Source organism: Myroides sp. DF42-4-2, assembly GCF_030326445.1.
Classification (GTDB): Bacteria; Bacteroidota; Bacteroidia; order Flavobacteriales; family Flavobacteriaceae; genus Flavobacterium.
Genome location: NZ_JACAKI010000010.1, coordinates 57672 through 115342 on the forward strand (window position 1 = coordinate 57672; position 57671 = coordinate 115342).

Here is a 57671-nt window from a genome sequence, read left to right on the forward strand (position 1 = left end):
GGTGAGACTGCCCCCTACGGTTGCTGATGTATAGCTCGATTGTTGAAAGCTAGAAGTAAGCTCACCGCCCCAAAAGTTGTTTATTGTCTTTTTTAATACAATGTGAATTAATCCACTGTTCCCCTCGGCATCATAAGTAGCGGGAGGGTTGGTCATCACTTCTATTCTAGCAATGTCCTCCGCACGGATAGAACGCAAATAGGCAGTTAAATCCTCCGCTGTTAAAGGGCATAATCGGTTATTAACCAGAATTTGGACACTATTTTTTCCGAGCATACCGATCTTATCCCTTTCAATTCGCACTCCTGCTGTTTTTTGTAAGACTTCTAATGCATTAGCACCAGCTGAAACAATACTATTCTCGACGTTGAAAATAAGGCGATCTGATTTTCTGGTGAGTAATGGTTGTGCTGCGTGAATCACAACTTCTTGAAGCTCACTACTTTCTTCTTGGAGTAGAAGTAAACCTAAATCTTGTGTAGTTGTTGTGGGGAAATACTGCTCCCGAGAGCGATAACCGATAAGGCTTAGGGTTAAAATAAAGGCATGAGAGGTAGGAATTATCAAGGAGAAATACCCTGTTTCATCCGTCAATACGCCAGCTATTGTTTTGTTGTCTATTACATCTGTGGCAACGACATTGACAAACGGAAGCGGTTCGTTTTGGGCGTTTTTAACCAGTCCGGTATAAGTCTGACAATAGCTGCAGAAAGAATACAAAAAGAGAGAAAAAAAGAGTATTGCGTTTCTCATGGCCTTTAATTAATTTTTATATACTATTCAAAATTATCAATCTAATTTTTTATTTATATTATCCCATTGGGTAGATTTTGTGTGATAAATGTAAAACTACCTCTGAGGGTAGGAGTGTGTTTTATTCCCCAAAAAGATGTTTCTTTATCGCGCATAAACCAAGAGTAAGTACAAGAAAGCAAGTCAAGACTAAACCTCGGCTTTGTTTTCCTAAGTATGCTGCCACAGCTGATAGACAGGGGGATTCTAATGTTGGAATGTTTTGCTTTTCACTTTTTCAAAACCATCGGCAATAAATATCCCGATCTAAAACAAACAAATACTATATTTGCAGCTGTTTTTAATAAAATACAATATGATAACAGTTAATGATGTTGCTGTGCAATTTGGTAGTACAACACTTTTTAGTGGTGTGAGTTTCTCTATTAATGAAAATGACAAGATTGCCTTAATGGGTAAAAACGGTGCAGGTAAATCCACGTTACTTAAAATTGTAGCGGGAGTAAACAAGCCTTCTTCTGGTGTTGTAGCGGCTCCGAAAGAAGCGGTAATTGCCTATTTGCCTCAGCATTTATTAACGGCTGATGATTGTACTGTTTTTGAAGAAACGTCTAAAGCTTTTGCTCAAATTTTTTCTATGAAAAATGAAATTGAGCAAATCAATGAAGAACTGACGGTGCGTACCGATTACGAGAGTGATGCGTATATGAAGTTAATCGAGCGCGTATCGGAACTCAGTGAGAAGTTCTATTCAATTGAAGAAGTCAACTACGAAGCAGAAGTAGAAAAAGTATTGAAGGGATTGGGATTCCTTCGCGAAGATTTTACACGACCAACTTCAGAATTCAGCGGGGGATGGAGAATGCGCATTGAGTTGGCGAAAATTTTATTACAAAAACCCGATTTAATTTTACTTGATGAGCCGACCAACCACATGGATATTGAGAGTATCCAATGGTTAGAAGACTTCCTATTGACACAGGCCAAAGCTGTAATGGTTATTTCCCATGACCGTGCTTTCGTCGATAATATCACCAATCGCACTATTGAAGTGACCATGGGTAAAATCTACGATTACAAGGCGAAGTACTCTGATTATTTAGTATTGCGTCAAGACCGCAGAGCCCATCAGTTAAAAGCCTATGAGGAGCAACAGAAAATGATTGCTGAAACAACCGAATTTATCGAGCGTTTTAAAGGAACTTATTCCAAAACCTTGCAAGTGCAATCGCGCGTGAAGATGTTGGAAAAATTGGAGATTATTGAGGTGGATGAGGTAGATAATTCAGCTCTGCGCTTGAAGTTTCCACCAGCGGCGCGCTCAGGGCAATATCCTGTAACCGTTACTGAAATGGGAAAAACCTATGGGGATCACGTGGTGTTTCAGGATGCAAATATGGTAGTAGAACGCGGGCAGAAAGTAGCTTTTGTAGGAAAAAATGGAGAAGGAAAGTCTACGATGATCAAGGCAATTATGGGAGAAATCGATTATACGGGATCAATTGAATTAGGACATAATATTCAAGTGGGATATTTCGCCCAGAATCAGGCCTCTTTGCTCGATGGGGATTTAACGATTTTCGAAACAGTTGACCGCATTGCAGAAGGAGATATCCGCACGCAAATTAAGAACATCTTGGGGGCTTTTATGTTTTCTGGAGACGATATTCAAAAGAAAGTAAAAGTGCTTTCCGGCGGTGAAAAAACGAGGTTAGCTATGGTTAAGTTATTGCTTGAACCATATAATTTGCTTATCCTGGATGAGCCTACCAACCACTTGGATATGAAAACAAAAGACATTATCAAAGCGGCGTTGAAAGACTTTGAAGGAACCGTGATCCTTGTATCACACGACCGTGATTTCTTAGATGGTTTGGCAGAAAAAGTATTTGAATTTGGCAATAAACGCGTGAAAGAACACTTTGAGGACATTAAAGGATTCTTGGCGCACAAGAAAATGGAAAGCTTACGCGACATCGAAAAATAAAAAAATCAACTATTTTTAGTAATATCCCTTCTTTAAAAAAGCTTCTTGGCATATGTTTTGCGAGCTTTCTTATAGAAGGGTTTTTTTATGCTTTTCCATGAAAAGTTCCTAGTTGAAGTGCCTTTTCACCCTTCCTTATACTTCTGGATTTCAAGGATAGTGTTATATTTGTAAAACGATTAAAAATAGTGCTTTATAAAGTGAAAAAGATTGTATATTTATTGAAGCATTTATGTGTAATTAACAACATTAAGTGAATGAAAAGAATAAACTTGAAACGTTTTTTTCTACTTCTCGGGGGAACTTTATTTTGCTTTTCTATTTCGAATGCGAGTTATGGACAAAGCTTGTCTTTTTCCGAAGCTTTGCGTGTGATGAATGAAGAGAATAGCTTGATTAAGGCGATGGAAAAACAAGAAGAAGTACACCAATATGAATGGAAAGCTATGAAAGGTTTGCGTTCGCCAACGGTAAAAGCGTTTGGAATGGGACTCTATATGGACCGCTCCTTGGGCTTGGACTTCAATGGTCTTCGAAATCAAGTCGGGGATTTTGTTCATTTACCCAACGCAGAGGTATTGGGAAATTGGTCGGTTGACTTCAATAAAAGAGATATGGCTTTTGGAGGGTTCATGGCGACATGGCCTATTTTTACAGGAGGTAAGATTAATGCCGCCGTACAAGCGGGAAAGCTAAAAAGCGAAATTGGCGAGAAAGAACTGGAACAAACCAAAGACAAGTTATTGTCAGAACTCGTGGTTCGCTATTATACGGTTAAACTTGCAGAACGTGCACTCATAGTACGTCAGGATGTTTTAGCAGGTATGAAAAAGCACCAGGATGATGCGTTGAAGTTGGAAGAACAAGGGATGATTGCGCCTGTACAACGCATGGCCGCTGATGTTGCAGTATCGGATGCGAGTCGAGAGTTAGACGCCGCAAAAAAAGATGCAACCTTGGCGCGTTTAGCTTTGGCTAATACCATGGAAGTGGAGGAGGTTACTTCCGATTTGAGCAGTGATTTCTTTGTGCTTCCTCAGATGGAAGCCTTGGACTACTACCAACATGCTGCCGCAGAAAACTATCCCGCACTACAAAAGTTGAGCTTGCAAAAAGAATTAGCTACACAAGGAGTCAAGGCCAAACAAGCTGCAAATTATCCAACGGTAGTGGCTTTTGGTCAAACGGTACTTGCACACAATAATCCCATCAGTGGATTGGATGTACTCTATGACAATAATAAACCGTGGACGGTAGGTATAGGTGTAACCTACACCTTGTTTGAAGGACTTCGAAATAGAAATGAAATCAAAGCTGCTAAAGCAACACGTGAAAGTGTAGCCTTATTTGAAGAAAAGGCAAAATCCGATATTAAAATGTTAGTTGCGAAATTGTATCAAGATATTCAAAAGCAACAAGAACAACTCGATAATCTCACTACACAAGAAGCAATGGCAACAGAATACCTACGCGTGCGCAACAAAGCGTTTATCGAAGGATTTGCCACTTCAACAGAAGTTGTGGATGCAGAGTTGAATTTATCCGCTGTAAAACTAAAAAAGCTTCAAGCGCATTTTTACTATGTGTCGAATGTGGCGTCCCTGTTTGAATACACGGGCTTAAGTAATGAATTTGTCCAATTTGCAAAATAATTTGAAGGTAAGATGAAAAATAAAGTAATAAGTGCAATCGTTGGAATTGTAGTAGTCGTTGTGGTGTTTGCCCTATCGATTTGGTATATAAGTGCTCCACAAGAAAGCTATATTCAAGGACAAGTAGATGCTACGCAAATCAATGTGTCATCAAAAATTCCTGGTAGAATTGATGCGATACTGGTAAAAGAAGGAGAGCAAGTACAAGCAGGACAAGTGTTGGTACAGATCAGCACACCTGAGATTGATGCTAAATTACAGCAAGTAGAGGCGTTGCGCGCAGCGGCACTTGCTCAAGATGCAAAAGCTAATACAGGAGCTCGAAAAGAAGAAGTTCAAGCGGCATACAACTTATGGCAACAAGCAAAAGCTGGGGCTGACTTTGCACAAAAAACGTATACGAGAGTTGAAAATTTATACCGAGAAAAAGTAATTCCTGCTCAACAAAAGGATGAGGCATATGCCAAATACATTGCAGCTCAAGAAGTTGAAAAAGCAGCAAGTGCAACGTATCAAATGGCTAAAAGCGGAGCGAGAACTGAAGATAAAGCCGCAGCCTTAGCCGTTGTAAATCAAGCGAAAGGTGCCGTTGAAGAAGTCCTAATCTACAAAGGAGAAGGAGAAGTAAAATCCCCACAAGCAGGAGAGGTATATACTATTATGCCCAACAAAGGTGAAATTGTAAATTCAGGTTATCCTATTGTCAATTTAGTGGATTTATCGGATGTCTGGGTAAACTTTAATATTCGCGAGGATTTAATGCCTAAATTCAAAATGAATGCGAAATTTCATGCCATTGTTCCCGCTTTAGGGAATCAAGAAATTGAATTAGAAGTACACTATATCGCGGTACAAGGAGATTATGCCACTTGGAGCGCAACCAAATCAAAAGGAGATTTTGATATGAAAACATTCTTAATCAAAGCCTATCCTACTCAAAAAGTAGAGGGATTACGACCAGGAATGAGTGCATTAGTGGTAGAGAGTAGTTTGAAATAAAAAAAATAAAACGTGAGTAAAGGTTTTCTATCCCTAGTCAAAGAAGAGTTTAAGCGAATGCTGACAACACCTCGAATTTTGGTGTTGATCTTGGGCATTCCTTTATTGCTGTTTTTTTACTACGGGGCTTTGTTGCAAGAAGGAGTCTCTCGAGACCTACCAGTAACAATACTCGATTTAGATAAAAGTAGTACTTCACGTAAGCTAGCTAGTTTTATTGATGCTAGTGCCGCTATGCAAATTGTATATGATGTAAGCGATGAATTGGAAGGACAAAAAACGGTGCGTAGAGGGGATTCTTTTGCGTTGATTATCATCCCAAAAGATTTTCAAAAAAACGTGCAAAAAGGCGTAAAAACCAATGTTACTTGTTACTACAATGGGCAGTATTTACTACCTGCGGGTTTAATTCAACGCGATTTTCAAACGGCAGCCGGATATTTAGCAGTGGGAGTTCGCACCATCTCATTGCAACAAGGCGGACTGACTCCTAATCAGGCATTGGCTTCGGTTGCTCCAATTAATGTAGAAGAGCACGTGTTGTTTAATCCATACACCAGTTATGAATACTACTTGGGGTTAGCTTTTATGCCCATGGCCCTACAAATCATTATGCTCGTCGTATCCATTTACGTGTTTGGTGTAGATTTAAAATACAGAAAAGGACACGAATTATTAGAACGTGCAAATAACAAAGTATGGATAGTAGCTTTGTCCAAAATTCTACCCTATTCCTTCGTTTTTATGGTTTTGGGGTTCTACATGAATTCCTATGTGTTTTACAAGTTGAGCATGCCTATGAAAGGTAATTTTTGGATGCTCAATCTATTTTTCTTCTTGTTTGTGATTGTTTGTCAAAGCATGGGGTTTTTTCTCGCTTCGGTGATGAACAGTTTGAGAATTGCCTTAACCATTGGAGGGGCTTATGCCGCAGTTGCTTTTTCATTTGCTGGTTATACCTTTCCGCCAGAGGGAATGAGTGGCTTTGTACGCGGAGTAAATTACGTATTTCCCTTCCATTCGTATATGCGATTTGTTGTGAACTACGCCATCCGAGGTATTTCATTTAATGCGGAACAAGCGGGGTATCTAATCGCTTTTGCCGTATTTATTTGTATGGGGTGGATTGGACTGCCTTTTTACTACAAAAAGTTACAGAAAGGAGGTTATGATGCTTAAAGGATTGATCGAAAATTTCGCCTTGATACTGGAGTCGTGTAAACGAGAAATAAAAATGATCTTAAAAGATTCAGCTATTGTAATCACTTATTTGGTCTGTGTATTACTGGTGGCTTTTGTGTATTCTTATGTGTATTCCAAAGAAGTTATTACGGAGTTACCCGTGGCGATTGTCAACCAAGATCAATCGAAGATGAGTCATCAGATTGATCGAATGTTGGATGCAACGCCTCAATTGCACGTGGCTATGCGAACAGCGAGTATGGATTTGGCACAAGAGGCATTTTATCAAGAAAAAATAAAAGGTATTATTGTGATTCCCGAGCATTTTGCCCGGGATTTGCAAAAGGGTATTGTGCCAACTATTGGGGCATATTGTGATGCTTCTTATATGTTGTATTACAAACAAACACTAGGTGCAGTGATGGTAACAGCAGGAACTTTAGGTGGACAGGTAGAGGTGAATAAAATGATGGCGAGCGGCATGCCAATGAAACAAGCAAGCGCGAGTAGACGTCCTTTTGATGTAACGGCTAAACCGCTGTTTAACATCAATGGAGGATATGCCACCTTCTTAATGCCAGCTGTGTTTTTGATAGCCATTCAAACACTGCAATTAAATGGAATGGGAATATTAGCAGGAACACTGCGCGAGCGCAAGCGATTTTCAGCCACATTTGCGTATGCAACCGGTCGCTTTTCCAATTTCTTTTTGACCATTGGAAGGAGTTTAGCTTATTTAATGCTATCTATGCTGATGATGTTGATTGTGCTAGGTTTTGTTATGCATGTATTTACATTTCCTCAACGCGGTCATATTGGAGAGGTTGTGTTGTTTTTAATTCCTTTTCTGTTATCTGTTACTTTCTTAGGGATGACTTTAGCAAATGTTTTTAAACACAGAGAAGATTCGATTATGACCATCACACTGTTTTCTATTCCAACCTTGTTGATGACGGGATTGTCATGGCCTACAACGGCATTTCCAACGGCAATTAAAGTAGTTTCCTTTTTCGTTCCTTCCACCATTGGAACTAAAGGATTTGTTGCTTTAACTCAGTTTGGTGCGTCTTTACATGATATTAGCGATCTGTTTAGTCAAATGTGGTTGCTGTGTTTGTTCTATTTTATGTTGGCCGTTTGGACCAATTGGCGCTTGAGAAATATGGAGCGTATTCCACAAGAATAATACAAAAATAGGATTGCATAGCAATCCTATTTTTGTATGGTTAATTGATAGATTGACGTAGGTAATTCGGGATTGTCTGGGTCTGTACACAAAAAGAAAGAAACCGCTTTCGGATTGTTTCTATAGGTGGTAATTCCTTCAAATTTTTGATGTGTACTGATTACTTTGGTCTTTTCAACCTTCATCTTCTTCGTGTTAATTTTACCAATAATAGATCCCTTAATCTCACCGTCGGCGTAGGTAGAGCCTGTATCTTCCGCAGTAGCGATAAAATAAAGGTCTTGATCCACTAAAACTGCATCAGTAAACCCTGTCTGTACTTGCTCTAATTTAGGTAATTTCATGGGGGTATAGGTAATTCTAAAGTTGTCCAAAATGCTTTCTCCTGTTACTTTGAATACGCCGTTCTCTTGTTTGGGCCCGTTGCCGCGATTGAAAAAGTACCAGGTTTCATTGTCGTATACAACGCCTTCAATATTGAAATCTGCATCGTCTAAATGAGCAAACGCCTTCATGGATTCATACAGTAAATCCAACGATTGTTTACTCACGGGTTCATTGGTCATTTGGTGAACTTCATAAAGGGTTGTTCGGTTTGGTTTGGAACCCGAACCAAATAAATAGTAGTTAATTCCGTCAAAAGCCATCGACTCTAAATCGGGTTTATCGGCTTTGGCAATATTCTCCTGCCCAATATAATCTTCGCTAATCGCTGTTTTGTGGAGCTGTTTGCTAGGAATATCATAGTGATACAAGTAGGTACTGTCATCGGCAATGAGATGTAATTTGTTTTCTGCATAGTACAAACCAGAGGCAGCACTTATCCCCATAATGTGATAAAGGAATGTTATTGTTAATTTTTTCATGGTCACCTAAATTGAATTTTATAAATTTAATACATACGATTTACTTAACGAATAAATAATGACATGAGTTTTGAACAGCAATACAAAGTTATAGGAAAGACCAAACTAAAGAAATTGAGTACAGTACCCGATTTTGAGATGAATCCCAAAAAGGCAATTCGAAAATTAGAAGAATTGAGTCGGCATTTAAGCAAATTTCAAGAGTTGATGTATGCGCATAATCGCTATAGTTTTCTGATTTGCATTCAGGGGATGGATGCAGCAGGTAAAGACAGTTTGATTCGCGAGGTTTTCAAATCCTTTAATGCTAGGGGGGTGGTCGTACAAAGTTTTAAAAAGCCTACGTCTACAGAGCTAGAGCATGATTATTTGTGGCGTCATTATGTGGCTTTACCAGAAAAGGGAAAGTTTACCGTCTTTAATCGTACGCATTACGAAAATGTATTGGTATCTCGCGTACATCCTGAGATTGTTTTAACTGAGCGTTTACCACAGATCAAAACAACAAAGGAGCTAACAGCAGGTTTTTGGGAAAAGCGCTACCGCGAAATTGTCAATTTTGAAGAGCATATCAGCAACAATGGCGTTATTGTGTTAAAGTTCTTTTTGCACTTGGGAAAAGAGGAGCAGAAGAGTCGCATTCTTCGCCGATTGAGCAAGGAAAAGCACCATTGGAAATTTTCACCAGAAGATGTACGTGAGCGCGAGTTTTGGGAGGATTATCAATCGTATTACGAAGAAACGATCGAACAAACATCAACAACGACCTGTCCTTGGTATGTAATCCCCGCAGATGATAAGGCCTTGTGTCGCTATATTTTTGCTAGTATTTTGTTGGAAGTTACTGAGCGATTAACTGATGTTAGTTTGCCTGAATTACCCGATGCTATCAAAGACAACTTATCTAAATACCGAGAACGCTTGCTGCAGGAAGACTAAATAAATGCAGGATTTTCTACCTTCATTCTTAGTTGCAGATGAAGGGGAACAGAAGTGGGAAGGCAGGCGCTAGGGACTATATATCCTAGGCGATAGCGTATTCTTTTTAAAGAATTTGTTAACCCAACAGAGTCTTTCGCTTTCAAGTCAGTATATTTGCACAAATTTTTAGCAAATGAATCTTTCCATCTATAGCAAGGAGTTTCGATATAATATTCAATTAGCCTATCCTATTATTTTAGCCATGTTAGGACATACTGTGGTTGGGGTAATAGACAATATCATGGTAGGAAAGATTGGACCTACTGAATTAGCAGCGGCGTCACTAGCCAATAGTTTTGTGTTTATCGCAATTTCGTTAGGGGTTGGATTTTCAACCGCTATTACGCCTTTTGTTGCTAAAAGTGATGCTGCAAATGACTTAGAAGGAGGACGTTCAACTTTTGTTAACGGGTTGTTTTTGTGCACCGTTGTAGGGGTTTTGTTGTTTTCGATTATCTTCTTAGCCAAGCCTTTTTTAATCTATATGGGACAACCGGCAGAAGTGACACAATTAGCCAAACCCTTTTTGGATGTTGTCGCATTGTCAATTATTCCCTTAGTAATGTACCAAGGGTATAAGCAATTTGCTGATGGAAAGTCGCAAACGAAAAATTCAATGTATGCGACGTTGATTTGCAATGGGGTGAATTTGATATTCAATTATTTGTTGATTTACGGAATTTGGATTTTCCCTGAATTAGGAATGTTAGGTGCCGCATATGGAACCTTGATTTCTCGTGTGGTGATGATTATTTATATGCATTTTGCCATGAAGAGACAGGCGATGTTTCAGCCTTTTATGTACCAATTGAAATTCAATGAAATTAAAAAAGACGTGGTCAAACAAATCTCAAAAATTGGAATTCCATCAGGGTTGATGAGTTTCTTTGAGGTTGCTCTATTTGTTGGAGCCGTTTGGCTGTCGGGCATGTTGGGTACGGTTTCTCAAGCGGCCAATCAAATCGCTTTGAGTATGTCGTCCATGACCTTTATGTTTGCTAGCGGATTAGGGGTTGCAGCTACAATTCGCGTTGGAAACCAAATGGGATTAAAGAACTATACCTACATGAGAACGGTAGCTCGTTCTATTATGTTGATGGCTTTGGGCATTTATATTCTTTTTGCCTTGTTGTTTGTGTTGTTTAACAACTATATTCCTCTGTTGTTTTTAGATGCAAATGACGCTACCAATGCTCTGATGAATGAAGAAGTTATTCAAATCGCGGGGCAACTCTTACTTGTAGCGGCTATTTTTCAAATCTCTGATTGTATGCAAGTGGTTACTTTGGGTTCTTTACGCGGTTTACAAGATGTAAATGTTCCGATGATTATTACCTTTGTATCCTATTGGATTGTGGGATTCCCAATGTCCATTTATTTAAGTTTATACACCAACGTTGGAACACCAGGCATTTGGATAGGCTTATTGGCGGGGTTAACCGTCGCCGCCATCTTGCTCTATGCGCGTTTTCACCATATATCGAATCGATTGATTAATACTAATTTAAAATAAAAATCATGCAATTACCTAAATTTGTTCTAGCAGATAATACAGATCACTTAGAAGATATCTTTATTATACACTTGGAGTTTCCTCGTTTTATCATCAACTTAAACACAGACGAAATCGAATTTTTAGAGTCTATTGAAGAGTCAGAAGAGTCAGAAGTAGAAGCGGAAATGGAAACTTTAGTTGTGCAAGCAGGTGAGTTCTACGAGCGAGAAATGGAGCGTTACGTAGCAGGAGAAGAATTAGAAGACTAATTAACATCCTAAAATATACGATAAGAGCAGCAGTTGTAAAAGCGTTTTTTTACAGCTGCTTTTTTATTTTTTGTCTTTTGCATATTAAAAAAATGTCTTTTTGGCACTGGAGCGATTGCAGAACTGTTTTCTTTTTTATGCAACACTTGCAATAAAAGAAAGAATTGATAAATTTCATTCCTTTTTCGGCGTGTTTTCTAGTAAAAAATTACACCCTAGGCGATCGCTGTATTTTGTTGAGGAGAAAAGGAGGGCAGGATAAAAAATACTTACCTTTGCTTACTTCAGATTTAGGTTATGAACAAAATTTTAAGTATTCAACACAAAGTGTTGAACAAAGTCAATAAACAAACGCTCTCTCAACAGACGGTTTACCCAATTTTACTAGCTATTAGTTTTGGACACTTGTGCAACGATTTACTGCAGGCTATTGTGCCAGCCACCTATCCACTATTGAAAGAAAACTATCAGTTGAGTTTTGCACAGATTGGATTGATTACTTTCTTTTACCAAATGTCTTCCTCGCTTTTACAGCCTTTAGTAGGAAATTATACCGATAAAAAACCCCAACCATACTCTCAAATTTACGGCATGTTGTGTACCACAGTAGGCGTAATATTATTGGCATTTGCCCCTAGTTACCTATGGGTGTTGGTCGCGGTTACTTGTATTGGTATTGGGTCTTCTATTTTTCATCCAGAGTCTTCTCGTGTTTCTTACGTTGCCTCAGGTGGAAAGCGAAGTTTAGCACAATCTATTTTTCAGATTGGTGGAAATACAGGTACGGCCTTAGCACCATTATTGGTGGCTTGGGTGGTTTTACCTAAGGGACAACAGCACTTGCTTTGGTTTGTTGCTGTGGCTATCATCGCTCAGTTCGTGTACTATTTTATCGGTACTTGGTATAAAGGTGTTTTAAGCCATGCAGCAACGAAACAGAAAAAGAAAATACGCATCCCTGAGCTATCTGCTTTTAAAGTGAATAGCGCTATTGTGGTCCTCTTACTTTTGATTTTTTCCAAGTATTTCTACGTAGCGAGTATTTCCAGCTATTTCCAGTTTTATACAATGGATAAATTTGGCATAACAGAAGTGCAAGCACAAGTGTATTTGTTTTACTTTTTAATAGCCGTTGCTTTGGGTACTTTGATAGGAGGGTTCTTAGGGGATAAAGTAGGACGCAAATACATCATCTGGTTTTCAGTGTTGGGTGCAGCGCCATTTACCTTGCTATTACCTCACGTGGACTTGACATGGACGGCCGTGCTCATTGTTGTTATTGGTTTTATTATGTCTTCGGCTTTCCCTTCCATTTTGGTTTATGCACAAGAGTTACTACCAAAGAAAATAGGGATGGTTTCGGGATTGTTTTACGGTTTTGCCTTTGGTATGGGTGGATTGGGTTCAGCCTTGTTAGGGTGGTGGGCCGATCAAACGTCAATTGCTTATATTTATAGCGTATGTGCGTATCTGCCGTTATTGGGGGTAATTGCTTGTTTGTTGCCTAATATGAAGAAAGTTAGGTTTAGAGAAGAATAATTTTGTGTCCTAGACTAAAATTAAAGTAGATGAACTATAGTATTCTTTTTTATATTGGAATTTTAGTAGCCCTATTGGCTTTGGTATCGTGTAGCAGTAAACAAGCAACAGTAGCTTATGCCGATGAATATCAAACGAGTGTTACTGTTTTTCAGGATACGGTGAATCCACAGCTATACTACAACATCGATAAAAATTTACACATGATCGATAAAGACACCGAATTACCAACGAGTAGAGGAGCTAATTAAAGTCAGCTACGTCTAGAACAGTTAGACGTGTATGGAAAGATAGAGTATCCAAAAGGAGTTATCCCTTTGGTAATGATATAAAAAAATCCGATAGGTAAGGCCTATCGGATTTTTTTATAGCGTTATATTGATTTACAATAGTTTTCCTGAAAGGAACATCGCAGCGATAGTAAAGTAGATGATTAAACCTGAAACGTCCACCAAAGTGGCTACAAAAGGAGCTGATGCGGTAGCGGGGTCCATGCCAAACTTTTTAAGTACGAAGGGAATAATAGATCCGGAAAGGGTTCCCCATAGTACAATGAGTACAAGCGAAAGAGAAACACTTAATCCTACATACAACCAATACTCCCCATAGTCGTAGATTCCAGCTTCCTGCCAAATGAAGATACGCACAAAACCGATGATTCCCAAGATACCACCTAGCATTAAGCCCGAGGCAATTTCTTTTCGCATTACATACCACCAGTCAGTTAATTTTAGTTCACCTAATGCCATTGCACGAATAATCAAGGAAGCAGCTTGTGAACCAGAGTTACCTCCACTGGAAATAATAAGTGGAACAAAGAGGGCTAAAACCACTGCTTTTTCAATTTCTTGGTCGTAATATCCCATTGCAGAGGCAGTTAACATCTCTCCTAAGAAGAGGATAATCAACCAACCAGCGCGTTTTTTTACGAGTTCAAATAAAGGGGTGTGCGTATAGGATAAATCCAATTCTTCCATCCCCCCGAATTTTTGGATATCTTCGGTGTCCCGTTCTTTAATTTTATCGAGGATATCATCAAAGGTCACAATACCGACTAAGACCCCTTTTTCGGTGATAATAGGCATGGCTGAGCGATCGTATTTCTCAAAAATATCGAAGGCATCTTCCATGGGCATAGTTGTTACTAAGGAAACAAAATTGTGGTCGATGAGGTCTGCAATTAAGGTGTCCTCCTCAGCCATTAACAATTGACCAATTTTTAAGTCGTCAATCAAAACGTTGTTGTCATCTACAACATAAATATAGTTTAAAGTTTCTGCCTTTTTACCGTATTTTTTGATGTGTTGGAAGACTTGTTTTACTGTTTTATTCGCTTTGGTTTGAATGTATAAAGGCGTCATTAAACGCGCAATACTATCTTCTTTATATCCGATTAGATTTAATGCAATTTGCTTTTCAGTATCGTTTAATAAATTGATAGAATATTTGATTAATTCATCAGGGAAATTTTCTAATAATTCCGTTCTGTCATCTGGCTCTAAGTTATTTAGTACTTCAGCGTAATCTTCGCGCGTCATACTGCGTACAATTTCCTCTTGAATATTGATATCTAAAAATGAAAACACTTCGACCTTTAACTCGGGGGAGAGCTTTAGAAAATGGAGATTTCGCTCTCTTCTTCTCATTTCTGAAATAGCTTCAGCGATGTCGGCTGGGTGCATATCTTTAAAAAACATAGGTAGAATTTTATAAAGTGTTTAACAATCATTTTTTCAATTCACGTGCAAAAGTACAGCTTAGATGTAGGAAATTAAAATTTCTAATCATATTCTAATAATAAAAGTAATCAAAATTATGGGAAATGAGCGTATGGTTTGTTGTGCGGTTTGTTTTTTGTTCCTTGTACGCTAGGTTGATCTACAGTATTCGTCCATCCATTTATTTATTCTCCGATTAAGGTAGAATCAATTGATTTTTTAGTTTTTGCACCCATGTCCTTGAGCTTTTGTACGGAGTTGATCAAGTTGCCTTTTCCTGTGCTAAGCTTGTTGAAAGCGCTGTCGTATTCATTTCGCGTTTCCTCTAGTTTCTTACCTATTTTAGTTAAATCGTTGATCAGTCCTACAAATTTATCGTGAAGTAAACCTGCTTGTCGAGCAATTTCATAGGCATTTTCTTGTTGTTTTTGCTGTCTCCAAATGGTTTCTACTGTTCGCAATGTAGCGAGTAGTGTAGATGGGGTGACTATGACAATGTTCTTTTCAAAGGCTTTGCTGTATAGGGTATGATCTGCATTTACAGCAATAGAAAAAGCCGTTTCAATGGGGATGAATAACAAAACGAAATCTGGACTTGTACCTTTGTACAATTCGTAGTAGTTTTTATCAGATAAGTTTTCAATATGTCTTTTGATTGACAGTATATGCTCTTGTAAGAAGCGATGTTGCTCTTGTGTTTCTGTAGTATTGATATATTGCTCATAGGCCACTAGAGAAACTTTAGAATCGACGACTAGATGGCGGTTATCAGGAAGGTAGATCACGACATCGGGTTGCAGGCGATTGCCGTTTTCGCTTGTATAACTTGGTTGTGTTTTGTACTCTCTGTCTTTTTCCAAGCCCGATTTTTCCAATACGCTTTCGAGAATCATTTCCCCCCAATTTCCCTGCATCTTATTATCCCCTTTGAGCGCTTTAGTTAAATTCAAGGTTTCTTCACTCATCTTGGCGTGTACGTGTTGTAAGCCTAAGATTTGCTGACGCAAGGCCGCATGATGATCAATACTCTCTTTGTGTGTTTGTTCTACTTTTCGTTCAAATAACCCTATTTTTTCTTGTAAAGGAGTCAGAATGCTCTCCATTTGGGTTTTGTTGAGTTGTGTAAATTTATCGCTCTTCTCTTCGAGGATTTTATTGGCTAAGTTTTCAAATTGGACAGCAAATTTTTCCTGTAATTCTAAGGTTTGTTTTTGTTGTATCTCCAACTTTTCTTTGATATTAAGCAATTCCGTTTCGCGAATAGAAATGCGTGCAATCAATTCTTGATTGTCTTGACGCAGTATTTCCGTTTGCTCTTCTATTTTGTTTTTATCTTGTTGCAATTGCTGATTTTGTTGGAGTAAAAAATCTTTTTCAGCCATAAGTTGTAGGTGATCTGAAGTCGTAGCCGTTTTAGGCGTTGTTTTTTTTCCTAAGAGAAAAGCAAGTAGTAAGACAGAAAGAAGTAAAAGACCAATGATAATTTCTTGCGACATAGTACAACAGTTAGATTATCTGTCAAAAATAGAAAATATTGTGCGGTTATGCAGTATTTTACTTGTGCTGAATTTTAGCAAAAACAATTGTTGTTGTGTGTTTATGTAGGCGATCATATTGTTTATATTCTAGCCATTTTAACTTATTTTAATGGAATGTTATTTTTTTGTTGTAAATTAGTATGGATTTAGGATAGGTAGTTCCTATTTTAATTTACCCCATAATTAAAAGTTAATAGATAAAGTAAAAACGTAGTCTGATATGAAAAAAATATTTTATGCATTTTTAGGTATATTCTTATGTGTTTGTGGAATGCAAGCACAAGAAAAAAAAGATGTTGAAGTTGTCACTACAGCCACTATCCAATCAGGAAATGTCACACCTCAAAGTAAAGAATCAACCAATAGTTCACCTAGTAAGGCGGTTAAGAAAATTGTAGATGAAGATGTCATTTGTAATTTTACCTATTTGGATGAAATGAAAGCGAGGAGTAGAGGAGATGTTGCTTTAAGTGAATACAAATTAAAAGAATTGCGAAAAAGCGTTGCGAAAATGACCAATGTAGTAGAAAGTTCAGTATTTATCATCCGAACAAATAAAGGAATTAAAGGAAAGGAATATGAAGTGTGTTCTGGAGGTGTTTACTATAGCTATGTTCCTGGAAAAGGATTTGGCAGAGGAAAATTAAACTAAGTAAAGTAAATAAAGGTATAAAAAAAACTCTTCCTGATTGAGGAAGAGTTTTTTGTTTTTATTTACTTAAGTACATTTTTCTACGAGAATAGATTTCATAAAACTGATCATCTCTTAAGTTGTCGATGAACAAGATACTTTCTCCTGTTGATTTCATCTCAGGGCCCAGCGTTTTATTTACATCTCTAAATTTATTGAAGGAGAATACTGGAGATTTGATAGCATATCCTTTCAATTGTGGATTAAAGGTAAAGTCTGTTACTTTGTTTTGGCCTAACATTACTTTGGTTGCGTAGTTTACATAAGGTTCACCATACGCTTTAGCGATGAAAGGTACTGTTCTTGAAGCTCTTGGGTTGGCTTCGATGATGTACACAATATCGTCTTTAATTGCAAACTGTATGTTGATTAATCCCACTGTTTGTAAAGCAACAGCAATTTTTCTTGTATGGTCTTTGATTTGATTTAAAACAAATTCACCTAAGTTGAAAGGAGGTAACATGGCGTGGCTATCTCCGGAGTGAACTCCACAAGGCTCGATGTGTTCCATGATTCCGATAATATAGACGTTTTCACCATCACAGATAGCATCCGCTTCAGCCTCGATTGCACCATCTAAATAATGGTCAAGTAAAAGCGAGTTACCAGGAATTTGGTTTAATAAATCAATAACGTGTTCTTCTAATTCTTTTTTGTTGATGACAATTTTCATTCCTTGTCCACCCAATACATACGATGGGCGAACTAATAATGGGAAATCTAATTGATCAGCTAACTTCAGCGCTTGATCTGCTGTTTTCGCCACACCAAATTGAGGGAAAGGGATGTTTAACTCTTCTAATAAAGTAGAGAAACGTCCGCGGTCTTCTGCTAAGTCTAAAGCGTCAAAGCTTGTTCCGAAGATTTTGATTCCGTGACGGTGTAATTTCTCCGCTAATTTTAAAGCTGTCTGTCCACCTAATTGTACGATTACCCCTTCAGGTTTTTCATGGCGGATGATATCGTAAATGTGTTCCCAGAATACGGGTTCGAAATACAATTTGTTTGCTGTATCAAAATCAGTCGAAACTGTTTCTGGGTTACAGTTGATCATAATTGTTTCATATCCAGCTTCTTCAGCCGCTAATACTCCGTGTACACAAGAGTAGTCAAATTCAATACCCTGACCAATTCGGTTTGGTCCTGAACCTAATACTACTACTTTTTTCTTGTCTGTAACAACACTCTCATTAGAAACATAGCGCGTTCCATCAGCTTTTTCAATATCTGCCTCGAACGTAGAGTAGTAGTACGGTGTTTTTGCTGGGAATTCAGCAGCACAAGTATCAACTAATTTGAATACGCGTTGGATATCCATATTGTCTCTCAACTCGTGTACTTTACTCTCTAATGTTTTCAACATATGAGCAATTTGTCTATCTGCAAATCCTTTTTGTTTTGCTTCTAGTAACAAATCTTTAGGTAATGTTTCAATTGTATACGTAGAGATTTCTTTTTCCAGTAGGTATAATTCCTCGTATTGTTTCAAGAACCACATGTCAATTTTTGTGATTTCGTGAATTCTACTCAATGGAATTCCGTGTTGAATCGCATCGTAGATAACGAATACGCGGTCCCAACTTGCGTGGGTTAATTTGTCGATGATTTGATCGTAGTTGGTATATCCTTTGCCATCTGCTCCTAAACCATTGCGTTTGATTTCTAATGATTGTGTAGCTTTGTGTAGGGCTTCTTGGAATGAGCGTCCAATTCCCATTACTTCACCTACAGATTTCATTTGTAATCCTAGGGTTCTATCCGCTCCTTCGAATTTGTCAAAGTTCCAACGTGGAATTTTTACGATTACGTAATCTAAGGTCGGCTCAAATAAAGCAGAAGTTGATTTTGTAATTTGGTTTTGCAATTCATCTAAAGTATATCCTAAAGCTAATTTCGTAGCGATTTTAGCAATTGGGTATCCTGTTGCTTTAGAAGCAAGGGCTGATGAACGAGAAACACGAGGGTTGATTTCGATTGCTACGATATCTTCTTTTTCATCTGGAGATACGGCAAACTGTACGTTACACCCTCCTGCGAAGTTTCCGATACTGCGCATCATCTTGATCGATAGATCGCGCATCTTTTGGAAGGTACGATCAGATAGCGTCATCGCAGGTGCTACAGTGATACTATCCCCCGTATGGATTCCCATAGGGTCCATATTCTCGATGGTACAGATAATAACAACGTTGTCATTTTTATCGCGCAATAGTTCTAATTCGTATTCTTTCCAACCCAATAATGCTTTGTCAATTAAAACCTCATGGATAGGAGAAGCTTCAAGTCCTCTAGTTAATAAATCATCAAAATCTTCCGCATGGTGAACAAAAGCAGCTCCTGTTCCTCCTAGGGTAAACGAAGGACGAATAACTAATGGGAATCCAAATTCTTGTGCGATTTCTTTTCCTTGTAAGTAAGAGGTCGCTGTTTTTGCTGGTGCAGCAGGTACATCGATACGCTCTAATAATTGTTTGAACTGTTCGCGGTCTTCTGTGATATTAATCGCGTTAATATCTACACCAATTAAACGAACACCAAAGTCTGCCCAAATTCCCTTTTCATCACATTCCAAACATAAGTTTAATGCTGTTTGTCCTCCCATAGTAGGTAATACAGCATCAATTTCTGGATGAGCAACTAAAATTTCAATAATTGAACGTGCAGTTAATGGCTTTAGATAAATATGATCCGCCATTGAAGGGTCGGTCATAATTGTTGCGGGGTTAGAGTTAACTAAGATAACTTTAATTCCCTCTTCTCTTAATGATCTTGCTGATTGTGAACCTGAATAATCAAATTCGCAAGCTTGTCCGATGATGATTGGTCCTGAACCAATGATTAATACGGTCTTGATAGAAGTGTCTTTAGGCATTTTCTTGTGTTGTTTATTAGTTACTACTTTGCTAAAAAAGTAAGTATAGTGTGTGTGATTTGTATTGTGATGCTTCCAACAAAGTATAAAAAAAGGCGTTACTACCAAATGAGTAACACCTTTATTTATATTTTGATCAAAACATTAATGTTTATGTTTTGTTTCACAAGAAACAGTTAATTTATGTCTTCCTTTAGCTCTTCTAGCAGCTAATACTTTTCTACCGTTAGGAGTAGACATTCTTTCCATGAAACCATGTTTGTTTCTTCTTTTTCTATTTGAAGGTTGAAACGTTCTCTTGCTCATTGCGTTTATCTTTAAATCTTAGTATTTTACTTTTCAAAAAAATCAGCTTTGATATACTTGCGCCAAAACCGAGTGCAAATATATAAAGTCATTTGAATCTTACAAAGTCTTTTTGCAAAATATTTTTATAAACTTGCGAATAGTGCCGAATTCGATTAGATTACTAAGGGAAAAAGGCATGACTTTCGGACAAAGATAGGGAAAATATTTTTTTAGCCTGCGATTTGAACGTAAATGCTTCGCTAGGGCCGTGACTAAGTAGGAGATAGAAATGGGGCATTAGGCTTTCTTAATCAAGCCGTATTCAATAGCTAGGGTAATGACGGAACTCAGATTGGAGGTTTGAAATTTTTCAATCAAATTCTTTCGATGACTGTCCACTGTATGTGTACTAATAAATAGGCGATCTGCGATTTGTTGGGTTGTAAGTCCTTGGGCAGCTTCGACTAATACTTCTTTTTCACGTCGGGTAAGTTTGGGAATGGTGTTCAACCCTGTTTTGTTTTTCTTCTCTAAAACCAGTTGAGTTTGAGAACACAAAAAAGTAGTTTGGTTGTACACCGCATAGATGCCCTGTAGAATTTCATCGACAGATGCATTTTTTTGAATGTAACCCGAGGCTCCTTCCTGTAGGGAACTATTGATCACAGCATACTCATTGTGAACACTCAACATGATGATTTGCATTTCTGGGTGTTTCTTCTTCAGGGGTTTAATCCAATCCAAACTGTTGATGTCCGATAGGTTAATATCCAACAACAAAATGTGAATGGGATTCTTTTTTAAGCCTTTTTGAAGGGTTTCAATAGAAGGATAACATCCTGTGACTTGGATGTTTTCTTGTTTGTTTAATATGTTTTTTAATCCTTCTAATAACAAAGGATGATCGTCCGTTAGCGCTACTTTTATCATGCGTTAATTTTTTGGGAATTGAAAATCAATACTTGTTCCAAGGTTTAGTTCTGAATGGATGTGCAAGTCTCCTTTTAAGAACTGTACTCTCGATTGGATGTTGTGTAATCCCGCTGATTGGGTTTGTTGCACTTGGTCTAGTTCAAAACCGCAGCCGTCGTCTTCGATAGTTACCATATAGGAATATTCATTTTCAACGAGTTGAATAATAATCTGTTGTGGGTTTGCGTGCTTCAATGCATTGTTTACCAATTCTTGAATAATGCGATAGACCAATAATTGTTTATCTTGTTCGAGGGTATGGGTGTAGCCCAAAAACTGTACATCAATATCCAATTGGTCGGAAGACATGCGGTTGGCATATTCTTTTAAAGCTTCTTCCAAGCCGTATTTAATCAATAGATCTGGCATTAGGTTATGGGCTACTCTTCTGAGTTCATCCACGGCATTGTCTAAATGTTCCATGGATTTATCCATCTCCGCTTTGTTGTCCGCTGCTAGCTTATTGTTGAGCGTACTCAGTTGAATTTTTGTACCAGAGAGCAATCCACCTAATCCATCGTGTAAATCCCGTGCTAAACGCGATCGCTCTTGCTCTTGCCCATCTAAAAGCGCAGTAAGTGTAGCAATTTTGGCGTGTTGTTTTTCCTTCTCTAAAGCCAAATTATAAAGCTCCTTCTGTTGCTTCATGCTCTTTGTACGTTGTTTATAGACGTATAGTAAGACAAAAACCAGTATGGCAAATGCTAAAGAAATAGCTAAGAAATATGTTTTTAGTTTCTCTTGATAGGAAAGTGTTTTCTTAAAATGCTGGATATCCAATAATTTGTTGTCATTTTCTAGCTGAGATAACTTAAGCGCTTGTGCGTGAGTTTCTGTTTCTAACTGGCTAATTTCTAATTTTTTGCGTTGGTTTTCTTCTAGTAATTTCAGATTTTCTAATTCCTGAAGTTGCTGTAACCCCAGCGTTTTCATCAATTGAATTTGCTGCTCCTTTTTTTCAGCAGCCAATTGTAGCGTCAGTAATTGTTGTTTTTGTTGTTCTTTTTCGTATTGCGCTTCTAAGCGCTTACTCACTTCCAACTTATCTTGATCGTATATGGATTGATAAGTGTGCAAGTAGAGCTTATTGAAGTATAGTGCTGCTTCGTTATTCCCCTCTGTTTCGTGTAAATATGCCAAACTCTCATAGATGGATAGCAGGGTGTTTTTATCAGGTAAATTGGTGCTATTAATGGACGATAAAGCAGATAATAGATGAGCAGTAGCGGTTTTGGTTTCGTTTTGTTGCAAGGCAATTTCAGCTAAGATTCCATAAGATGATGCTTGGAAATTAGCTTGATTACTTTCTTTTGCTTGTTCGAGTGCTAGGGTAGCGTAGTAGGTCGCCTGCTCCTTGTACTGTTTGGGAAATGCACGTAAGTATAAACTCGCTAAATTATTCGCTACAAAAGCCAAATCCGAGCGAAAGGGAATTAATTCCTGATTCTTTTTGTAGGTTTTGATCGCCTTTTTATAGTAGTTTTCTGCTAAATCTCGGGCGTAAATATTGTTGTTATTCTGAGAAAATTCACTTTCATATAAATAGCCCATCATCATATAAGCATCAAAAAGCGAATTGGGATTGTTTTGTTGAATGGCTACATCAAGAGTGAGTTTGCTGTATTTTTCTTGCAATTCGTAGTCATCCCAACTGGCGTAAATGCTAGTTAACTCTTTGTATGTTGCAGATAAACGGCTTAATTTAGTTGGCGATTGAGGGGCTTTTTCAAACCAGGTAATAGCGGTTAAAAACGATTGAACGGCTTTGGCTTCCTGATCGTCTCTGACATAAATCCACCCTTGGCAATAATTGACATAGGCTTTAATTTCAATGTGATCTATTTCTTTGGCATAGGTTAAGGCTTTACCAATGGCTTTATTCGCCTCTTTTGTCTGCTCATTGAGCTTGGCATTCATCGCCAAGATAGCGTAGAGATAGGCAGCATGGGCCTTGTCTGATTGCTGTTCCGCCAGTTGGATATTCTCTTTTAATAGCAGTTGGGCTTGTTCTTGTCTTTCGTGAAAGTAGAGCGCTTGTGCATATTTTCCAACCAAATCAAAACGCGCATCGCTGCCTGGAACTGTCTTGTCGTATTGTTCCTTATATAAAGTCAATATTTCCTGTCCATACACAGGTGTGGAAACACCATTGAGCATACACCACAAAAAAAATAGAAGAAACGGAAATGAAAACTTAGGAAAATACGACATAGACAATTACTTGGTACTCATTGGGTCAGCAATGTTATTTTTTAAAGGTAATGCGAATTAAATGATGTTCATCGGGATCAATGATGTTATTTAAGTTTTGGTCAACCACAAAGTAAAGATACAATTCTCCAATGCGATAATCTTCCCACTTAATTTCATTGCCATCGATAGTAACACCATCGAGGTTCCATTGGTAAATATCCCATTCTTTTTGTTTGCCTATTTTATTGATTCGGTGATCGCTGTTGGACGCATAATACAAATATTGATGTCCCTCTTCACTCAAAAAGGGAAAGAATTGATTTTTATCAAAGGGAGCAGCAAATCCAGTACCTGGACTGAAAAACGAAATGTCATCAAAAGACATGGATTCGTATTCATTGACAAATTGACTGTTGTCTGTCAACATAGCTTTAGCTGCATAGAATAGTTTCTTTTTATCCTGATAGGGTTTATTTAGAAATTCAATGCTGAAGCGTTCGGGTTTTAAGGTGATGTTTTGTGTTTTTTGATCGATAACCAAGGTTTTTTCGCCTTGTTTAACTACGATGGTTTTTGGTGTAACTTCTTGAGCAAGTGTAATACCCCAAGTACATAGGCTAAGACATAGAGCTAGAAAAAAATTGTTCATAAATAGAAAGCTTGTTAGTTCATACAAAAGTAACAATTAAGCTGTTTTGTTGTACTCCCTAAAAATGATGAATTTGAACGTCAATCAATCAAGCACACCACCTGACTTGTAACACTACCGCATCAATATGGCTTAAACGCGTCTTGTTTATCTCTTTTATTTACTCGTAGCGCAGCGCTTCCACTGGATCTAATTTAGAAGCTTTAATTGCGGGATATAATCCCGATAAAACGGCGACAACTAAGGTGGTGATAAAAGCGGCTGAAATGGCAGACCACGGAATAGCAAAGGAAAAGTGCAACAAGGAAGTCATCAAATAGGCTGTTCCAACGCCGAGTAGCGTGCCTATGAGTCCACCTAGTTGCCCAATAATAAGGGTTTCCGTAAAAAATTGTTGCGCAATCGTCTTTCGCTTGGCTCCAAGTGATTTGCGAATGCCTATTTCTTTGGTTCGCTCTGTAACAGAAACTAACATAATATTCATCAAAGCAATAGACGATCCCAAGATCGTGATCATCCCAATTAACCAAGCCGCTATATTTAGCATGCTTACCTGACTTTCTAAGGAGCGAATCATATCATCACTGCGTTCAATGCCAAAATTAGATTCCTGAGAAACCGCGAGATTTCTACTGCTTCTAAAATCAAGTGTCGCTTGGTCGATGGCTTCATCTAACAAACCTTCTTGTAGAATACCCACTTTGATGGTGTAATTGATGTTGGCTGTATTAAAGATATTTCGGGCAATCTGTATGGGAATAAAGATGCGTTGATCTTCATTCTGTCCAAAAGTACTGCCTTGTTCTTTGAGGATGCCTACGACTTTAAATTTATATCCGCGAATGGAAATCACCTGATCAATAGGCGATTGTCCTTTAAACATATTCTTGGAGAAATCAGAACCTACTACACAGACAAAGTGATTGTTCTTGCAATCGGTATAGCTCAAGGAACGTCCTCTTTCAATTTGTAGCCCACTGTTGGCTAGGTAATTCTCATCTGCCCCTACAATGCTAACCTCCGGATCTGTTTTGACGTAATCGTTTTTTACCTCAATATTCGTTGCCGCATTAAAAGATAGGGAAACGGCAGAAAAAGGATAGCGATAACGCTCTTTGAAGTCAAGCGCTTGGACGTATGTAATTATGGGGTTTTCTAATTGATTATTTTTATTTTTTGCTATTCTACCCGCAGTGTCGTACTGACTGATCGTAAAAGTATTAGCTCCCATGGAGGAAAAATCTTCTACAATGGTGTTCTTTAACGCACTTACTACCGATAGAATACCCACTAAAGCCCATATTCCAATTGCGATAATAAACACCGTAATACAGGTGCGAAGCAGTTGACTCTTTATACTAGTCGCGGCTATTTTTATATTTTCAAGCGTTATTTTCCACATAGTCTATGAGTAGCTGAAAAGAATGAAATGTTACGAGTAAAGATAGAAAAAGAAATGGGATTTGTAAGATAATTGTGCTTTACAACGAGCAACGTGCGAAGAGCGAAGAGCAACGAGCAAAGAGCAACGAGCAACGAGCAACGAGCAACGAGCAACGAGCAACGAGCAACGAGCAAAAAAGCCTTCATCCATCACGCATCACGCATAGCGTATCAAAAAAATACCTATTTTTGTAGGGTTAAATAATTTGAAAATTAATTAAAATGGCAAAGAAACCAGGTATTCCAAAAGGGACAAGAGATTTTTCTTCGATTGAAGTAGCAAGAAGACAATACATTATGCAAACAATCCGTCATCATTTTGAGCATTTTGGTTTCCATCCCATTGAAACACCTTCTTTTGAAAACTTAGAGACCCTAATGGGAAAATATGGAGAAGAAGGAGACCGATTAATTTTTAAGATCTTGAACTCAGGGGATTACCTGAGCAAAGTAGATGAAACTTTATTGGCAGACAAGAACAGCTTGAAGTTGACGAATCAGATTTCAGAAAAAGCGTTGCGTTATGATTTAACAGTGCCTTTTGCGCGTTATGTAGTGATGCACCAAAATGAATTGGATTTTCCGTTTAAGCGTTACCAAATGCAACCGGTTTGGCGTGCAGACCGCCCTCAAAAAGGAAGGTTTAGAGAGTTCTATCAGTGTGATGCCGATGTAGTGGGTTCAAAATCACTATGGCAAGAAGTAGAACTAGTTTTGCTTTACGATCGCGTATTTACAGCTTTAGGTATTGAAGGGGTAACCATTAAATTAAACAATAGAAAAATATTAGCGGGAATTGCAGAAGTAATTGGCGCTAGTGATAAGTTGATTGATTTCACGGTTGCTTTGGATAAATTAGACAAAATCGGTGAAGATGGAGTGAAGAAAGAAATGATGGAGAAAGGCATCGAGGCTGTAGCCATTGAGAAAGTACAACCGTTATTTAATTTTACGGGAACTTTTGAAGAAAAGATAGCTCAATTAGGTCAGCTTTTATCCGAATCGGAGCAAGGAACAAAAGGAGTAGAAGAGTTAGCTTTTGTTGGTAAAGAAATTGCACAAATTGGCTTATCTACAGCAACATTGAATTTAGATGTTACCTTAGCTCGTGGGTTGAATTACTATACCGGAGCTATTTTTGAAATTGGTGCTCCTGATACGGTTCAGATGGGATCGATCGGTGGGGGTGGAAGATACGATGATTTAACGGGAATCTTCGGACTGAAAGACATGAGTGGTGTTGGAATTTCTTTCGGATTAGACCGCATCTATTTGGTGATGGAAGAATTGAATTTATTCCCAACAACAGTGAATGCATCTTCGCGTGTGATGTTTTTAAACTTAGGTGATGAGGAAATGAGTTACGCCATGAAAGCAGCCGCTCATTTACGCGACGCGGGAATTAAAACAGAAATTTATCCCGATAAAGCAAAAATGGGTAAACAATTCCAATTTGCAGATAAAAAGAATATTCCATTTGCTGTATTAGCGGGAAGTGAGGAAATGCAACAACAAAAATACACCGTAAAAGATTTAACCTCAGGAGAACAACAAACGGTAAGTATAGAAGAACTAAAAGAAATGTTGAAATAAAGCGCCATTTCTACTATAATAATAAACAACAAAGCAGTAAATTTTTATTTACTGCTTTTTTTTTTGGACAAAAATCAGCAAGAGTAAGAGATTATTATTCAGTCTCACGATTAGAATGTTAAGATTGGAAAAAAATATTGTACAATGCTTCAATAGATGTATTCTAATTGAGGCATTTCTTATGAAGTCATATTGCAAGGGGATTTAATTTTTTATTAAGTTTTAAAATGTTTATTTTTGCGTTAAAATTAATATAATATAGGTTAAAATTAAATTTTAATATAAAGTATAAATTAAATATTGTGATAAATAGAGTGCCTTTTTTAGTTTTAGTTGTGTTTTTTGGGTTATTTGTTAAAGCTTAAAGTTCTTTTTATTACTATCAAGGAAAAAAGGTTGAGCTAGTATTAGAGAAAACTAGAGTTAATTTTAGGGCAGCCAGTGACTTCGATCGGACAAGATTGGAGCGAAACAATTTAAAAATAACTTCTTTGACTAAAGAGGAAACAACTTATTTTGGTGAGGTTGAAATTATCAGTGGAGAGTATCAGAAGACTATTAAGGAGATCAAAAGTGTTAAAGGTGTCCAGTTATGCCAATGGTTTTTATGAGGTACTGTTGTACTGTGATGGAAGTTTAGTAGGAACACAACGATTAATAATCAAACATTAAGTAAAATGAAAAAAATAGGAATACTACTTTGTCTATTGTTCGGCTTAGGAGCTTGCAATAGCGATGATAATCAAGGGGAGTTCCAAAATACCCCCTTAGTTATTGAAAATATTTTGAATAGCTATATGTCAAGCAGATTGGATGTGGGAGAAGGACGAGAGCATCGAGTTATACACAATGCGGAAGAATGGCAAGAATTGCTTAACCATATTTCTTATTTAGAATATGGAAATAGTCATACTACTAGTAAATTAGAAGCGGTACAACTTAATTTTAACAACGAAATAGCATTAACTGTAATTGATGAAGTAAAAAGCAGTGGAGGACATAGTATAGATGTTGTCAAGGTGGAAGAACAGGAGAAGGAAATTGTGATCACCATTGATCGTTTACATAAAGGAAATATTACATTGGTAGAGACTCAACCTTTTCATATTGTCAAAATCCCCAAAAAGAATAAACCTATTGTTTTTTTTGAAGTTGAGGATGAGTTAAAATAAAAAGATTAGTTCTATTTTTTCTAATAGAGAGTGCTTCAAAAGGCGCTCTCTATCTTTTTAGATAATTTGTTTTGGCTATTAAGACTTATATTGTTTAATTAACACAATTAATATATGTTTGTTTCGACTGTTTTAGAAACTTATAAATAATTTGAAGATGAAAAAAAAGTACAATAATGCAATTGAGAACTATTTATTTTATCTTTTTTTTTGCCCTTTTTGTCTCGTGTTCATCTGATCATAACGTGGACGATGTAAAGCATACCAAAGATTCTATAGCTATGATTTACGATGATGATTTTTTGGATTTCAAAGAAATTAGAAAAGGAAAATACACAAACGAAAATAGAGAAATAATAGGTTTTTTTATTGAATCGGAACTAATCCTTGATTCCATTCATAAAAACAAAGTTCTTCTTGTTTTTAGAACAGATTTCAACTCTCATATAAAGTTTGAAGGTATAGAATTTTCACCATTTACGTCAAATCCTTTAGATCCAGAAAAGATCTTTGCTTATGTTTATCAATATACTGATTCTGAATCTAATTCGCCTTTTACTATTGATTTGAGATTAGAAAACAATAGAGTTAAAGGTAAGTTTGAAGGTTATATTCACAGATCAAATGATCCATGGGATAGGAAGTATATGACGCCTATTTATTTGTCTAATGGTGAAATTGATGTAGATATTAACCAGTTTAAGTAATGTTCTTTCGATATAAAAATAAAAAAGCTCCTTGATTGGAGCTTTTTTGTTTGAGCAGACAAATGCAAAAATAATATGCTTTTGCTGTACTGAAGCAGTGTTAATTAGTAAGAGATATAAAATAGAACAGTACAAAAAGGATATCCATTGAATTTGACTCAATGTATTCCTTTTTGGATTGTGTATTAATTAGTTAGCAAGGAGTAGTCCAGCGTATAATTTTTATTTTGTAAAAAGTCCAGTGAACAAATTCAAACAAAAATTTATGTCTTACCTTAGCTCCAAGGGGAAATATAAATTAAAAACAGGAGTATGTCGGTAGAATATGTTGAAATCCAGAGCTTTATTGAAAATTACAATCCTACTGATCGCGATTGGTTGGAACTAAAATGGAACGGAAAATTCGGGGCTAAGTTTAAAGACGAGAATTACATCTTTAGACAACAAATTGCCAGTATTGTATGTGATCAGATTCATACCGTTAATATAAACCTCATTCGCGATTTATTCATTGAGTTGGGCAAAGTCGCTCAAGTGAGTTTCTCCGTGTTTACCAACTACCATCTGCTTGCCCAAGAACTATTAGAACGAGGAGGTAAAGAATACCTCTTTGACTATGTATGTGCGGCCCATATTTCTTTTGATACCTTTTTGAGTACAGCCAATATTACCCTTTCTCCTGGGAGAACCCGTGAATTATTGTCTTACTTTGACTTTTTGAAGCAAACGGAATCGGACCCTCAAGTTCAAAAGATGTTGACAGACCACATTCGCAATCGATTTGTGTGTTTACAAAAGCTGGGTGATACAGTAAATTAGTAATCCGACTAAACCTCCCACCAAGGTTCCGTTAATTCGAATAAATTGCAAGTCTTTTCCCACTTCCAGTTCGAGTTTATCGCTGAGTTCACGCCCATCCCATTGATCAACGGTGGTGCGAATTAACGTGCCTACTTCTTGCGTATTGCGCAAAGCTAAGCGATAGAGCGTGACTTGTGTCCATTGATTTAAGCGCTGTTGTAGCTCTTGATCGTTTTCGAGGCTAGTCGCAACGGATTGAATCGCCTGGCGAATATAGGCGCGCAAAGGAGAATCCGCCTCTTCTAGTTGCTGTAAAAGGGTTTGCTTACTGTTGTTCCAGAAATCGCTGAGGTATTGATGTAGTATATCTTCCGTAATAAATTGATGAATCGTTTCGTTAATCTTGTTTTTCCAAGTTGGAGAAGAGGCAATATCCTGAGCTAATTGATGGAGTTGTAGGCTGATTTCTTGACGAACCTTGTGTTGTTCGTCATGTTCAATATCGGCTAAGAAGGCTAGTAAGCCTTTAATTAATTGGTTGGTTACCGTTTTTCCGCCAATCAACCCCAATAAAGGTTTTTTCGCTATGATTTGTTCGTAAATTTCCGTTCGGTGTTCTTCCACGTACACCTGAATTTTGGGTAGGACCAAAGTAATTAATCGATGGTGTTCATTTTGGTCGATAGCAAATTGAAGTCCTTGTGAAATAAGGCGTTGCCATTGAATCTGATCCATTCCTTCTTGGGCTTTTTGAGTGAAAAAACCAATGATCTTTTGATCGTCTAAATCCATTAAAATCGTCTGAATCAAAAAGCCTATTTCTCGTTCAATTAGCTGTTGGCTTTTGGGCTGTTTTAACCAATTGGAAAGAAAAGAGGCAACTTCTAATTTATTGATATACGGGCGAATACTCGTTGGGGTAAGAAAATTATCCGTAACAAAACTCCCGAGATTATCTCCAATGTCATTTTTCTTATTTTCAATGAGGTTGGTATGTGGAATTTTTAATCCCATAGGATGTCTAAACAAAGCCGTTACCGCAAACCAATCTGCTAATGCACCCACCATAGCGGCTTCTGAAAACGCTTTGACATAGCCCATCCATGCCATAGGAGCGTATTTGAGCAGATAAACCATACTGAAATAAACAAATGCCATCGCTAGAAATAAACCCGTTGCAATTCTTTTGTGTAGTCGTAGTTGTGTTTTTTTATCTGCCATACCTTAGTTTTTAGTTAAAGATACGGAATTTTGGTTTTTTTGTTTGCACTTTGCTCGTTGCACGTTGTTGTTTAAATTCTCAATCAACCTCAAAACAAACCTAAAACTGTTCTTTCACTTGAAAGCGTACCGTTTCATAGGTTCTAGGATGTCGGAACGCAATTTCTTCTGCGTGTAAGAAGAGGCGTGTGTTTTTGGTCCCATATAAATCATCGCCTACAATAGGAGTATTTAACCCCATGGGGTGAGAGGCATGCATGCGCAGTTGGTGGGTTCTTCCCGTAATGGGATAGAAGTAAACTTTGGTTTTTCCGTCTTTGCGTTCAATAACTTCCCATTTTGTCTTAGCGGGTTTACCATGTTCAAAACACACCATTTGACGGGGACGATCTTCTATATCGACGCGCAAGGGTAAGTCGATGAATCCTTCGTCTTCCTGAACGATCCCATCTAAAAGCGCTACATAGCGCTTGGTTACCGTTTTTTTGATGAATTGACTCTGTAGTGCCTTATGTGCCTCTTTGTTTTTAGCAATAATTAAAATACCCGAAGTTGCCATATCCAAACGGTGAACAATAAGAGGTCCCGTTGCTTTTGGGTAGCGAATTTTCATACGTTCATAAACGGAGTCTTGAATGTATATTCCAGGAACACTTAAAAACTCCTCCGGCTTATTGATAATGGCCAAATCCTCATCTTCATATACTATTTCAATAGGCCGTTGTAACTCGGGATTCAGCAGTAGCGGATTGTCTTCTACGTCGAGGCCTTGTAGCATATGACCGAGAATAGGTTCACATTTACCTCTACAAGCCGGGTAGTAGTGTTGATGTTTTCGAATCTCTGATTTTGGCGATTCTCCCCACCAAAACTCAGCCATGGCAATTGGTTTTAAATCGTTGAGGTAGGCGTATTGCAACAACTTAGGTGCCGCACAATCTCCTGCAGCAGCTGGCGGTTGTTGCAGGGTTGTCTTTTCAAAAATATCGAGCAAATCTTGTTCTTCTTTGTTGAAATTGAGAAAGCGATACTGCTGAAATAGCTGATGTTGTAGGGCATTCGACTTCTGTTTGCGCTCCTCTTTTAATCGGTTGATCTCGGCGTCAAAATCGCAAATTATTTGTTGAGTCGCCTCAATTTGCTCTTGCCAATAGGCAGTTAATACGCGCAATTCATGCTTGTCGCGTAAACTTTGTTTGATTAGATCTTCGTTAAATGCTTCAAATTCAATCGAATTAAGTTGACTTTCTCGTTCTTCACGAAGAGCTTTTCGCTCGCTTTTCAATTGTTTGAGGGACTGTTTCTTATTTGCAATTGCCTCTTTTTCTGTGGCCGTTTGCTGTTGAAGCAATTGCTTGGCATTTCGATAAATGCCATCTTGTTGTAGCTTGTCAATTTGGGCGTTGATCGCGTTTAAAACCACTTCGCCTTTAGTGAAAAAACTATCATTATTCCACAAGTCAAAAACAGGAGGAACAAAACCTTCCAAATGCGTATAAGGCCCCAGTTTACCGGAAAAACCACGTAAATAACCCAATTCACCCGCCTGGTTCTCTACAATCAATACCCCAAACATTTTACCCGCAGGTAAGCACAACGGATGAGAAGGATCAAAAAGAGAAAGGAGTGCTTCGTTAGTTTCTAGCTCTCGTTGTAATTCTTCACAAGCAACAATACTCAAAGGATGAGGTTCGTAGTAAAAAGGAAACGTGAATTTTTGTGGTTTGTTGATCGATTGAATATCCGATTGAAATCGTCTAAAAGCTACATCGGGCGTGGACATGGTTCTGTATTTGATTGTTGCAAAATTACATATTATTCGCAGAGGTACAATTCGATTTTTTTGTGCTTCAAAAAAGAAGTACCTTGCTCTTTTAATACCTATTGCATATGAAAAATCCATCAACTTATTTAGCCCCAACGTACTTAAACGATGTTGTAACCTATGAAGAACCTTTGTATTTTCAAGACATGATTGATATCGAATGGAGGGGACAAATCCAATCCACCACAGGAGGAAGAAAGTTTAAGCTCTACTATTGTGGAACCTATGACGAAGCTATAAAACTGTTGGTCGATCAAGACGATTTTCCTGTTGTGATCTATGCAGAAGATTGCCAAACCAAGGAGCGTATTCTCCTTTTTGATTATGCCAAACACGGCTATGATGCGCTATTTTGTGATGAATATGAAGAAGAAGTACTCAAACAACGGGAGGGAGAACTACAACCGTTGCATTTAGGTGGAGAAACGGAATTTGAAATCCTCGTCTATGCGTATTATGGTATTGATTATGACGATGAAATGGAAGAATTTTTAAATGAAGAAGGGGAAATTGAATTGATCTCAGGAGAAATTATTTCACCGGAAGACCTCAAACGCAATGGTTTTGATTTTTTTGGTATGGATGTGATTGACACAAAAGGAAATCGACAAAGGATTGTGGAGTTTGAATTGGCGTAATGACAGGGCTGCTTTAGCCCTGTCAAGTTAATGAAATCGTTAAAAAGGGAAGAATCTACAAGTGTTGGCGCAAGACTTTTAATGCTTGCGCAACACCTTCTTGCGCTAGAGGTGTTCCACTATTCGCTAGTAGAATATAGGCTTTATGTGAAGTGGTATCGATCAAACAGTAGGAGAAGAACGTACCATCAGAACCGGCGTGTTCATATTGTAGTTGCTTGCTTTTTTTTGTCACTACCCATCCTAAGGAATAGGGGTGTTTTGTACTAAATAAATCGCGATACAAAGCGGCAGAAAGTACGTTGTTTGCCCCTGAAAGACCAGCTAAATTGAGCTGAATGTACTTGATGTAGCTGAAGACAGTCATGCTTAAATCACCAGCAGGTTCAATCAAGCTGAGGTCGTATTCAAATGTCGGTGGAACAGGAGTTAGTTCTCCTTCGGACAAGGCATGTCCCCAAGGCTGATCCTCTAAGTTTCGATTGGGCCATCCGATCACATAGTTGAGGTGTAGTTCGTCTCCTAAAATTTCCTGAACTAGTGTTTCCCATGATTTGTTCGTTACTTTTTCCAGCATGGATGCCGCAATCGAATATCCTGCATTGGAATAGAAGTACGGTTCTTTTGTTTCAACGGGATCTTGAGTCAGCACAAACTGAGAAAAAGCGGTTCGCTGCTGTTGTTTTGTTCCCGAAAAAGGTGGAAGAGCTAATCGTTCTGTACCATTAGTATAGGCGTGAACCCCTGCACGATGCGACAGAAAATCAGCAAGAGTAGCCTTGTAATATTCGGGTTTGGCTTGTTTTTTTGCCTCAGGATATAAATCGAAATAGGTTGTATCCCAGCTAATAAGCCCCTTTTGAACGAGGGTAGCCGCGATAAAAGCGGTGATCGCTTTGGAGTTGGATCCCAAGTGAAAATAGTCGACCAAGGACGCATTGTTACGCGTATCTGTACTTTTGTGTGTGCCTGATGTTCCCAAGCTGAGAATACTGTCTTGGGTAATCACCGCATAGGTCAACTGGGGAATCTCATGTGCTTGTCAAATTTGTTCAATTTGATCATCTATCGTTTGCGCTTGAGGCGCCTGCATCGTTAAGATGAATAGAAGGAAGATTACTTTTTTCATAGTGGAATAATTCTAGTTCATCCAATTAAGGTACGAATTAAATCGCGGAAATGGAGTTTCCAATAGCAATAAAAAGCTTTATGGTGCGAAAAACAAGGCAGCAATACCTGCTGTTTCTTCCCTAAAAAGAGAAGAAAATAACAGTGCAGACGATATTATTTTTAAAAAAGACTATTTTCCTGCTTTTGCTTTTTGTGACTTAAGGAGTTATATAGTATCTTTGGCGCTTCAAAGTAGTAAATAATACCGATATGTTTGATAATTTAAGCGATAAATTAGATAAAGCCTTTCATATTCTTAAGGGACATGGTAAAATTACAGAGGTAAACGTTGCAGATACCTTAAAAGAGGTGCGTAGAGCCCTTTTAGATGCCGACGTTAACTTTAAGATTGCCAAAGATTTTACGAATAAAGTAAAAGATAAAGCCTTAGGACAAGATGTATTGACTACGCTTCAACCGGGTCAATTGATGATCAAAATCGTGAAAGACGAATTGACGCAATTGATGGGTGGGGAAGCTGCTGGAATTAATCTATCGGGTAATCCTTCTGTTATCTTAATGTCAGGTTTACAAGGATCAGGTAAAACAACCTTTTCGGGTAAATTGGCGAACTTCTTAAAAACAAAAAAGAATAAAAAACCGTTATTGGTAGCGTGTGACGTATATCGTCCTGCGGCTATTAATCAGTTGCATGTTGTAGGGGAGCAATTAGGAATAGAAGTATATTCAGAAGAAGGAAACAACAATCCGGTTCAAATTGCTGAGAATGCAATTAAACATGCGAAATCAAATGGTTTTAATGTCGTAATCGTCGATACAGCTGGTCGTTTGGCCGTTGATGAAGAGATGATGACGGAGATTGCCAATATTCACAAAGCAATTGCGCCACATGAAACCTTGTTCGTAGTGGATTCCATGACAGGACAAGACGCTGTAAATACAGCTAAAGCATTTAATGATCGTCTGAATTTTGACGGGGTAATCCTTACAAAATTAGATGGAGATACACGCGGTGGAGCTGCGATTTCTATTAAATCCGTAGTGAATAAGCCGATCAAGTTCATCGGAACAGGAGAGAAAATGGATGCGATTGACGTATTCTATCCAGAACGTATGGCTGATCGTATCTTGGGGATGGGAGACGTTATTTCCTTAGTGGAACGTGCACAGGCACAATACGACGAGGAGGAAGCGCGTAAAATCCAAAAGAAAATCGCGAAAAATGAGTTCGGTTTTGACGATTTCTTATCGCAAATCCAACAAGTGAAAAAAATGGGTAGCATGAAAGACTTAGTCGGAATGTTACCAGGAGTAGGAAAAGCATTGAAAGATGTCGAAATTGAAGATGATGCGTTCAAACACATCGAAGCGATTATCCACTCGATGACACCAAAAGAAAGAGCAACACCATCTGTTCTAGATGCAAAGCGAAAACAACGTATCGCCAAAGGATCAGGTACGGATATCCAACAAGTCAATCAATTGTTGAAACAATTCGATCAAATGAGTAAAATGATGAAGATGATGCAAGGAGCAAAAGGAAAGAATTTGATGCGAATGATGGGACAAATGAAAGGCATGCAATAAAAATTAAAAAGAAGGTTTAAGGTTCACAATGAAGTTTAAACCTTCTTTATTTTACATACAACAACACACTAATTATTACGATTTAATGCAACTACTAGACGGAAAAAAGGTATCAGAAGATATCAAAAACGAGATCGCTGCTGAAGTTCAACAAATGAAAGCACGCGGAGAAAAAGTACCTCATTTGGCAGCAGTGCTTGTGGGAAGCAATGGAGCAAGTTTAACTTACGTTGGAAGTAAGGTAAAATCATGTGAACAAATTGGATTCGAATCTACTTTAGTCGCTTTACCTGAAGAAACAACAGAAGTAGAGTTATTGGCAAAGATTAAAGAATTGAATGAAGATCCTGCGATTGATGGGTATATTGTTCAATTGCCTTTGCCCAAACACATTGACGAGCAAAAAATCTTGATGGCGGTTGATGCAGACAAAGACGTTGATGGATTCCATCCAACCAACTTTGGTAAAATGGCCTTAGAAATGGAAACGTTCTTACCAGCAACTCCATACGGCATTATGGAGTTATTAGAGCGCTACAAAGTGGAAACTGCAGGTAAAAACGTGGTCGTAATTGGTCGTTCACATATCGTTGGTCGCCCAATGAGTATTTTGCTAAGCCGAAAAGGATACCCTGGAGATGCAACGGTTACCTTAACACACAGCCGTACCAAAGATATCGCTGCTATTACAAGAGAAGCGGATATCATTATCTCTGCGTTAGGAGTACCCTATTTCTTAAAAGCAGATATGGTAAAAGAAGGCGTAACAGTAGTGGATGTGGGAATTACACGTGTTCCAGATGAAAACGCACCAAGAGGTTATGTAATTGCTGGAGATGTGGACTTTGAAGAAGTAAGCAAAAAAGCAGCCTTCATCACCCCAGTACCAGGAGGAGTTGGTCCGATGACCATTGCCATGCTACTAAAAAATACACTTTTAGCGCGTGCAAGACGTGCGAAAAAAGGAGAATAATTTACAAAGGGTGTCCAAAAGGGCACCCTTTTATTTTGGTGAATCTTCAACTTTGAATTGGAAGAAAGAGGTACAACAGTTTAACCCAATCGTTCAACCACTTCTTCCCAAGAATTAAGTCGATTGGGGTACTTGAGCATAGCATTGTGATAGGCTGTAAACAGATATCCATTTGCGCCAAATCCAACTAAATTTTCCGTCATATCATCCAATATGATATCCGCTTTAATTATAGGTTTATTCGCACAAAAAATCAGTTTTTTCCACGTTAATTCAGGGAAGTTTTTGGCTATAAAAGTACAGCGTGAAGCTAGAGAAAGAGGAAATTCTAAAGCTGCTGAAACAACATAAATATCGTATTTTTCTGAAAGAATTGCGATGCCTTCTTGTGCGCCCTCCATAACAGCTACCTCTTGATAAAAATCCACACTATTTTGTTGTTCCTTGATAAAGGGTATATGTGAGGATGGCAAGCACTCATAAATGGTTTTTCCAAAAAGATCTTGTTTACTTAGATTAGTTGAGTAAGCCTTGTTGTATTGCTCTACTAGTAAAGTAATAGAATCCACAAGAACTTCATCCATATCGACTGCTAGGATGGGTTTTAAAGTTTCTCTTCTATTCATGGACGGGTTGGGGTTTAAGTGATGAATAAAAATAAACTATTTTTTATTTTAAATAATTGATTTAGTGCTGTTTATTTTTGTTTTAACTAAAAATTTAAACTAATAAAACAGTAGCTTATATTTAATACAAACAACAAATTGTTTTTTCCCACTAGGCGAGTGATTGTAGATTCAAAATTGACTATATAGCACAAAGAATAACCCGCACAACTAACAAACCGTGCAAATTTCGTTTCTCTTTGCTTGTCGCTCTTTGCTCTTTGCTCGTTGCTCTTTGCTCGTCGCTCGTTGCCCGTCGCTCGTTGCCCGTCGCTCGTTGCTCTTTGCTCTTTGCTCGTCGCTCGTTGTAAAGCACAATTATCTTACAAACCGTGCAACTAACAAACCGTGCAAACCGCGCAACTAACAAATCATAGATTCATCGAACACCAAAACAAAATATAAACCAGGTGAGATAAACCGTGCAAATCGTGCAAATAACAAACCGCGCAAATAACAAATCATAGATTCATCAAACACCAAAACCAATATAAACCAGGTGAGATAAACCGTGCAAATTTCGTTTCTCTTTGCTCGTCGCTCGTTGCTCTTCGTTCGATGCTCGTTGTAAAGCACAATTATCTTACAAACCGTTCAACTAACAAACCGTGCAAACCGCGCAAAGTAAAGATTCATCGAACACAAAACAAAATATAAACCAGGTGAGATATACTACACAAAATATTTATTGTCCACTAAATCATTCATTAAAACGACTTAGTTGTATTACTGACTTATTTTTCATACATTAGTTATAGTTTTTAATTAATGAGTGATATTTCATTTGTTAATAGTTAAATTCGATTCTTATGAGTAGTATATCGGACATTAGTATACTTTCGGATAAAGCAATACTCCAACAGATTGGATTGTTTATCCAACAAACGCGAATCAAGCAAAATCTAACCCAAGACGAGGTAGCTACACAAGCGGCAATTAGTCGTTCAACATTGAGCTTGATCGAACGAGGGGACAATCTATCTTTAGTTAACTTAATTAAAATTTTGCGCACCTTGGATGCCTTGTACGTTTTACAGTCTTTTGAAGTAAGGGATGAATTAAGTCCATTGCAATTAGCTAAAGGAGAGAAGAAAAAACGCCAACGCGCGTCTAAACTAAGGGAAGACAATCCGGATAATACTGATTTAGGATGGTAACAACAGCTTTTGTTCGATTATATGGTCAGTTAGTAGGTGCTGTAGCCTGGGATGCACAGAGAGGAATCGCCAGCTTTGAATACGATCCTAAATTTAATTTAGAGCAGTTTCCTATTGCTCCACTCAAAATGCCAACAAAAAATAGAATTTACAGCTTTCCCGAGTTTCGCGATAGTGAAACCTTTAAAGGTTTACCCGGTTTACTAGCAGATGCTTTACCTGATCGGTACGGAAAGGAGTTGATTAACGCTTGGCTGGCTCGACAAGGACGCCCAGACAATAGTTTAAATCCGGTGGAACTACTGTGTTTCATCGGTAAACGAGGCATGGGCGCGCTATCGTTTGAACCTACCTTGATCAAAGAAGTTCCTTCTTATGATATTGAACTGACGGCATTAATTGAAACCACTAAATTGCTTTTGGAGAAAAAAGAAAATATTTCAATTCAGACCCAAGCCAATATGGAGGATGTGATGATGGATGTATTAAAAATGGGAACATCAGCAGGAGGCGCACGCCCCAAAGCGATTATTGCCTATAACGAAAAAACAGGACAAATCAAATCGGGACAAGCTCTTGTAGATTCCGATTTTGAACATTGGATCATCAAGTTTGACGAAGTCAGTGACGTGCAGTTTGGAGAATCTAAAGGCTATGGTCGTGTAGAAATGGCGTATTATAAAATGGCTACCGATTTTGGGATTGAAATGATGGAATCGCGCTTAATTGAAGAAAATAATCGTGTGCATTTTATGACTAAGCGCTTTGATCGAATAAAAGGCAACCAAAAAATTCACAGCCAAACGCTTTGTGCCATACAGCATTACGACTTTGCGAATATTACCTCCTATAGCTATGAGCAAGTCTTTCAAACCATGCGTCAATTGCGATTGTCCTATGCGGAAGCGGAACAAATGTTTAAGCGAATGATTTTTAACGTGATTGCGCGAAACTGTGATGATCACACCAAAAACTTTTCTTTTTTGATGACACAAGAAGGCAAGTGGAAATTAGCACCTGCTTATGATATTTGCTTTGCTTATCGCCCGGATAGTGTATGGGTAAGTCAACATAACTTAAGTATTAATGGAAAGCGTAAGGATTTTAAACGAGCAGATTTGATCGCTATTGCAGAACAAAATTCTATTCGAAACCCAGCGCAACTTATCGATAACTGCTTGACACTCGTTCAACAATGGCCATCCTATGCTCAAGCCTATCAAGTAGAGGAGGAAAAGATACGGAATATAGACCAATGGTTAATCAAAACGATGGCATAGCGCCAATAGGAGGGAGATTTTATTTAACTTCATCAAAATCATACAAGAAGTAAATCACACAATATCAGTAACATTTGTTACATACTATTCCAATATTAATGCCTATTTTGGAGTATCAAACTAAAAACTCACCCCATGAAAAAGCATTATCAAATCCTTATTATAGGAGCGGGAACTGCGGGTATTATGACCGCGGCCCAGTTAAAAAAGCGAGACCCGAATTTAGAAATTGCCTTGGTAGACCCTGCAGATCTACACTATTACCAACCCGCTTGGACCTTGGTCGGCGCAGGTGCGTATGACAAGCAAAAAACTATTCGTCCCATGGGATCCCTGATTCCCAAAGGCGTTACCTGGATCAAAGAAGAAGTAGTTCGCTTTGATGCCGATAATCAGGCGATTCAAACGAATAAACAGGGCACCATAACTTACGATTATTTGGTGGTGTGCCCAGGGTTAGTCAATGATTATTCTTTAATTGAAGGCCTAGCAGAAGCCGTCGAAAAGGGAGTGGTTTGCAGCAATTATATTGATCCTGAATACACCTGGAAACAACTGCAAGCCTTTGAAGGAGGTACAGCTATATTTACGCAACCCAGTACGCCAATCAAATGTGGCGGTGCGCCTCAGAAAATCATGTATCTCGCTTGTGATTACTTTCGAAAGAAAGGAATAGATAAAAAAACAAAGGTCTATTTTCCCATGCCAGGGAGTGTAATTTTTGGCGTTAAAATAATTGCCGATACTTTATTGAAAGTGATTGAGCGTTATCAGATTGATTTTATGCCGTTGCACAATCCTATCCGCATTGATGCAGAAGCGAAAATTGCCTATTTTAAACCAACGAATGCACAAGATAATCATTGCTTTGTGACCTCGGACGATCAACAAACCCAAGTATTAGCAGAAGGAGTGGTGGCTATGCCCTTTGATTTCTTGCATTTGGCACCTCCTCAAACAGCTCCAAAATTTGTCCAAACTTCAAATTTAGTCAATGCAGCTGGTTGGTTAGATGTGGATCACCATAGTTTACAGCACAACAAGTATAACAACATCTTTGGTTTAGGAGATGTAGCTGGATTGCCAACGGCAAAGACGGGAGCGGCTATTCGCAAACAAGTACCGGTAGTCGTGGATAATCTTATGCGATTAATTCAAAACCAAGCGGCTACCAATAAAAGCTATAATGGTTATTCTTCTTGTCCACTTGTAACGGGTTATGGCAAAATGGTCTTGGCAGAATTCAATTATAAAAATGAGTTTATTCCCGATCCCAAATTGAAGCAGATGTTGGTGTTTTCCAGTCACAAGGAACATTGGCGTTTATGGATGCTCAAAAAACATTTCTTGCCATACCTATATTGGTCGAAGATGATGAAAGGGGAGCAGGTATAGCGGATAAAAGAGAGATTCGCCTTAAACAAAGTGACGCTCTTTCTGTATGGAATATCCACATTTTTAGGGATAATGATACAACAGAAATAAAACTACCTTTATCAAGAATAAAAAAAGGAAGGATGAAACAAGAAGTCAAAAAAACGATAACCCCACAAAGAGAGTGGTTTTTAAAAGGAGAACAATACGCCAAAGCGATTAATGAGATGGTTGCTTTTGGCAATGAACACGGATGGGATAAATGGGAAGGAGAAGAAGCAGAAGACAAAAGAGATCATTTGGGAGAGCTAGTTTTTGAAGCCCTGAAGCAAGCCAATTTAGAAGATACAGTAGATGCTTTTAGAGCAGACTTTCCACCGGCTTATACGCCTTTAATCCCATTTCTAGAAACAAAATCCCAATATATTGGTGATCTCGTAGCGATTGATGCTCATACGGTTGCTTTTTTAGCGGGAACTTCTTTCGAACGCAGAACGGCTTACTTGGTATCTGGCACTTCTGTTCGTCCACTAGACGAGCAAATTAAAGGATTGGGCAAATCCATGCAAAACAATGTAATGGCTATTGCCTATGCGGATAAAATAGTAACTCAACAAGGTTGGAGTGGTCCTATACTTGCGGAATTTCCATTAGGAGATCTCACTCAAATAGGTATTTCAAAACTCATCCCATTTAACGATGGAAAGCGCGTTTTATTCCTTTCGATGGAAGGAATATATTTGCTAGAAGAACAGAAGCAAAAGCTTATTCATCCCCTATACACAGAAGAGGAGAGAAAAGAAGCGCAAAAAGAGGGGTATGAACTTTCTATTGATATGGAAAATGCAACCCTATCGCATGATAATACCTATATCGTAGTAGGCGATCAAGGGAGAGACCACCGCATCTTGACTGCCAACGGAGAGGAGGTAGGAAGTGTTGGTCCTCAATCGTCTTATCCGCATTTTTGTCTGTTTTCCAAAGATGACAGTCAATTGATTACCAACTCATGTCATTTCTATAATGGAATAACCATTGGAGTAGATGGCACAAAGTTGGACGGGATGCGTGTAGAAGCCTATGAAGATAGTGAGGATTTTGTTTATATGGATGAGAATATGCGCGTGTACCAAGGCGTTGCTTTGGAAGATTACTATGTTTTAGGAGATGCTTATGGTTACATTCGCGCAATCAATCAAGCGGGTGAAGAAGTGTGGCAGCACTTTTTGGGAGGTACAATAAGCGGCATTGCTGTGTCTGAAGATGAAACAACCCTATGGGTTGGTACCTACTCAGGTACTTTACACAAATTAGTCCTCGGCAAGGGAATACGCGATACACATACCATTGGTACCAGTGATTTATACGAAGAATTTCGATTACTCGTTTGGAAAGAAGAACCCCAAGTGTGGAGATGGTAATTCAATAAAAAAAACAATGACATGACGGAAGATTATGTAGAGGTCTTAGTGAAGCATATACAGCAAACCATAGGATTGACCGATCGAGAGATAGAACGCCTAAACGAAGTGGCGGAAGTTGTTTCCCTCAAGCGCAAGGAATTGCTGCTGCAACCTGGGCAATTGTCTCAACACATGCGATTTATAGCGAAAGGAAGCGCGCGTTGTTATCACCTAGATGAACAATCGCAAGAGCACACCTTGCAAATAGGCATTGAAGAGTGGTGGATCAATGATTTATACAGCTATTTGGCACAAAAAGAATCTAAGTTGTTTATTCAAGCCATTGAACCTGCAGTGATTGTGCAAATTAGCCGAGAAAATCTCGAACAATTATACATCGAAATACCCGCTATATCTACGTTTTTTCGTTTAAAAATACAAAGCGCCTATGTCGCCTTACAAGAGCGTACAATCGAAAATATGAGTGTGGACGTGTATACGCGTTATCAGCGCTTTATTAAAGAATACCGCAATATTGAACAACGCGTTCCTCAATATATGATCGCCTCTTATTTGGGGGTAACTCCCGAATTTTTGAGCTATCTCAAGAAAAAACACCTCGATAGTCTTTCTTAAGATATCTTAAGAACCACGTTTTAACGAGCGAATACATTTGTCCTATGAAAGTAAATAATCATAGACAGATGCTATTCGCTCGTTTTTTTATCGTCCTATTAGGAATGCTAACCTTTCCTGTTTTGGGGCAATCTACAACCTATACACCGGATGTGATGCTTGGGCATCGATCGTTTGCTTATACCCATACGATAAGCCATCGCCTCTCCGATGACCTAAGTATCCAAAATCTAGTTTTGTTCGATTCTGAATATGAGGAGGATACACATAATATCTTTTTTGTTCGCAATACGATCGCTTATAAATTACCTAAAAACTTTGTGTTGAATGCGGGATTTGGAGTGAAAAACCCAGGCAAATTCGCTAGTGTTTACCTGCAGTATCAAGTAAAGAGAAAAAATTTTATTGGGGTATATGGAGTGGGAACAACCTACCAAAAAGGTTTCACATTAGAACAATCACTATTACTAGAATATACGCCCAAATTAACGCAAGAATGGGAAGGGCTCTTTCGCCTTTCTGCGGTTGGCAATGTCAATCGACACGAATATACCCGCGGTTTTCAACATATTAGAATAGGCGCAAAAAAAGATAAAGTAGCCTTGGGGTTGGCAGCTAATTTTGAACAATTTAATATGAGTTGGGACCATTTAGAAAATTATGGGGTTTTTGTAAAAGTAAATTTTTAACTGGAAATAATAATGAATAAAAACGCAAACACAGGACTTTTAATTAGTCGAATCGCTATCGGATTTCCCATGTTGTTTTATGGGATTGGCAAAGTAATACACGGCATTGGATTTATCCAACAAGTACTTGTAGATAAGGGATTGCCTGCTTTTTTTGGGTATGGCGTATACGTAGGTGAAGTGATCGCTCCTCTGCTGTTAATACTGGGGTGGAGAACGCGTTTAGCAGCTGCTGTATTTGTAATCAACTGTATAACAGCGGTGCTTCTCGTACAAAGCAGCCTTATTTTTAGCCTCAACGAAAATGGCGGATGGGCAGTAGAATTGCTGATGATGTATGCCTTGGTAGCCGCAGGCTTGTTTTTTACAGGTGGTGGGAAATACGCCCTTTCCACAACTAATCCATGGGATTAAAAAAAGAAGTAGTAAAAGAAAAAATAAAAGAGAAAAGTAAAAAACGGTATAGTAGATAACAGGAGTATAAACAAGAGCTGTACAGTTATAGTAGGACGAGACAAGGACGAGACATGTTTTCTTTGTGGTACGTCCATAATGAGTCCATAATGAGTCCATAATGACTCTATTAAAATAACGGTTTCTAATAGAGTCACTATAGACGCATACTAGATTTACAATGCAGTTATTAGGTTGAAATACCAAAAATAGATCGTTCATAGTACGATTGAAGAAAAAGAGGGGACCTAAAAAGTTTCCTCTTTTTTATAGAAAGAAGTCCGTGTGATTCAACTGTTGTTTTTCCGCTGAGCTAGGGTGATTGTTTGAATCAATAAAGGAGCGGAAGTGAGGGTGATCATCACAAAAAATAAGATCAAAGGCCAGGCGATTGTTTCCGTATAAACCACGGTGAATCATATTGGCAGAAAAAACGAGCAAATCCCCTCGGTTTAATTTGATTTGTTTTCCCCTAGCTAAAGGATCACTAGGTGTTTTTCCGTTCAAACACAAACGAGTATCTTCCTCTTCTTGTACATCCCATTCCCGATGTGTTCCTGCAATGAGTTCAATGCCTTCTTCTGCTCGAAAGGGAATCCTAAAGTGAATGACCTGTTGCGTTTTTATACTTTCCTTTTGTTCCGCTAGAGACATTCCCGTGTATTGAATATCGCGATGCCAGTAGTTCTTTTGAACCGGATTATAGGGATCAAAAAAAAGTTGTGTATTGAGAAATAAAGCTTTTTCAGGGAAAATACCACCTATGACTTCGCGTAATTTGGCTTGGGTGATGAATTCAAAAAGAGCCAAGCGTTCCCTTTCACTAATAAACGAACTCGATGTAATACTGTGGCTGTTGATGAGTCTTTTTTCGTATTCATCTTGATGCTCCTTTAACCATTGGTGGTGAAAATGCAAAAGAATAGATTCAATTTCTGCTAGTTCATGATCAGCATAAAAATGAGGGAAATAAAGATATCCTTGTGTGCTAAAAAGGGCTGTCGTATTCATTGGGTAAGGTATAAGTAAAAAATAAAGATAATTTATTTCTTTTTTAAATGAAATTCGCTGTGATTCTTTTGTCATCTATACGGAGCTCCCTTGGTTAATTATGTATATTTGTTAACACCAATACAAAAAACCTTTTTAAAACTAAAACCTTAAAAGAATGGAAATATACGCCAAGAGACACGCGCTTTACCAAGATAAATACAACGAGATTAGAAAAAAGTACAAAATAGTAGGCGCCTTGCGTTTAGTCGCTTTTTTGGCGATTGTGTATTGTTTCTATTTGTCTGTATCACGGGCAGATTATCAGTATTTATACATAACAGGTGGATTGGTTTTAGTCTTTTTAATTTTCTTGCGTATTCATGCCTCTTATTCGTGGAAAATGCGTTATGCTGAGGCATTGATGCAAATTAATCATGAAGAAGATGCTTTTCTAAAAGAAGATCGATGGCCTTTTGACGATGGAGCTGAATTCCATACACCAGATCATCCTTATGCCTTTGACCTAGATATTTTTGGACCAAAATCTATTTATCAATACTTAAATAGAACCGCATCTTATAAAGGAAAAGAGCATTTAGCCACCCTTTTAAAAAGTAGAAGCAATAAGCAAGACATCCTCAAAAATCAGGAAGTGATTAAGGAGCTGTCGCAAAAGGTTGAGTGGAGACAAGAGATTTATGCCTACAGTAAATTGTCTAACCTAAATAAAGAGGCTTATGATCGCTTAAAAAAATGGAGTCAATCCAAGGTAAATACGCTGAGTAAACTTTCTTTAGCACTCGCTTATGCCTTGCCTCTGGTGTTTGTTGTGGCATCCATCGGCTTTTTTGTCGATTCCTCCAATATCGTATGGGGCTATATCGCATCAACGGTTTTCTCGTTGAACCTCATTATGGCCATGGCTAAAGTAAGACTAATTCAAGCGGAACTTGGTGGCGTTGAAAAAATACACGAAACCATTGAAAGCTATAGCGCTATCATCAAGCGAATTGAAAAAGAAGAATTTGCAACGGAGCGCATGAAAATGTACTTGAAAGAAATTAAAAGTGATTCGTTTAAAGCGAGCGTGGAACTGAAAAAACTATCTCGCTTATTCGAGCAACTCGAAACCGTTGCCAACTTGTTTGTGTCGATTTTATTTAATGGATTATTTCAATTTCACGTTCACGTCTTGCATAAATTCTTGAAGTGGAAAAAAGATAAAGGAGCGTTGGTGCTAACCGTTATCGATATTGTGGGAGAAGTAGAAGCCTTTAATTCCTTAGGAAACTATTCGTACAACAACAGAAGCTACACCTTCCCCGTTTTGAATGACACCAAACAAATGGCCTTCCAAAATTTGGGACATCCCTTGTTAAATGCTAAAAAACGCGTAACCAACGACATCGATTTTTCTAATCAGCGCTTTGTGATTCTAACAGGGTCTAATATGTCTGGAAAAAGTACGTTTTTGCGCACCATTGGGGTGAATTTAGTTTTAGCGGGAATAGGAGCGCCTATCTGCGCGACAAAAGCGACGTTTTTTCCATTGCCTTTATTGGTATCCATGCGATTAACGGACTCCTTAGAAGACAGTGAATCTTACTTCTATGCAGAGGTAAAACGCCTGAAAATGATTATTGAACAAGTGCAAAGCGAATCTTGTTTCGTCTTATTAGACGAGATTCTAAGAGGAACGAATTCGGATGATAAACAGAGTGGTACCATTGGGGTGATTCACAAACTAATTCGAGAACAGACCTATGGTATGATTGCTACCCATGATTTAGAGGTGTGTAATACAACAAATGAGTATCCTACTGTCTTAATGAATAAGTGTTTTGAAGTGGAAATTAAAAATGACGATTTACACTTCGACTACAAAATTAGGGATGGCATTTGTCAGAATAAAAATGCAACTTTTATTATGAAGAAAATGCAGATTATAGATTAGTTTACAACAAGGGTTCACAGTTAACCATACCTTGTCAACCGTAAACTAAAAAAGGCTATCAATTTTAAAATTGATAGCCTTTTTTATTATAATTGACCAACTAGAGTATTGATTAAGTCACGGGCAATTGGTTCTGCTGCTTGTACTGCTTTTAGTACTTCGTCGTGGTTTACGTCAGCAATACCATCTTCATTTCCCATGTCTGATATCACGGAAATACCAAATACTTTCATATCCATGTGACGGGCTACGATTACTTCAGGAACGGTTGACATTCCCACACAGTCTCCACCTACAGCACGCACCATTTTGTATTCAGCTAGTGTTTCAAACGTTGGACCTTGTAAGCCGTAGTACACCCCTTCTTTTAGATCGTAATTTTTTGCTTTTGCAATAGCTTTTGCACGCTCAATGATGCTCTTAGTATACACTTCGTTCATGTTGACAAAACGAGGACCAAAACGCTCGTCGTTATGTCCGCGTAATGGATGATCGGGAAATGCGTTAATGTGATCTTTGATAATCATAATATCACCCACTTTAAAGGTAGGATTAACCCCACCAGAAGCATTGGAAACAATAAGCGTGTCTACACCTAAGTACTTCATTACGCGAATGGGAAAAACCGTCGTTTTGATGTCGTATCCTTCATAGTAATGAAAACGCCCTTGCATGGCAACAACTTTTTTTCCACCTATTGATCCGAAAATTAAGGCCCCTTTGTGTCCTTGGACAGTAGATACAGGAAAGTTAGGAATGTCAGCATAAGAGATCTCATGCTCAATAGCGATATCCGCTGTTAGATTACCCAATCCTGAGCCTAAAACGATACCGATTTCCGGTTTAAAATTCGTTTTTTCAATAATGAATTTAACGGTTTCTTGTACTTTCTCCCACATAGTTTAAAATTTTAGTGTCAAACGCTTCGCTATGGTTTAAAAAAGCGGTTTGAATAGGTAAATAAAATAATTGACGTTCAGGAAGAAGTCCATTGAGACGAACATAATCTTTTTCCGTTGTGATGATCGATCTTCCCGCTGCTGTCTTCAATATTAACTCAATATCTGCAGGTGAAAAATGATGGTGGTCAGGAAAAGTCAAACACCTGGTGTCTTCTTTTTTGAGATGATCGAAAAACGACTGTGGTTTTGCGATGCCTGCTACCAAAATAAAATCCTCCTGAATTAATCGAGTAACCTCCACTGAATCAGACTTTGAATATGCAATTTTACTAAAATCAATATACGTAAAAAAAGACAATTGTCCTTGCTTTAATTGTAATTGTTGTGTTATGCTTTTTTGTTGTTGGAGACTAAGGTCTTTGGGACATTTGGTAATCACGACAATATCGGCGCGTTTAGCCCCTGTTCTCGATTCTCGTAGATTGCCTGTAGGCAGTAAAAAATCCTTAAAATAAGGATCGTCATAGGTGGTGAGTAAAACGTATAATCCACCTTGAAAGGCCAAGTGTTGAAAGGCATCATCCAAAACGATAACCTCTGTTTGTGGTTTTTCTTGTAAAATAGAACGAACACCATTGACGCGCTTGGCATCTACAGCTACGTTAATGTTGTTAAATTTAGTGTGGTATTGAAAAGGTTCGTCTCCAATTTGCTCCATAGTCGTTTGCGCATTAGCCAAGAAGAATCCCTCGCTCTTTCTTTTATATCCCCTACTTAAGGTTGCGGTTTGATACCGGTCTTTTAGCAGGCGAATGATGTATTCTACCATAGGCGTTTTTCCCGTGCCACCCACACTGAGATTACCCACAACAATAGTCGGAAGATCAAAAGAGGTACGCTTAAATATACCAATTGCATAGAACCAATTGCGGATCCCTGTAATGCAACCATATAAAATGGCAAATGGAAAAAGTAAAAAACGGAGTAATTTCATCTTACGAAAGTATCACTTTTTTTAACTTTTAGAAAAAAATAGTACGAATTGAGTGAAGGAAAACTTGAATGGCCTTGTCGTATTATAAAGACGGAATAAAGAAAGAAGATAAGGAGTAAAACGGTTTTTGTATCTTTGAGAAATAATGAGTGACAGCTAGTAATTGAATATGAAAGTAAAAGATATTTTTCCCATTTTAGAAGAATTAGCGCCTTTGGGCTATGCAGAGGATTTTGATAACGTAGGACTCTTGGTCGGCAGTCCAGAACAAGAAGTAAGCGGAATTCTCGTGTGTCACGATGCATTAGAAACCGTTGTAACCGAGGCGATTGAACAAAAATGCAATTTGATCGTGTGTTTTCATCCCATTTTATTTTCAGGGTTAAAGAAAATTACGGGTAAAAACTACGTTGAACGAGCAGTCATCAAAGCCATTAAACACGATATCGCCATTTATGCGATTCACACCGCTTTGGACAATCATCAAGAAGGAGTAAACAAAATATTTTGTACTACCTTGGGGTTGGAAAATACACGCATTCTTATTCCCAAAGCCAATTACATCCAGAAATTGGTAACCTATGTTCCAATAGCAAATACAGAGGCAGTACGTCAGGCGTTGTTTGGCGTTGGAGCAGGTGCGATTGGCAATTACGATCACTGTAGCTTTGTGTCAGAAGGAAAAGGAAGTTTTAGAGGAAATGAAAAAAGTAACCCTGTACTTGGGAAAGCAGGAGTAGAAGAAGTGGTGGGTGAACACAAAGTTGAAGTAATCTACGAAAAGCACTTAGAAGGAAAAATTCTCGCTGCTTTGTTTCAAGCCCATCCTTATGAAGAAGTGGCGTATGAAATTTACAACCTGGAAAATGCTTTGCAAAATGTAGGGATGGGAATGATTGGCGAATTAAAAGAACCAATGGAAGAACGCGCCTTTTTGGAGATGGTAAAAGAAAAAACAGGAACGGGAGGAATTCGCCATAGTGCATTTTTGGGTAAACCCATTCAAAAAGTTGCTGTGCTTGGCGGTTCGGGAAGTTTTGCAATCAAAGCCGCTCTGCAACAAAAAGCAGATGCTTTTATCACGGCAGATTTAAAATACCATCAATTTTATGAGGCTGAAAATCAGCTTGTTTTGGCGGATATCGGGCATTTTGAGAGTGAAAGATATACAAAAAATTATATAGTTGAGTTTCTTTCAAAAAAAATGCCTAATTTTGCAGTTATTTTATCAACAGTAAATACGAATCCAGTTAACTACTTATAACGATGACAAAGAAAAAAGAATTAACGGTTGAAGAGAAATTAAGAGCGCTTTACGACTTACAATTGATTGACTCAAGAATCGATGAAATCAGAAATATGAGAGGAGAGCTACCTCTTGAAGTTGAAGACCTAAAAGACGAAGTTGCTGGACTTAACAAACGCTTAGAGAAACTTCATGCAGATTTAAATGGCATCGAGGCTGGTATTAAAGACAAAAAATCAGCTATTGAAGAGTTTAAGGAAGCTATTAAAAAGTACACTGAGCAACAAAACGAAGTAAAAAACAACAGAGAATTCAACTCTTTAGAAAAAGAAATTGAATTTCAAAAGTTAGAAATCGAGCTTGCTGAAAAACACATTCGTGAAATGAAAGTGAGTATCGAAAATAAAAAGCTCAACATTGCTCAAACAGAGGAGCGTTTGAATGCACGTAATGAACACTTAACGCACATTGAGGCTGAGTTGAAAAACATTATGTCAGAAACAGAACGCGAAGAGCAAACGTTATTGGCTAAATCAGACGAGTTCAAACAAGATATCGAAGAGCGTTTATTAAATGCATATTTGAGAATCCGAGGCGGAGTGAAAAATGGATTAGCAGTAGTATCAATCGAAAGAGGGGCTTCTGTAGGATCGTATTTTACAATTCCACCACAAACGCAAGTAGAAATTGCTGCGCGTAAAAAGATCATCACCGATGAACACAGTGGACGTATTCTTGTAGACAGCGCTTTAGCAGAAGAAGAAAAAGAAAAAATCGATGCGATTATCGCTAGTTTAAAATAAGATAAAGCCTCTTTTTAAGAGGCTTTTTTTTGTATATGGAAAAAGCAGTTGGCACTTTAGTGAATCTTATTAGCCTTATTTCAATAAATAAAGCTGTTTACTGGGTGCACAAACTATTTTCTACACCGCGCAAGGGAAAACTTTCCCCTAAACACTTACCAAACTTTTTACAGCAGGCAAAAATTAGCACTTTTATCTATCAAGATGAGTTGGTCTACACCTACCAATGGAATGCCCAAGCGACAGAGAAACCCTTGATTCTCTTAATCCACGGTTGGGAGAGCAACAGTGCCCGTTGGGAAGAATGGCAAACTTATGTGGGAACTGCTTTTCGCCTGGTGGCTTTTGATGCGCCAAGCCTAGGACAAAGCAAAGGAAAAAATCTCAGCGTAAAAAATTACCAAGAAGTTATTGATATAGCAATAGAACACTTTCAACCACAAGGGATAATCGCGCATTCTCTAGGAGCTTTCACCGCCTTTCAACAGTTGAGTGCCAAATCCTATCCCACGGTGCAAAAAGTTGTGCTATTGGGTACTTTCGATCGCTTTGAGCATATCTTGGCCGAATACTTCACCCTTTTGGGCTATAAGCATCGCCTGTGTCTTGCTTATCTGCACTATGTAGAAACGCTACTAAAACACCCGCTCGCGCGTTATAGCAGTACACAAGCAACCCAAAACATCCATATTCCCGTTCTATGCATACACGATAGACTGGACGAAAAAGTGTCTTATCAAGAGGCTACTGCTTTTCATCAGGCCCTGCAAGCAAAAAATAATCGCGTTGTTTCTACTGCCAATTTAGGACATAGCCTCCAAGATGCAGTGGTTTTTGAAACAATTCTCACCTTTTTAAGCTAGAACGAATTTCTTTGTATAAGTAACGAAATTTATTATTTACTTTTGCGCTATGGAAAATCAAGAAACGCGTTTAAATAAATATTTATCAGAGGTTGGGTTCTGCTCGAGAAGAGAAGCTGATCGACTAATCGAAGAGGGACGCATTACAGTAAATGGAAAGCTACCTGAACTCGGATTGAAGGTAACTGATGCAGATGAAATCCGCGTAAATGGAAAATTAATCCGACAAACTGATGAGGATTTTGTCTATTTAGCTTTTAATAAACCCGTGGGTATTGAATGTACCACCAATAAAAAAGTAAGAGATAATATCGTGGATTACATCAACTATCCCAAGCGTATTTTCCCAGTAGGACGTTTGGATAAAGATAGCGAGGGATTGATTATCATGACCAATGATGGTGATATTGTCAATAAAATACTACGCCAAAAAAACAACCACGAAAAAGAGTATATCGTTACGGTAAATAAACCAATTACCGATCGCTTTATCCAGCGTATGGGAATGGGGGTTCCAATTTTAGATACCATCACCAAAGAGTGTCGCGTAGAGCGTATTAGTCGCTTCGTATTTCGCATTTTTCTTACCCAAGGCCTTAACCGTCAAATTCGCCGTATGTGTGAGTATTTTGGCTACGATGTAGTCGCGCTAAAACGCATTCGAATTATCAATATCAGCCTCGATGTTCCGGTAGGACAATACCGCGAAATTACAGCTGCAGAATTAGCTGAACTCAATCAATTGATCGCCCCTTCAATTAAAACCGAAGAAGCAAGCCTGAATCGCGCAGCAGATCAACAAGACAACCGAACTACACAGACAGACTTCAATACCCAAGAAGATAGAAGACCCAAGAAAAAGTTCGACAGAGAGCGAAATAATTCAAAAAAATCAGGTCCAACACTGCGAAATGAAAGAATTTCAAGAAGAAGAGAGAATTAAATATTAATTCTCTCTTTTTTGTTTTTAGTATACTTTTCCTCAATTTAGTTGTATTCTATTTCACAATCAACTCGCTTTCTGAGTTTATCATTCACATATCTCATTCACGAATCAAACACAATTTGAAATTAGTCTAAATAATTTTTAGATATGTTAAAAAAGTCTATATATTTGCATGCTGTTTATACTAAGTCTAAATAAAAATACATTTACCAATTTCTATAATTTATTCGTCAATGAAGAAATTTATATTACTAACCACGTGCGTCATAGGGCAATTATTTGCTGTTCATGCACAACAGAAACCCACGATTATTGATGGATTTGTGCTTGATGAAAATGGAAAGCCGATCGATTATGCAACAGTGGTCATAGCCGAAACAAACAAAAGTGATTTAACCAATGATCAAGGAGCCTTCAAACTAAAGCTAGGTACTGGTGGTACTTACGATGTAGTAGTACAACATGTGAGTTATGAAACAGTATCGGTTCGCGTCAAAGTAGAAGATGGAGAGCACGTAAAGAAACGCATAGTTCTAAAAGGAAAGGAAGCCATTTTAGATGATGTAATCCTGCAGGTGAAGAGTCCCATTGAAAAAGTAAGAGAATCGGCCTATAATGTCATTGCCATCGATGCTAAACCTTTATACAATACATCCTTAGATGTTTCAGGAGCACTGGATCGCGTGTCTGGTGTAAAAGTGAGAAGAGATGGAGCAGAGGGATCGGATTATACTTTTTCGATGAATGGATTTAGTGGTCGTCATATTCGATTCTTTTTAGATGGAGTTCCCATGGAAGGATTTGGCAGTGAATTTAAGATTAACAACCTACCTATTACCATGGTTGATCGCATCGAAGTGTACAAAGGGGTAGTTCCCATTGAATTCGGTTCTGATGCATTAGGAGGAGCGGTAAACATCATCACTAACAAAAGCAAAGAAACTAGAATAGACGCTTCATTTGCCACGGGATCATTCAATACCTATAAAAGCCACCTCAATGTAAGTAAGGTTTTCGATAATGGTATGACCTTTCAAGTGAATGCATTTCAAAATTATTCTGATAACAACTACAAAGTATACGTTCCCGTTGCCAATTTAAAAACAGGGGTTTACTCTAAAGATAAGCAATGGGTAAAACGTTTCAACGATCGCTTCCAAACGGCAACAGTAGTGACTAAAGTAGGGGTGATAGACAAGCCGTATGCCGATCGACTACTCCTTGGATTTACGTATGGAGAAGGAAAAAAAGGAGTGCAAACGGGAACCATAATGGAAAAAGTGTTCGGACAGAAAAAACGCCGTTCCGTAACGATTATGCCCTCTTTAGAATATAGCAAGCGCAACTTGTTTACTGAAGGCTTAGACGTAACACTTACTTCTACCTATAATGCGGGATACAACCAAAATATTGATACCTCAAGATACAAGTACAACTGGGCAGGTGAACGCATCAAAACCATGAAAAAAGGCGAATCAGGAGGAGGTGCTTCTCTGATGAAATTCTTTGATCACAATGGTTCAACTACCGCTACTATCAGTTATAAGGTTAACGATAAGCATGCGTTTAGCTTAAACAACGTAATCTATTACTTCAATAGAAAAACCGAAGATCCATTAGCTGTTAAGGAAACTGAAAGCGAAAAGAAAAGTGAAACTACGCGTAGAAGCTTGAAAAATATTACCGCTTTATCCTACCGATACAATATCCTAGATAATTTGAATGTATCCATCTTTGGAAAACACTATTCCATTAAACATACGTATTTAAGTGAAAGTACCAGTGTAGATAAGAGTGGATACGGAATTGCCGCTACGTATCTGTGGAAGGACTTCCAAGTAAAATCCTCTTTTGAGAAGACCTATCGCTTGCCGACTGACAGTGAATTGTTTGGTGATGGTGATATGGTATGGGGAAATACAGCCTTGAAACCAGAAGCAGGAAATAACTACAACTTCAACTTGAGCTATTCCACTGTTTTAGATAAAGTACATGCTGTTTTTGCAGATGCAGGCTTTGTTTATCGCAAAACGGAAGACTACATAAGAAGCAATCCGTATGGATCGGGTTCACGTGCATCTAGTGTGAATATCGGTGGAGTAGAGAGTATCGGACTCAATGTAGAGGCTCGATATGTGTACAACGATTTCTTGCAAATAGGCGGAAGTCTTACCTCCCAAAGTATTCGAAGTAAACAAAAATATGCCATTGGCAGTGATACCGAATTAAACTCCTATTACGAAGAGCGCATTCCAAATGAACCTTATTTCTTCGGATCCCTTGATGCTGGTTTGCTTTTCAAAGATCTAGGGCACAATGGAAATAACTTAAATATCGGATATAACCTGAGATATATCGATCACTATAGCTATGATTTTAGCAGTATTGGTGAAGAACCTATTTGGATTCCCTCTCAGGTGGTACACGACCTAAGTGCTTCTTATAGCTTGTTTAAAAATACTTTACACCTTACAGCGGAAGTCAATAACCTATTCGACAAATTGGCCTATGACAACTATAGCTTCCAAAAACCAGGAAGAAGCGTGATGTTTAAAATCCGTTATAGCTATTAAAAATAACCGAAATAATAATCTATTAATACCAAATTAAAATGAAAAAAAGAGTTCTATCTACCATGGTATTCGCTTTTTTAGTTAGTACATTTTCTTTTACAAGTTGTTCAAGTGATGATAATTCAAGAAAAGGAGGCGATGGCGATGATGAAGAGATCATTGACGATGGGTCAAGAAATCCAGAAGATTTACTTGGAACTAAATATATTCTAGGAGCTAGTGCATCAAAAACAAATCTACTCTTAGAAGTGGATAACCTAAAAGAAGGGACAATTAGCGTTAGAGGAAACGGTAAAACAGCCTTAGGGAAAAACATTTACACCTTCAAAGATTTACGTGCCTATGTTTTTGAATACAGAAAAGGGGATCCATCGGGAATGCAAAGCTGGATGTTAAACAAAGACTTGCGTTTACAAGAAAATACCTTGGTAGATTTACCAAATAGAGAGGAGTTTATCACGGCTTTTGGACGATTTATGATCTCTACAACTGGAGGAATTGAATTGGAAAATGGCAAAAAAGGTCAAGCTTTCAACTTCATTAATGGAGTGACAGGTGCTATCGAGTTTACGTCTTATGTAAATGTTGAAAATATTGCAGAAGAAGGCGAATACGCAAACTTTGCAGGTTTAGAAGACATCGGAAACGACCGTTTTGTTATGGCAATTGAGCCATTTAAAATTACGGCCAATAGTGATCAAGATAATACTTCAGCTTATAGAGATAGAGTGTGGTTGGCTATCTTTAAATTAGATATGTCAAAAGACCCAGAAAACCGCGTAGTTCTAGAAAACGTAGTGAAAGATGATCGTATGAGTTTTGCTGTTGCTCGTTATAGATCTAGCCGCGTATCGACTATTGGTAAAGGGACTAGTGGAGATATTTACGTGTACTCGCCATCAGCGATGATTAGTAAAGACAAAGGTGCATTTTCTACTAAACCTTCAGCAGTATTGAAATTTGATAAGAATACATTGAAATTCGATAGCTCATACTACTTTGATCTAGAAGCCAAATCAGGGGGGCATAAAGTGTACAAAGTATATGCAGTAGGTAAAGATCAATTTATCTTAAATATGTTTGCGAATACGGACCAATCTTGGAACATGGCTCCAGCAAACAAATTAGCGTTGTTCAATGCGAAAACAGGAGAGTTTAAATGGATCGAAGGATTAGTTGAACCAGGATTAATCGCAGAAATTGGAACGCCATTCGCAGAAGGAGATGACGTATATGTGCCAATTACAGCAGCAGCTAAATCCTATGTATACTTGCTAAATAGAACTTCAGCAGTACTTACAAAAGGGTTGGAAATTCAAGATTTAGGAGATGGAACCGTTGGTAATATTGTAAAAATCAACGCCTATAAATAATTTATTTATTGTTATTCATTTGTAATTAGTTAGCTTAAAAAGAGGTTGAACGTATCGTTTAACCTCTTTTTTGTTTACACCGTTATTGGCCTTTTGTCTTATTGCTTTAGCGCTGTATGGTCCATGTAATACGACTGCCACTCCTATCTGATTGAGCATGGTCTATGGAGGTAACTAAATCCGCTTGTTTGAATGCTGTTAAAAGCTGAGCTATAGAAGTATCTCCCTAGAGATAGGGGGGAAAAGAGGAGTGTGATGGAGAAAGTATTATTTTACAAGATAGGATCAAGAGGTAATGTGTTAAATAATAAGAAAAGTAGTGTGGTTACCTCTCTAAATAAGATTTTATATTCGGAATTTTCAGTTAAATTTGTTTGATATATAGAACCCTTTTACCTATGAAATACTATTCATTGATTTTTCGCTTTTTTATTCTTTCAACTGTG

Annotated in this window: 50 protein-coding genes (2 of these 50 cut by a window edge); 33 read left to right on the plus strand and 17 right to left on the minus strand. The window is 38.0% G+C overall.

Annotated elements, in window-relative coordinates:
- On the minus strand, nucleotides 1-753 hold the beginning of the coding sequence (locus HX062_RS09090; RefSeq protein WP_286467174.1) for an outer membrane beta-barrel family protein. The gene continues 1620 nt to the left of window position 1, outside the view; only the first 753 of its 2373 coding nucleotides appear in the window; it begins with the start codon at nucleotides 751-753; its stop codon lies off the left edge, out of view.
- Between the two features lie 355 nt (nucleotides 754-1108).
- Between HX062_RS09090 and HX062_RS09095 the strand changes: the two genes are divergently transcribed.
- The 5 genes from HX062_RS09095 to HX062_RS09115 all read left to right on the plus strand — a co-directional run bounded on the left by HX062_RS09095 (nucleotide 1109) and on the right by HX062_RS09115 (nucleotide 7759).
- Nucleotides 1109-2740, plus strand: a complete 1632-nt coding sequence (locus HX062_RS09095; RefSeq protein ID WP_182628241.1) for an ABC-F family ATP-binding cassette domain-containing protein — start codon at nucleotides 1109-1111, stop codon at nucleotides 2738-2740.
- A 257-nt stretch (nucleotides 2741-2997) separates the two neighbouring features.
- Nucleotides 2998-4392 carry a TolC family protein gene (locus tag HX062_RS09100; protein ID WP_182628242.1) on the plus strand — a complete coding sequence of 465 codons (1395 nt, stop codon included), beginning with the start codon at nucleotides 2998-3000 and terminating at the stop codon, nucleotides 4390-4392.
- A 12-nt stretch (nucleotides 4393-4404) separates the two neighbouring features.
- The gene (locus HX062_RS09105) at nucleotides 4405-5391 is read left to right on the plus strand and encodes an HlyD family secretion protein (protein WP_182628243.1); all 987 of its coding nucleotides are present in this window, start codon (nucleotides 4405-4407) and stop codon (nucleotides 5389-5391) included.
- 12 nt (nucleotides 5392-5403) lie between these two features.
- Nucleotides 5404-6570 carry an ABC transporter permease gene (locus tag HX062_RS09110; RefSeq protein WP_182628244.1) on the plus strand — a complete coding sequence of 389 codons (1167 nt, stop codon included), beginning with the start codon at nucleotides 5404-5406 and terminating at the stop codon, nucleotides 6568-6570.
- A complete protein-coding gene (locus tag HX062_RS09115; RefSeq protein ID WP_286467176.1) occupies nucleotides 6560-7759 on the plus strand; it encodes an ABC transporter permease in 1200 nt (399 codons plus the stop codon). Before HX062_RS09110 ends, HX062_RS09115 begins: the two co-directional genes overlap by 11 nt.
- A gap of 26 nt (nucleotides 7760-7785) precedes the next feature.
- On the opposite strand, the gene HX062_RS09120 is transcribed toward HX062_RS09115, so the two are convergent.
- Nucleotides 7786-8625, minus strand: coding sequence for a DUF6929 family protein (locus tag HX062_RS09120; protein WP_286467177.1), 840 nt, complete (start codon nucleotides 8623-8625; stop codon nucleotides 7786-7788).
- 63 nt (nucleotides 8626-8688) lie between these two features.
- Here HX062_RS09120 and HX062_RS09125 point away from each other — a divergent pair, with 63 nt between their 5' ends.
- The 5 genes from HX062_RS09125 to HX062_RS09145 all read left to right on the plus strand — a co-directional run bounded on the left by HX062_RS09125 (nucleotide 8689) and on the right by HX062_RS09145 (nucleotide 13160).
- Entirely contained in the window at nucleotides 8689-9564 is an 876-nt protein-coding gene (locus HX062_RS09125; RefSeq protein ID WP_182628246.1) for a PPK2 family polyphosphate kinase, read from the plus strand.
- 175 nt (nucleotides 9565-9739) lie between these two features.
- Nucleotides 9740-11119, plus strand: a complete 1380-nt coding sequence (locus HX062_RS09130) for an MATE family efflux transporter (protein WP_286467178.1) — start codon at nucleotides 9740-9742, stop codon at nucleotides 11117-11119.
- Nucleotides 11120-11124: 5 nt separating this feature from the next.
- A complete protein-coding gene (locus tag HX062_RS09135; RefSeq protein ID WP_182628248.1) occupies nucleotides 11125-11370 on the plus strand; it encodes a DUF8828 family protein in 246 nt (81 codons plus the stop codon).
- Between the two features lie 297 nt (nucleotides 11371-11667).
- Nucleotides 11668-12909 (plus strand): MFS transporter, encoded by a 1242-nt coding sequence (locus HX062_RS09140; protein ID WP_286467180.1) that lies wholly within the window; start codon nucleotides 11668-11670, stop codon nucleotides 12907-12909.
- 29 nt (nucleotides 12910-12938) lie between these two features.
- Complete coding sequence (locus HX062_RS09145; protein ID WP_286467181.1) at nucleotides 12939-13160, plus strand: hypothetical protein; 222 nt, start codon at nucleotides 12939-12941, stop codon at nucleotides 13158-13160.
- A gap of 132 nt (nucleotides 13161-13292) precedes the next feature.
- On the opposite strand, the gene mgtE is transcribed toward HX062_RS09145, so the two are convergent.
- Entirely contained in the window at nucleotides 13293-14606 is a 1314-nt protein-coding gene (mgtE, locus tag HX062_RS09150; protein WP_182628250.1) for a magnesium transporter, read from the minus strand.
- A 206-nt stretch (nucleotides 14607-14812) separates the two neighbouring features.
- Entirely contained in the window at nucleotides 14813-16123 is a 1311-nt protein-coding gene (locus tag HX062_RS09155; protein ID WP_182628251.1) for a DNA recombination protein RmuC, read from the minus strand.
- A 262-nt stretch (nucleotides 16124-16385) separates the two neighbouring features.
- Here HX062_RS09155 and HX062_RS09160 point away from each other — a divergent pair, with 262 nt between their 5' ends.
- Nucleotides 16386-16817 (plus strand): hypothetical protein, encoded by a 432-nt coding sequence (locus HX062_RS09160; RefSeq protein ID WP_182628252.1) that lies wholly within the window; start codon nucleotides 16386-16388, stop codon nucleotides 16815-16817.
- A 58-nt stretch (nucleotides 16818-16875) separates the two neighbouring features.
- Here the strand turns inward: HX062_RS09160 and carB are convergent, their stop codons facing one another.
- From carB to HX062_RS09190, 6 genes are all read right to left on the minus strand, one after another.
- Nucleotides 16876-19728 (minus strand): carbamoyl-phosphate synthase large subunit, encoded by a 2853-nt coding sequence (gene carB / locus HX062_RS09165; protein ID WP_286467182.1) that lies wholly within the window; start codon nucleotides 19726-19728, stop codon nucleotides 16876-16878.
- A 144-nt stretch (nucleotides 19729-19872) separates the two neighbouring features.
- Complete coding sequence (gene rpmH, locus HX062_RS09170) at nucleotides 19873-20034, minus strand: 50S ribosomal protein L34 (RefSeq protein ID WP_002990519.1); 162 nt, start codon at nucleotides 20032-20034, stop codon at nucleotides 19873-19875.
- A 279-nt stretch (nucleotides 20035-20313) separates the two neighbouring features.
- A complete protein-coding gene (locus HX062_RS09175; protein WP_182628254.1) occupies nucleotides 20314-20946 on the minus strand; it encodes a response regulator transcription factor in 633 nt (210 codons plus the stop codon).
- Between the two features lie 3 nt (nucleotides 20947-20949).
- Nucleotides 20950-23199 (minus strand): tetratricopeptide repeat-containing sensor histidine kinase, encoded by a 2250-nt coding sequence (locus tag HX062_RS09180; protein ID WP_286467183.1) that lies wholly within the window; start codon nucleotides 23197-23199, stop codon nucleotides 20950-20952.
- Nucleotides 23200-23233: 34 nt separating this feature from the next.
- Entirely contained in the window at nucleotides 23234-23830 is a 597-nt protein-coding gene (locus HX062_RS09185; protein WP_182628256.1) for a hypothetical protein, read from the minus strand.
- A gap of 160 nt (nucleotides 23831-23990) precedes the next feature.
- Nucleotides 23991-25232, minus strand: a complete 1242-nt coding sequence (locus tag HX062_RS09190; protein WP_182628257.1) for an ABC transporter permease — start codon at nucleotides 25230-25232, stop codon at nucleotides 23991-23993.
- 263 nt (nucleotides 25233-25495) lie between these two features.
- Here HX062_RS09190 and hisS point away from each other — a divergent pair, with 263 nt between their 5' ends.
- The 4 genes from hisS to HX062_RS09210 all read left to right on the plus strand — a co-directional run bounded on the left by hisS (nucleotide 25496) and on the right by HX062_RS09210 (nucleotide 29564).
- Nucleotides 25496-26866, plus strand: coding sequence for a histidine--tRNA ligase (gene hisS, locus HX062_RS09195; protein WP_286467184.1), 1371 nt, complete (start codon nucleotides 25496-25498; stop codon nucleotides 26864-26866).
- A 677-nt stretch (nucleotides 26867-27543) separates the two neighbouring features.
- Nucleotides 27544-28038 (plus strand): protease complex subunit PrcB family protein, encoded by a 495-nt coding sequence (locus tag HX062_RS09200; RefSeq protein WP_286467185.1) that lies wholly within the window; start codon nucleotides 27544-27546, stop codon nucleotides 28036-28038.
- 176 nt (nucleotides 28039-28214) lie between these two features.
- Entirely contained in the window at nucleotides 28215-28745 is a 531-nt protein-coding gene (locus tag HX062_RS09205) for a hypothetical protein (RefSeq protein WP_286467186.1), read from the plus strand.
- Between the two features lie 312 nt (nucleotides 28746-29057).
- A complete protein-coding gene (locus HX062_RS09210; RefSeq protein ID WP_182628262.1) occupies nucleotides 29058-29564 on the plus strand; it encodes a hypothetical protein in 507 nt (168 codons plus the stop codon).
- Here HX062_RS09210 and HX062_RS09215 read toward each other — a convergent pair.
- Both HX062_RS09215 and HX062_RS09220 read right to left on the minus strand, forming a co-directional pair.
- Nucleotides 29535-30767, minus strand: a complete 1233-nt coding sequence (locus tag HX062_RS09215; RefSeq protein ID WP_286467187.1) for a DUF445 domain-containing protein — start codon at nucleotides 30765-30767, stop codon at nucleotides 29535-29537. The genes HX062_RS09210 and HX062_RS09215 overlap by 30 nt on opposite strands.
- 100 nt (nucleotides 30768-30867) lie before the next feature.
- Nucleotides 30868-32550: an RluA family pseudouridine synthase gene (locus tag HX062_RS09220; RefSeq protein ID WP_286467188.1), complete on the minus strand. Its 1683-nt coding sequence runs from the start codon at nucleotides 32548-32550 to the stop codon at nucleotides 30868-30870.
- A gap of 107 nt (nucleotides 32551-32657) precedes the next feature.
- Between HX062_RS09220 and HX062_RS09225 the strand changes: the two genes are divergently transcribed.
- Complete coding sequence (locus HX062_RS09225; protein WP_286467189.1) at nucleotides 32658-33230, plus strand: hypothetical protein; 573 nt, start codon at nucleotides 32658-32660, stop codon at nucleotides 33228-33230.
- A 55-nt stretch (nucleotides 33231-33285) separates the two neighbouring features.
- Here HX062_RS09225 and HX062_RS09230 read toward each other — a convergent pair whose 3' ends face one another.
- On the minus strand, nucleotides 33286-34251 hold the full coding sequence (locus HX062_RS09230; RefSeq protein WP_286467190.1) for a serine hydrolase domain-containing protein: 966 nt from the start codon (nucleotides 34249-34251) through the stop codon (nucleotides 33286-33288).
- A gap of 359 nt (nucleotides 34252-34610) precedes the next feature.
- Between HX062_RS09230 and ffh the strand changes: the two genes are divergently transcribed.
- Entirely contained in the window at nucleotides 34611-35948 is a 1338-nt protein-coding gene (gene ffh / locus HX062_RS09235) for a signal recognition particle protein (protein ID WP_182628267.1), read from the plus strand.
- Between the two features lie 85 nt (nucleotides 35949-36033).
- Nucleotides 36034-36921, plus strand: a complete 888-nt coding sequence (locus HX062_RS09240; RefSeq protein ID WP_182628302.1) for a bifunctional 5,10-methylenetetrahydrofolate dehydrogenase/5,10-methenyltetrahydrofolate cyclohydrolase — start codon at nucleotides 36034-36036, stop codon at nucleotides 36919-36921.
- Nucleotides 36922-37001: 80 nt separating this feature from the next.
- Here the strand turns inward: HX062_RS09240 and HX062_RS09245 are convergent, their stop codons facing one another.
- Nucleotides 37002-37547, minus strand: coding sequence for a 5' nucleotidase, NT5C type (locus tag HX062_RS09245; protein WP_286467192.1), 546 nt, complete (start codon nucleotides 37545-37547; stop codon nucleotides 37002-37004).
- An 848-nt stretch (nucleotides 37548-38395) separates the two neighbouring features.
- Between HX062_RS09245 and HX062_RS09250 the strand changes: the two genes are divergently transcribed.
- The 7 genes from HX062_RS09250 (at nucleotide 38396) to HX062_RS09280 (ending at nucleotide 44539) form a co-directional block, all read left to right on the plus strand.
- Complete coding sequence (locus tag HX062_RS09250) at nucleotides 38396-38743, plus strand: helix-turn-helix domain-containing protein (protein ID WP_286467193.1); 348 nt, start codon at nucleotides 38396-38398, stop codon at nucleotides 38741-38743.
- Complete coding sequence (locus HX062_RS09255) at nucleotides 38737-40023, plus strand: type II toxin-antitoxin system HipA family toxin (RefSeq protein ID WP_182628271.1); 1287 nt, start codon at nucleotides 38737-38739, stop codon at nucleotides 40021-40023. The genes HX062_RS09250 and HX062_RS09255 overlap by 7 nt, the downstream gene beginning before the upstream one ends.
- Nucleotides 40024-40158: 135 nt before the next feature.
- Nucleotides 40159-41418: an NAD(P)/FAD-dependent oxidoreductase gene (locus HX062_RS09260; protein ID WP_286467194.1), complete on the plus strand. Its 1260-nt coding sequence runs from the start codon at nucleotides 40159-40161 to the stop codon at nucleotides 41416-41418.
- A complete protein-coding gene (locus tag HX062_RS09265) occupies nucleotides 41349-42818 on the plus strand; it encodes a YncE family protein (RefSeq protein WP_286467195.1) in 1470 nt (489 codons plus the stop codon). Before HX062_RS09260 ends, HX062_RS09265 begins: the two co-directional genes overlap by 70 nt.
- Before the next feature lie 21 nt (nucleotides 42819-42839).
- Nucleotides 42840-43436, plus strand: coding sequence for a Crp/Fnr family transcriptional regulator (locus HX062_RS09270; RefSeq protein ID WP_286467196.1), 597 nt, complete (start codon nucleotides 42840-42842; stop codon nucleotides 43434-43436).
- A gap of 44 nt (nucleotides 43437-43480) precedes the next feature.
- Complete coding sequence (locus HX062_RS09275; RefSeq protein WP_286467197.1) at nucleotides 43481-44125, plus strand: hypothetical protein; 645 nt, start codon at nucleotides 43481-43483, stop codon at nucleotides 44123-44125.
- A gap of 12 nt (nucleotides 44126-44137) precedes the next feature.
- On the plus strand, nucleotides 44138-44539 hold the full coding sequence (locus HX062_RS09280; protein ID WP_182628274.1) for a DoxX family protein: 402 nt from the start codon (nucleotides 44138-44140) through the stop codon (nucleotides 44537-44539).
- Between the two features lie 306 nt (nucleotides 44540-44845).
- On the opposite strand, the gene HX062_RS09285 is transcribed toward HX062_RS09280, so the two are convergent.
- Entirely contained in the window at nucleotides 44846-45589 is a 744-nt protein-coding gene (locus HX062_RS09285; protein WP_286467199.1) for a phytanoyl-CoA dioxygenase family protein, read from the minus strand.
- A gap of 157 nt (nucleotides 45590-45746) precedes the next feature.
- Here HX062_RS09285 and HX062_RS09290 point away from each other — a divergent pair, with 157 nt between their 5' ends.
- On the plus strand, nucleotides 45747-47525 hold the full coding sequence (locus HX062_RS09290; RefSeq protein ID WP_286467200.1) for a MutS-related protein: 1779 nt from the start codon (nucleotides 45747-45749) through the stop codon (nucleotides 47523-47525).
- 86 nt (nucleotides 47526-47611) lie between these two features.
- On the opposite strand, the gene HX062_RS09295 is transcribed toward HX062_RS09290, so the two are convergent.
- Both HX062_RS09295 and lpxK read right to left on the minus strand, forming a co-directional pair.
- Nucleotides 47612-48424 carry a purine-nucleoside phosphorylase gene (locus tag HX062_RS09295; protein ID WP_182628277.1) on the minus strand — a complete coding sequence of 271 codons (813 nt, stop codon included), beginning with the start codon at nucleotides 48422-48424 and terminating at the stop codon, nucleotides 47612-47614.
- Nucleotides 48396-49421: a tetraacyldisaccharide 4'-kinase gene (gene lpxK, locus HX062_RS09300; RefSeq protein WP_182628278.1), complete on the minus strand. Its 1026-nt coding sequence runs from the start codon at nucleotides 49419-49421 to the stop codon at nucleotides 48396-48398. Before lpxK ends, HX062_RS09295 begins: the two co-directional genes overlap by 29 nt.
- Before the next feature lie 169 nt (nucleotides 49422-49590).
- Between lpxK and HX062_RS09305 the strand changes: the two genes are divergently transcribed.
- The 7 genes from HX062_RS09305 to HX062_RS09335 form a co-directional block, all read left to right on the plus strand.
- Nucleotides 49591-50685: a Nif3-like dinuclear metal center hexameric protein gene (locus tag HX062_RS09305; protein WP_182628279.1), complete on the plus strand. Its 1095-nt coding sequence runs from the start codon at nucleotides 49591-49593 to the stop codon at nucleotides 50683-50685.
- Between the two features lie 2 nt (nucleotides 50686-50687).
- Nucleotides 50688-51470 carry a zinc ribbon domain-containing protein gene (locus HX062_RS09310; RefSeq protein WP_182628280.1) on the plus strand — a complete coding sequence of 261 codons (783 nt, stop codon included), beginning with the start codon at nucleotides 50688-50690 and terminating at the stop codon, nucleotides 51468-51470.
- Nucleotides 51471-51505: 35 nt separating this feature from the next.
- Nucleotides 51506-52333, plus strand: coding sequence for an alpha/beta fold hydrolase (locus HX062_RS09315; protein ID WP_286467201.1), 828 nt, complete (start codon nucleotides 51506-51508; stop codon nucleotides 52331-52333).
- Nucleotides 52334-52382: 49 nt separating this feature from the next.
- Nucleotides 52383-53276, plus strand: coding sequence for a 23S rRNA pseudouridine(2604) synthase RluF (gene rluF / locus HX062_RS09320; protein WP_182628282.1), 894 nt, complete (start codon nucleotides 52383-52385; stop codon nucleotides 53274-53276).
- Nucleotides 53277-53512: 236 nt separating this feature from the next.
- Nucleotides 53513-55852 carry a TonB-dependent receptor gene (locus tag HX062_RS09325; RefSeq protein ID WP_286467202.1) on the plus strand — a complete coding sequence of 780 codons (2340 nt, stop codon included), beginning with the start codon at nucleotides 53513-53515 and terminating at the stop codon, nucleotides 55850-55852.
- A gap of 38 nt (nucleotides 55853-55890) precedes the next feature.
- Complete coding sequence (locus tag HX062_RS09330) at nucleotides 55891-57225, plus strand: DUF4374 domain-containing protein (RefSeq protein WP_286467205.1); 1335 nt, start codon at nucleotides 55891-55893, stop codon at nucleotides 57223-57225.
- 398 nt (nucleotides 57226-57623) lie between these two features.
- On the plus strand, nucleotides 57624-57671 hold the beginning of the coding sequence (locus HX062_RS09335) for a mechanosensitive ion channel family protein (RefSeq protein WP_182628285.1). 1578 nt of this gene lie beyond the right edge of the window; 48 of the gene's 1626 nt are visible here — the first part of the coding sequence; it begins with the start codon at nucleotides 57624-57626; its stop codon lies off the right edge, out of view.

What these genes read in the sequence shown, in the direction of transcription:
- HX062_RS09130 (WP_286467178.1), top strand. Translation starts at nt 9,740, where the DNA reads ATGAATCTTTCCATCTATAGCAAGGAGTTTCGATATAATATTCAATTA.
- HX062_RS09225 (WP_286467189.1), top strand. Translation starts at nt 32,658, where the DNA reads ATGAAAAATCCATCAACTTATTTAGCCCCAACGTACTTAAACGATGTT.
- rluF (WP_182628282.1), top strand. Translation starts at nt 52,383, where the DNA reads ATGGAAAATCAAGAAACGCGTTTAAATAAATATTTATCAGAGGTTGGG.
- HX062_RS09305 (WP_182628279.1), top strand. Translation starts at nt 49,591, where the DNA reads ATGAAAGTAAAAGATATTTTTCCCATTTTAGAAGAATTAGCGCCTTTG.
- HX062_RS09330 (WP_286467205.1), top strand. Translation starts at nt 55,891, where the DNA reads ATGAAAAAAAGAGTTCTATCTACCATGGTATTCGCTTTTTTAGTTAGT.
- ffh (WP_182628267.1), top strand. Translation starts at nt 34,611, where the DNA reads ATGTTTGATAATTTAAGCGATAAATTAGATAAAGCCTTTCATATTCTT.
- carB (WP_286467182.1), bottom strand. Translation starts at nt 19,728, where the DNA reads ATGCCTAAAGACACTTCTATCAAGACCGTATTAATCATTGGTTCAGGA.
- HX062_RS09245 (WP_286467192.1), bottom strand. Translation starts at nt 37,547, where the DNA reads ATGAATAGAAGAGAAACTTTAAAACCCATCCTAGCAGTCGATATGGAT.
- HX062_RS09270 (WP_286467196.1), top strand. Translation starts at nt 42,840, where the DNA reads ATGACGGAAGATTATGTAGAGGTCTTAGTGAAGCATATACAGCAAACC.
- HX062_RS09160 (WP_182628252.1), top strand. Translation starts at nt 16,386, where the DNA reads ATGAAAAAAATATTTTATGCATTTTTAGGTATATTCTTATGTGTTTGT.
- hisS (WP_286467184.1), top strand. Translation starts at nt 25,496, where the DNA reads ATGGCAAAGAAACCAGGTATTCCAAAAGGGACAAGAGATTTTTCTTCG.
- HX062_RS09250 (WP_286467193.1), top strand. Translation starts at nt 38,396, where the DNA reads ATGAGTAGTATATCGGACATTAGTATACTTTCGGATAAAGCAATACTC.
- HX062_RS09315 (WP_286467201.1), top strand. Translation starts at nt 51,506, where the DNA reads ATGGAAAAAGCAGTTGGCACTTTAGTGAATCTTATTAGCCTTATTTCA.
- HX062_RS09145 (WP_286467181.1), top strand. Translation starts at nt 12,939, where the DNA reads ATGAACTATAGTATTCTTTTTTATATTGGAATTTTAGTAGCCCTATTG.
- HX062_RS09240 (WP_182628302.1), top strand. Translation starts at nt 36,034, where the DNA reads ATGCAACTACTAGACGGAAAAAAGGTATCAGAAGATATCAAAAACGAG.
- HX062_RS09095 (WP_182628241.1), top strand. Translation starts at nt 1,109, where the DNA reads ATGATAACAGTTAATGATGTTGCTGTGCAATTTGGTAGTACAACACTT.
- HX062_RS09120 (WP_286467177.1), bottom strand. Translation starts at nt 8,625, where the DNA reads ATGAAAAAATTAACAATAACATTCCTTTATCACATTATGGGGATAAGT.
- HX062_RS09285 (WP_286467199.1), bottom strand. Translation starts at nt 45,589, where the DNA reads ATGAATACGACAGCCCTTTTTAGCACACAAGGATATCTTTATTTCCCT.
- lpxK (WP_182628278.1), bottom strand. Translation starts at nt 49,421, where the DNA reads ATGAAATTACTCCGTTTTTTACTTTTTCCATTTGCCATTTTATATGGT.
- HX062_RS09310 (WP_182628280.1), top strand. Translation starts at nt 50,688, where the DNA reads ATGACAAAGAAAAAAGAATTAACGGTTGAAGAGAAATTAAGAGCGCTT.
- HX062_RS09255 (WP_182628271.1), top strand. Translation starts at nt 38,737, where the DNA reads ATGGTAACAACAGCTTTTGTTCGATTATATGGTCAGTTAGTAGGTGCT.
- HX062_RS09185 (WP_182628256.1), bottom strand. Translation starts at nt 23,830, where the DNA reads ATGAACAATTTTTTTCTAGCTCTATGTCTTAGCCTATGTACTTGGGGT.
- HX062_RS09135 (WP_182628248.1), top strand. Translation starts at nt 11,125, where the DNA reads ATGCAATTACCTAAATTTGTTCTAGCAGATAATACAGATCACTTAGAA.
- HX062_RS09190 (WP_182628257.1), bottom strand. Translation starts at nt 25,232, where the DNA reads ATGTGGAAAATAACGCTTGAAAATATAAAAATAGCCGCGACTAGTATA.
- HX062_RS09205 (WP_286467186.1), top strand. Translation starts at nt 28,215, where the DNA reads ATGCAATTGAGAACTATTTATTTTATCTTTTTTTTTGCCCTTTTTGTC.
- HX062_RS09325 (WP_286467202.1), top strand. Translation starts at nt 53,513, where the DNA reads ATGAAGAAATTTATATTACTAACCACGTGCGTCATAGGGCAATTATTT.
- HX062_RS09200 (WP_286467185.1), top strand. Translation starts at nt 27,544, where the DNA reads ATGAAAAAAATAGGAATACTACTTTGTCTATTGTTCGGCTTAGGAGCT.
- HX062_RS09115 (WP_286467176.1), top strand. Translation starts at nt 6,560, where the DNA reads ATGATGCTTAAAGGATTGATCGAAAATTTCGCCTTGATACTGGAGTCG.
- HX062_RS09275 (WP_286467197.1), top strand. Translation starts at nt 43,481, where the DNA reads ATGAAAGTAAATAATCATAGACAGATGCTATTCGCTCGTTTTTTTATC.
- HX062_RS09220 (WP_286467188.1), bottom strand. Translation starts at nt 32,550, where the DNA reads ATGTCCACGCCCGATGTAGCTTTTAGACGATTTCAATCGGATATTCAA.
- HX062_RS09260 (WP_286467194.1), top strand. Translation starts at nt 40,159, where the DNA reads ATGAAAAAGCATTATCAAATCCTTATTATAGGAGCGGGAACTGCGGGT.
- mgtE (WP_182628250.1), bottom strand. Translation starts at nt 14,606, where the DNA reads ATGTTTTTTAAAGATATGCACCCAGCCGACATCGCTGAAGCTATTTCA.
- HX062_RS09265 (WP_286467195.1), top strand. Translation starts at nt 41,349, where the DNA reads ATGGATGCTCAAAAAACATTTCTTGCCATACCTATATTGGTCGAAGAT.
- HX062_RS09290 (WP_286467200.1), top strand. Translation starts at nt 45,747, where the DNA reads ATGGAAATATACGCCAAGAGACACGCGCTTTACCAAGATAAATACAAC.
- HX062_RS09105 (WP_182628243.1), top strand. Translation starts at nt 4,405, where the DNA reads ATGAAAAATAAAGTAATAAGTGCAATCGTTGGAATTGTAGTAGTCGTT.
- HX062_RS09175 (WP_182628254.1), bottom strand. Translation starts at nt 20,946, where the DNA reads ATGATAAAAGTAGCGCTAACGGACGATCATCCTTTGTTATTAGAAGGA.
- HX062_RS09295 (WP_182628277.1), bottom strand. Translation starts at nt 48,424, where the DNA reads ATGTGGGAGAAAGTACAAGAAACCGTTAAATTCATTATTGAAAAAACG.
- HX062_RS09280 (WP_182628274.1), top strand. Translation starts at nt 44,138, where the DNA reads ATGAATAAAAACGCAAACACAGGACTTTTAATTAGTCGAATCGCTATC.
- HX062_RS09215 (WP_286467187.1), bottom strand. Translation starts at nt 30,767, where the DNA reads ATGGCAGATAAAAAAACACAACTACGACTACACAAAAGAATTGCAACG.
- HX062_RS09125 (WP_182628246.1), top strand. Translation starts at nt 8,689, where the DNA reads ATGAGTTTTGAACAGCAATACAAAGTTATAGGAAAGACCAAACTAAAG.
- HX062_RS09210 (WP_182628262.1), top strand. Translation starts at nt 29,058, where the DNA reads ATGTCGGTAGAATATGTTGAAATCCAGAGCTTTATTGAAAATTACAAT.
- HX062_RS09155 (WP_182628251.1), bottom strand. Translation starts at nt 16,123, where the DNA reads ATGTCGCAAGAAATTATCATTGGTCTTTTACTTCTTTCTGTCTTACTA.
- HX062_RS09140 (WP_286467180.1), top strand. Translation starts at nt 11,668, where the DNA reads ATGAACAAAATTTTAAGTATTCAACACAAAGTGTTGAACAAAGTCAAT.
- HX062_RS09180 (WP_286467183.1), bottom strand. Translation starts at nt 23,199, where the DNA reads ATGTCGTATTTTCCTAAGTTTTCATTTCCGTTTCTTCTATTTTTTTTG.
- HX062_RS09100 (WP_182628242.1), top strand. Translation starts at nt 2,998, where the DNA reads ATGAAAAGAATAAACTTGAAACGTTTTTTTCTACTTCTCGGGGGAACT.
- rpmH (WP_002990519.1), bottom strand. Translation starts at nt 20,034, where the DNA reads ATGAGCAAGAGAACGTTTCAACCTTCAAATAGAAAAAGAAGAAACAAA.